At 69.5% G+C, this 57,356-nt stretch carries 52 protein-coding genes and 1 tRNA gene (1 of these 53 running past the window's edge); 38 read left to right on the top strand and 15 right to left on the bottom strand.

The features are described from left to right. A protein-coding gene (locus M0R80_10900; GenBank protein MCK9460136.1) for a hypothetical protein crosses the window boundary here: on the bottom strand, positions 1-854 show its 5' portion. It extends 547 nt beyond the left edge of the window; only the first 854 of its 1,401 coding nucleotides appear in the window; it begins with the start codon at positions 852-854; its stop codon lies beyond the left edge, outside the window. A gap of 6 nt (positions 855-860) precedes the next feature. Then, positions 861-1,487: a penicillin-binding protein activator LpoB gene (locus tag M0R80_10895; GenBank protein ID MCK9460135.1), complete on the bottom strand. Its 627-nt coding sequence runs from the start codon at positions 1,485-1,487 to the stop codon at positions 861-863. Between the two features lie 154 nt (positions 1,488-1,641). Between M0R80_10895 and M0R80_10890 the strand changes: the two genes are divergently transcribed. After that, positions 1,642-2,262 carry a hypothetical protein gene (locus M0R80_10890; GenBank protein MCK9460134.1) on the top strand — a complete coding sequence of 207 codons (621 nt, stop codon included), beginning with the start codon at positions 1,642-1,644 and terminating at the stop codon, positions 2,260-2,262. Next, positions 2,235-3,200 carry a chromosome partitioning protein gene (locus M0R80_10885; GenBank protein ID MCK9460133.1) on the top strand — a complete coding sequence of 322 codons (966 nt, stop codon included), beginning with the start codon at positions 2,235-2,237 and terminating at the stop codon, positions 3,198-3,200. The genes M0R80_10890 and M0R80_10885 overlap by 28 nt, the downstream gene beginning before the upstream one ends. A gap of 2 nt (positions 3,201-3,202) precedes the next feature. On the opposite strand, the gene M0R80_10880 is transcribed toward M0R80_10885, so the two are convergent. Beyond that, on the bottom strand, positions 3,203-3,781 hold the full coding sequence (locus tag M0R80_10880; GenBank protein MCK9460132.1) for a hypothetical protein: 579 nt from the start codon (positions 3,779-3,781) through the stop codon (positions 3,203-3,205). A gap of 14 nt (positions 3,782-3,795) precedes the next feature. Further along, on the bottom strand, positions 3,796-4,131 hold the full coding sequence (locus M0R80_10875; GenBank protein MCK9460131.1) for a hypothetical protein: 336 nt from the start codon (positions 4,129-4,131) through the stop codon (positions 3,796-3,798). A 134-nt stretch (positions 4,132-4,265) separates the two neighbouring features. Here M0R80_10875 and M0R80_10870 point away from each other — a divergent pair, with 134 nt between their 5' ends. The 5 genes from M0R80_10870 to recJ all read left to right on the top strand — a co-directional run bounded on the left by M0R80_10870 (position 4,266) and on the right by recJ (position 11,149). After that, a complete protein-coding gene (locus M0R80_10870; GenBank protein MCK9460130.1) occupies positions 4,266-5,837 on the top strand; it encodes a methyl-accepting chemotaxis protein in 1,572 nt (523 codons plus the stop codon). 136 nt (positions 5,838-5,973) lie between these two features. Further along, on the top strand, positions 5,974-6,390 hold the full coding sequence (yajC, locus tag M0R80_10865; protein ID MCK9460129.1) for a preprotein translocase subunit YajC: 417 nt from the start codon (positions 5,974-5,976) through the stop codon (positions 6,388-6,390). Then, positions 6,390-8,201: a protein translocase subunit SecD gene (secD, locus tag M0R80_10860; protein ID MCK9460128.1), complete on the top strand. Its 1,812-nt coding sequence runs from the start codon at positions 6,390-6,392 to the stop codon at positions 8,199-8,201. The genes yajC and secD overlap by 1 nt, the downstream gene beginning before the upstream one ends. A gap of 4 nt (positions 8,202-8,205) precedes the next feature. Then, positions 8,206-9,429, top strand: coding sequence for a protein translocase subunit SecF (gene secF / locus M0R80_10855; protein ID MCK9460127.1), 1,224 nt, complete (start codon positions 8,206-8,208; stop codon positions 9,427-9,429). 1 nt (position 9,430) lies between these two features. Next, a complete protein-coding gene (gene recJ, locus M0R80_10850; protein ID MCK9460126.1) occupies positions 9,431-11,149 on the top strand; it encodes a single-stranded-DNA-specific exonuclease RecJ in 1,719 nt (572 codons plus the stop codon). 1 nt (position 11,150) lies between these two features. Here recJ and M0R80_10845 read toward each other — a convergent pair. The 5 genes from M0R80_10845 to M0R80_10825 all read right to left on the bottom strand — a co-directional run bounded on the left by M0R80_10845 (position 11,151) and on the right by M0R80_10825 (position 16,971). After that, a tRNA-Leu gene (locus M0R80_10845) sits at positions 11,151-11,234 on the bottom strand. 35 nt (positions 11,235-11,269) lie between these two features. Next, positions 11,270-14,302 (bottom strand): hypothetical protein, encoded by a 3,033-nt coding sequence (locus tag M0R80_10840; GenBank protein ID MCK9460125.1) that lies wholly within the window; start codon positions 14,300-14,302, stop codon positions 11,270-11,272. A 309-nt stretch (positions 14,303-14,611) separates the two neighbouring features. After that, positions 14,612-15,508 (bottom strand): hypothetical protein, encoded by an 897-nt coding sequence (locus M0R80_10835; GenBank protein ID MCK9460124.1) that lies wholly within the window; start codon positions 15,506-15,508, stop codon positions 14,612-14,614. A gap of 13 nt (positions 15,509-15,521) precedes the next feature. Then, positions 15,522-15,848 carry a hypothetical protein gene (locus tag M0R80_10830; GenBank protein ID MCK9460123.1) on the bottom strand — a complete coding sequence of 109 codons (327 nt, stop codon included), beginning with the start codon at positions 15,846-15,848 and terminating at the stop codon, positions 15,522-15,524. Positions 15,849-15,948: 100 nt separating this feature from the next. Next, a complete protein-coding gene (locus M0R80_10825) occupies positions 15,949-16,971 on the bottom strand; it encodes a hypothetical protein (GenBank protein ID MCK9460122.1) in 1,023 nt (340 codons plus the stop codon). 272 nt (positions 16,972-17,243) lie between these two features. Between M0R80_10825 and M0R80_10820 the strand changes: the two genes are divergently transcribed. The 16 genes from M0R80_10820 (at position 17,244) to tgt (ending at position 34,579) form a co-directional block, all read left to right on the top strand. Next, entirely contained in the window at positions 17,244-17,981 is a 738-nt protein-coding gene (locus M0R80_10820; GenBank protein MCK9460121.1) for an outer membrane lipoprotein-sorting protein, read from the top strand. Between the two features lie 20 nt (positions 17,982-18,001). Further along, positions 18,002-18,832, top strand: a complete 831-nt coding sequence (locus M0R80_10815; protein ID MCK9460120.1) for a phosphate/phosphite/phosphonate ABC transporter substrate-binding protein — start codon at positions 18,002-18,004, stop codon at positions 18,830-18,832. Between the two features lie 116 nt (positions 18,833-18,948). After that, the gene (ald, locus tag M0R80_10810; protein ID MCK9460119.1) at positions 18,949-20,064 is read left to right on the top strand and encodes an alanine dehydrogenase; all 1,116 of its coding nucleotides are present in this window, start codon (positions 18,949-18,951) and stop codon (positions 20,062-20,064) included. A gap of 115 nt (positions 20,065-20,179) precedes the next feature. Continuing rightward, entirely contained in the window at positions 20,180-21,307 is a 1,128-nt protein-coding gene (locus M0R80_10805) for a sensor histidine kinase (GenBank protein MCK9460118.1), read from the top strand. Next, positions 21,304-21,957: a response regulator transcription factor gene (locus tag M0R80_10800; protein MCK9460117.1), complete on the top strand. Its 654-nt coding sequence runs from the start codon at positions 21,304-21,306 to the stop codon at positions 21,955-21,957. Before M0R80_10805 ends, M0R80_10800 begins: the two co-directional genes overlap by 4 nt. Positions 21,958-22,098: 141 nt before the next feature. After that, complete coding sequence (locus tag M0R80_10795) at positions 22,099-22,539, top strand: hypothetical protein (protein MCK9460116.1); 441 nt, start codon at positions 22,099-22,101, stop codon at positions 22,537-22,539. A 55-nt stretch (positions 22,540-22,594) separates the two neighbouring features. Further along, a complete protein-coding gene (locus tag M0R80_10790) occupies positions 22,595-23,755 on the top strand; it encodes an NAD(P) transhydrogenase subunit alpha (protein MCK9460115.1) in 1,161 nt (386 codons plus the stop codon). A gap of 31 nt (positions 23,756-23,786) precedes the next feature. Beyond that, entirely contained in the window at positions 23,787-24,065 is a 279-nt protein-coding gene (locus M0R80_10785) for an NAD(P) transhydrogenase subunit alpha (GenBank protein MCK9460114.1), read from the top strand. A gap of 6 nt (positions 24,066-24,071) precedes the next feature. Next, on the top strand, positions 24,072-25,478 hold the full coding sequence (locus M0R80_10780; protein MCK9460113.1) for an NAD(P)(+) transhydrogenase (Re/Si-specific) subunit beta: 1,407 nt from the start codon (positions 24,072-24,074) through the stop codon (positions 25,476-25,478). Between the two features lie 4 nt (positions 25,479-25,482). After that, positions 25,483-26,592 carry a peptidoglycan bridge formation glycyltransferase FemA/FemB family protein gene (locus tag M0R80_10775; GenBank protein ID MCK9460112.1) on the top strand — a complete coding sequence of 370 codons (1,110 nt, stop codon included), beginning with the start codon at positions 25,483-25,485 and terminating at the stop codon, positions 26,590-26,592. Positions 26,593-26,602: 10 nt separating this feature from the next. Further along, positions 26,603-27,322: a hypothetical protein gene (locus M0R80_10770; GenBank protein MCK9460111.1), complete on the top strand. Its 720-nt coding sequence runs from the start codon at positions 26,603-26,605 to the stop codon at positions 27,320-27,322. A gap of 63 nt (positions 27,323-27,385) precedes the next feature. Continuing rightward, complete coding sequence (locus tag M0R80_10765) at positions 27,386-28,411, top strand: hypothetical protein (protein MCK9460110.1); 1,026 nt, start codon at positions 27,386-27,388, stop codon at positions 28,409-28,411. Positions 28,412-28,483: 72 nt separating this feature from the next. Beyond that, on the top strand, positions 28,484-30,379 hold the full coding sequence (locus M0R80_10760) for a hypothetical protein (GenBank protein ID MCK9460109.1): 1,896 nt from the start codon (positions 28,484-28,486) through the stop codon (positions 30,377-30,379). 20 nt (positions 30,380-30,399) lie between these two features. Continuing rightward, the gene (locus M0R80_10755) at positions 30,400-32,442 is read left to right on the top strand and encodes a protein kinase (GenBank protein MCK9460108.1); all 2,043 of its coding nucleotides are present in this window, start codon (positions 30,400-30,402) and stop codon (positions 32,440-32,442) included. Beyond that, positions 32,439-33,485: a tRNA preQ1(34) S-adenosylmethionine ribosyltransferase-isomerase QueA gene (gene queA / locus M0R80_10750; GenBank protein ID MCK9460107.1), complete on the top strand. Its 1,047-nt coding sequence runs from the start codon at positions 32,439-32,441 to the stop codon at positions 33,483-33,485. The genes M0R80_10755 and queA overlap by 4 nt, the downstream gene beginning before the upstream one ends. Beyond that, positions 33,482-34,579 carry a tRNA guanosine(34) transglycosylase Tgt gene (gene tgt / locus M0R80_10745; GenBank protein ID MCK9460106.1) on the top strand — a complete coding sequence of 366 codons (1,098 nt, stop codon included), beginning with the start codon at positions 33,482-33,484 and terminating at the stop codon, positions 34,577-34,579. Before queA ends, tgt begins: the two co-directional genes overlap by 4 nt. On the opposite strand, the gene M0R80_10740 is transcribed toward tgt, so the two are convergent. Further along, complete coding sequence (locus M0R80_10740; protein ID MCK9460105.1) at positions 34,580-34,957, bottom strand: hypothetical protein; 378 nt, start codon at positions 34,955-34,957, stop codon at positions 34,580-34,582. 63 nt (positions 34,958-35,020) lie between these two features. On the opposite strand from M0R80_10740, the gene M0R80_10735 reads away from it, so the two are divergent. The 4 genes from M0R80_10735 to M0R80_10720 all read left to right on the top strand — a co-directional run bounded on the left by M0R80_10735 (position 35,021) and on the right by M0R80_10720 (position 39,768). Then, on the top strand, positions 35,021-35,782 hold the full coding sequence (locus tag M0R80_10735; protein MCK9460104.1) for a hypothetical protein: 762 nt from the start codon (positions 35,021-35,023) through the stop codon (positions 35,780-35,782). A 184-nt stretch (positions 35,783-35,966) separates the two neighbouring features. Continuing rightward, positions 35,967-37,085 (top strand): hypothetical protein, encoded by a 1,119-nt coding sequence (locus M0R80_10730; protein MCK9460103.1) that lies wholly within the window; start codon positions 35,967-35,969, stop codon positions 37,083-37,085. Next, positions 37,069-37,977 (top strand): SUMF1/EgtB/PvdO family nonheme iron enzyme, encoded by a 909-nt coding sequence (locus M0R80_10725; protein ID MCK9460102.1) that lies wholly within the window; start codon positions 37,069-37,071, stop codon positions 37,975-37,977. Before M0R80_10730 ends, M0R80_10725 begins: the two co-directional genes overlap by 17 nt. A gap of 150 nt (positions 37,978-38,127) precedes the next feature. Beyond that, a complete protein-coding gene (locus tag M0R80_10720) occupies positions 38,128-39,768 on the top strand; it encodes a hypothetical protein (GenBank protein ID MCK9460101.1) in 1,641 nt (546 codons plus the stop codon). A 33-nt stretch (positions 39,769-39,801) separates the two neighbouring features. Here M0R80_10720 and M0R80_10715 read toward each other — a convergent pair whose 3' ends face one another. Further along, on the bottom strand, positions 39,802-40,713 hold the full coding sequence (locus M0R80_10715) for a YihY/virulence factor BrkB family protein (protein MCK9460100.1): 912 nt from the start codon (positions 40,711-40,713) through the stop codon (positions 39,802-39,804). Between the two features lie 237 nt (positions 40,714-40,950). Between M0R80_10715 and M0R80_10710 the strand changes: the two genes are divergently transcribed. Continuing rightward, complete coding sequence (locus tag M0R80_10710; GenBank protein ID MCK9460099.1) at positions 40,951-41,103, top strand: hypothetical protein; 153 nt, start codon at positions 40,951-40,953, stop codon at positions 41,101-41,103. Positions 41,104-41,127: 24 nt separating this feature from the next. On the opposite strand, the gene M0R80_10705 is transcribed toward M0R80_10710, so the two are convergent. Continuing rightward, entirely contained in the window at positions 41,128-42,438 is a 1,311-nt protein-coding gene (locus M0R80_10705; protein ID MCK9460098.1) for an MBL fold metallo-hydrolase, read from the bottom strand. Positions 42,439-42,608: 170 nt separating this feature from the next. Between M0R80_10705 and M0R80_10700 the strand changes: the two genes are divergently transcribed. From M0R80_10700 to M0R80_10690, 3 genes are all read left to right on the top strand, one after another. After that, positions 42,609-42,974, top strand: a complete 366-nt coding sequence (locus M0R80_10700) for a DUF2089 domain-containing protein (protein ID MCK9460097.1) — start codon at positions 42,609-42,611, stop codon at positions 42,972-42,974. Next, complete coding sequence (locus M0R80_10695; protein MCK9460096.1) at positions 42,971-43,666, top strand: hypothetical protein; 696 nt, start codon at positions 42,971-42,973, stop codon at positions 43,664-43,666. The genes M0R80_10700 and M0R80_10695 overlap by 4 nt, the downstream gene beginning before the upstream one ends. Before the next feature lie 95 nt (positions 43,667-43,761). Then, complete coding sequence (locus M0R80_10690; GenBank protein MCK9460095.1) at positions 43,762-45,402, top strand: beta-lactamase family protein; 1,641 nt, start codon at positions 43,762-43,764, stop codon at positions 45,400-45,402. 18 nt (positions 45,403-45,420) lie between these two features. Here the strand turns inward: M0R80_10690 and M0R80_10685 are convergent, their stop codons facing one another. Next, positions 45,421-46,293, bottom strand: a complete 873-nt coding sequence (locus M0R80_10685; GenBank protein ID MCK9460094.1) for a lamin tail domain-containing protein — start codon at positions 46,291-46,293, stop codon at positions 45,421-45,423. A gap of 173 nt (positions 46,294-46,466) precedes the next feature. Between M0R80_10685 and M0R80_10680 the strand changes: the two genes are divergently transcribed. The 7 genes from M0R80_10680 to M0R80_10650 all read left to right on the top strand — a co-directional run bounded on the left by M0R80_10680 (position 46,467) and on the right by M0R80_10650 (position 53,819). After that, entirely contained in the window at positions 46,467-47,324 is an 858-nt protein-coding gene (locus M0R80_10680) for a YitT family protein (protein MCK9460093.1), read from the top strand. A 106-nt stretch (positions 47,325-47,430) separates the two neighbouring features. Then, entirely contained in the window at positions 47,431-48,081 is a 651-nt protein-coding gene (gene rplC, locus M0R80_10675) for a 50S ribosomal protein L3 (GenBank protein ID MCK9460092.1), read from the top strand. A 9-nt stretch (positions 48,082-48,090) separates the two neighbouring features. After that, positions 48,091-48,690 (top strand): RlmE family RNA methyltransferase, encoded by a 600-nt coding sequence (locus M0R80_10670; protein MCK9460091.1) that lies wholly within the window; start codon positions 48,091-48,093, stop codon positions 48,688-48,690. Positions 48,691-48,781: 91 nt separating this feature from the next. Beyond that, on the top strand, positions 48,782-49,801 hold the full coding sequence (locus M0R80_10665; GenBank protein MCK9460090.1) for a hypothetical protein: 1,020 nt from the start codon (positions 48,782-48,784) through the stop codon (positions 49,799-49,801). Positions 49,802-50,215: 414 nt separating this feature from the next. Further along, on the top strand, positions 50,216-52,180 hold the full coding sequence (locus M0R80_10660) for a hypothetical protein (protein MCK9460089.1): 1,965 nt from the start codon (positions 50,216-50,218) through the stop codon (positions 52,178-52,180). Positions 52,181-52,277: 97 nt separating this feature from the next. Continuing rightward, the gene (locus M0R80_10655; GenBank protein MCK9460088.1) at positions 52,278-53,012 is read left to right on the top strand and encodes a hypothetical protein; all 735 of its coding nucleotides are present in this window, start codon (positions 52,278-52,280) and stop codon (positions 53,010-53,012) included. Between the two features lie 108 nt (positions 53,013-53,120). Then, the gene (locus tag M0R80_10650) at positions 53,121-53,819 is read left to right on the top strand and encodes a hypothetical protein (protein MCK9460087.1); all 699 of its coding nucleotides are present in this window, start codon (positions 53,121-53,123) and stop codon (positions 53,817-53,819) included. On the opposite strand, the gene M0R80_10645 is transcribed toward M0R80_10650, so the two are convergent. After that, a complete protein-coding gene (locus tag M0R80_10645; GenBank protein ID MCK9460086.1) occupies positions 53,816-56,584 on the bottom strand; it encodes an alpha/beta hydrolase-fold protein in 2,769 nt (922 codons plus the stop codon). The two genes, M0R80_10650 and M0R80_10645, sit on opposite strands and share 4 nt — an antisense overlap. Continuing rightward, a complete protein-coding gene (locus M0R80_10640; protein MCK9460085.1) occupies positions 56,581-57,027 on the bottom strand; it encodes a hypothetical protein in 447 nt (148 codons plus the stop codon). Before M0R80_10640 ends, M0R80_10645 begins: the two co-directional genes overlap by 4 nt. Positions 57,028-57,356 lie beyond the last annotated feature (329 nt).

Here is a 57,356-nt window from a genome sequence, read left to right as displayed (position 1 = left end):
ACGTGGGCCCCGATCACGAGAGCCGCGCCGATCGGGATGCGGACCGCCCGCTTGTAGGGCGCGAGCCCGTTCGTCGCGACGACGAGCACCGTGCCGCGATCCGGCCCCCGCCGCTCGCACGAAGGCGCGGCGTTCGGATCGACCGCCGCGAGCAGCGCCTCGATCCGCTCCGTCCGGAACGGATTGCACGCCGCGAGCGCCCGGATCCGCTCCTCGATAGGCGCCGCGAACCCCGCCGCGAGAGCGCGGTCGTAGTGGTAGAGCGCCTCCTCGTAGCGGCCCGACATCTCGTACGTGAACCCGGCGAGATAGTCGCCGAAGCCCAGCTTCGCCTCGGCCGGCGAGTAGGCGTCCTCGACGTACCTCCGGGCGATGCTGAAGCGCCGCGCCTCGACTCGAGCGCTTTCGAGATCGCCCTCGGAGAGGTAGTTGAGCATGTTCAGGGCGTTGAGGAGCAGCTTCTCGTGGGGCGGCGCCTTGTACACGGTCACGCTGTCCGAGAACAGCCACTTGCCGATGTTGCCCGCGGTGTCGTTCTTGAGGTCGAGCAGTTCGAGGCTCTTGTCCGCGACGCGGAAGTCGAGGGCGGCGGACTCGCTCCGGCCGAGCGCCTGCTTGATGCTGCCCCGCTCGAGCACGAGGAGCGCCGTGTCGCCCCCGACGTCGGTCGGGTACTGATCCTCCTCGTCGACCTCGAGGGCGGCGTTCGAGAAGCCGAGGGCGCGGACGGGATCGCCGGCGAGCAGCGACGACCGGATCTCCCGCACGTCGCCCGCGTACCCGGCGCACCCCGCGGCGATCAGGGCGGCGGCCGCGACGGCCGGGAAGGGGCGGTATCGCGCGGTGCGCGTCATCCGGGTCTAGTCGACCAGGCCCTTCGTCAGGTTGGCCTCGTTCTGCCAGCGCACGGCGCCGGTCTCCACCTCGACGACCTTCATGAAGAGGAAGTACTGCACGCGCCGCTCGTCCTCCGAGCGCTCCGCCGAGTCGTAGACCTTGCCGGTGAGGAAGAACTTGGCGCCGAGCTGCCTGCCGACCTCGGCGGACTTCGTCTCGTCGAACACGCCGCCCTGCTGCTTGATGACCTCCTGGATGAGCTGGTCCTGGAGGGCGTGATCCACGACGGTCGCGACCCCGCTGTTGATGAGCTGCGTCTCCATCTTCGCGAGCAGCGCCTCGAGCTGATCGCGGACGTGCTCGCTCGTCTCGTTCGCGATGGGGAAGATCGACACCATCGGCGGCGCCGCCTCGGCCTTCCACTTCGCCACCACGGCGGACTCCATGAGCGACTTGATGTTCGCGTCGAACAGCTTCTCGAGGTCCTTCTTGTCGAGCCCGGTGCTCATCGCGTAGTCGTCGAGCCCCGCGACCTCGTCGCCGCGCACGTACGTCGGGCCGCACGCGGCAGCGCCGAGCCCGAGCGCCGCGGCGAGCGCCGCGCCGAGCGCCGCCGAAACCAGAGCCGTCACCTTGCCAGTCGAACGCATGGATTACCTCTCCTTGTTTTCGCGACCCGAGGCCGTCGCCGCCGATCATAGTCGCTTCGGCGCGCCGGCGCATCAAGACGATGGACGGAGCGCGTGGAACATCGATTTAAGATCTCTTGTTTCCCGAACGAGCGATGGGCTAGGATACGCCGCGATGACGCAGGATCACCAGAGCGCAACGAGCACCGAGCCTGCCGGGCCGGTGATCCGGGGCGGCCTGTCCCGGCGCCTCTGCTTCGCGCCTTTCCGGATCGTCGCCGTGCTGACCGGGTTCTCGCTCGTCCGGGGCGTCCTCGCGCTCGTGGGCCGCTACCTCCTCGTGTGGCGGCGGGAGGCGACCGCGGCGATCGACGGCGGGACGATGACGCTCGACGTCGAGTGGTCCGTGCTCGGCAAGAAGTTCCGCAGGACGCGGACCGTGACGCCGATCCGCGGGATCGACGCGGCGCGGTTCGAGAACCGGCGGCGGTACGTTCACCTGCTCGTCGGCTTCGGCTGCCTGGCGATCGGCACGTGGGTCGGGATCCAGTGGCTCGTCGACGGCCTGCGCGCAGGGTTCCCGCAGCTCGCGCTCGTCGGCGCGGCGGTGGTCGCCGCGGGCGTGATCCTGGATCTCGTCCTCTACCTGTTCGTGCCCGAGGGGAAGGGGCGCAGCCGCGTGCAGCTCGTCCTCGGGCCGTGGCGCGTCCGCGTGGCGGGCGTGGAGCGGGAGGCCGGAGAGCGCTTCCTCGAGGCGCTGCGCGAGGGGTGGAAGTCCGCGTCGCCGGGTCGATGAGCGACCTCTTCGAAAAGCGGTTCGTCGTGGTCGCCGGGAAGGGCGGCGTCGGGAGGACCACGCTGTCCCTGCTCGTCGGGAGGTGCGCCGCGGCGCGCGGCAAGCGGACGCTCGTGTGCCTCGTCGGCGCGCCCCCGCGCTATCAGGAGGTGCTCGGCGGCCTCGCGATAGGGGGCGAGGCGCGCGAGGTGACGGCCGGGCTCCACGTGATCAACCTGGACCCCGTGTCCGCGCGAGAGGAGTACGGGCTCATGATCCTGAAGAGCCCGACGCTGCACCGCCTCGTCTTCGGCAGCCGCATCGTGCGGGCGTTCCTCGACGCGGTGCCCGGCCTCGCCGAGTGGGCGATGCTCGGCAAGGCGACCTACCACGCGCTCCACCGCGCGGGCGACCGCCCCGGGTACGACCTCGTCGTGTTCGACTCGCCGGCGACCGGCCACGGGCTCGACGTCCTGTCGCTGCCCGCGGCGATCGTCGCGTCCGTGCCCGCCGGCCGCATCCGCGACGAGGCGCTGGAGCGCGTGCGGCTGATGGGCGATCCGCGGCGGTGCGAGGTCGTGCCCGTGACGCTGCCGGAGGAGATGCCCGTGAGCGAGGCGCTCGAGCTGATCCGGGGCCTCGAGCGGCGCGGCCTGCCCATGGAGCGGATCGTCGTGAACATGGTCGACGGCGCGCCCCTGCCGGAGCGGATCGCGGAGATCGTGGACGGCCGCGGCGAAGGGGATGCGGCGCCGTGGCTCGCGCCGGCGGCGGTGGCGGTCGCGAGGCGGCGCGCGCAGGAGGAGGCGATCTCCCGCCTGGCGTCCGGGTCCCGGCTCGAGCTGCTCGAGCTGCCCGCCGTCCGGGGGCGCGGCCTCGACGAGGCCGGGGTCGCGCTGCTCGCCCGGGAGCTCGAACGACAACTCGGGCGGAGCCGGCGCGGAGCCGCCCGGGGGTAGCGCTATCGGCGCATCGAGGCCGCGGCGCGGGTCGTCACGTAGTACCGCGCGGGCCACTGCCGGTAGAAGCCCGCGTCGAGGATCACGCCGCCGCGATCGTCGTAGTCGCAGACCTTCTGCTCGTCGTCGTTCAGGCGGCAGCGGAGCTTGCCGAACACGCGGAGCAGCGAGCCGGGCTGCACCTTGTCGAGCCCGGGCGTCGTGTCCTCGGGCGTGAGCTTCACGAGCGCGCTGAACCCGCCGGCGCTCGCGAAGTGCACGGTGACGCGGCAGGAGTCGTCGGCGTCCGAGTCGCACAGGTGGCGCGGCTTGTGCTTGTGGTGCGAGAGCTGGATCTCGTACCGGCCGTCGTCGGTCAGCGTCACCTTCTCGATGACGCCGAACCACGCGATCAGCTTGCCGTCGAACGCCGCCGGATCGCCGTTCACCTCTTCGTAGACGAGCTCCGTCCCGCTCTCGTGGAACGGCTCCTCGTCGTCGAGCGGCGCGTAGGTCTGGGAGAACCCGTACTGCCCGGCGCCGCACGCCGAGAGCGCGGCGCAGCAGATCATCGTGCACAGCGTGCGTCTTCCTTTGGGCATCTTGTCGACCCCTTTCAGGTCCCGAACCTGTCGCGCAGCGATCCGATCTCCTCCTGCTGCTCCTGGTAGAACTGGACCTGCGACTTCTTCTCCTCGATCTGCTGTTGCAGCGTCGAGATCTCGTTCTGCAGGCGGACGATCTCGCCCGTCACCTCGTCCTGGCGCAGCGCCGCGGCGTCCAGGAGCGCCTGGATGTCGATCCCCGCGCTCGCCAGCGTCTTGCGGATGACGTCGATGACCATGTGGTCGTTCAGGCCGCCGAGCGGGACCTGCCGGATCAGCCCGAGCGCCTGATCCACGCCGAACCCGCCGGCGCTCGCGGCCGTGCTTGGCCATTGTCTGTTGCTCATCGCCCCCGTCCCTCCTTGCGTCCTCCCGAGCTGGGAGAAGCCCGTCGAATTTATCGCGCCGTCCCGCGTGGGTCAACGCTCGCTTGCCGGTGGGCCGGGCGCCTGATAGATATCGCGTCCTGAGGAGATCGCGGATGTCCGCAAGCACGAGAATATCCGTCGCGTTCGGCTCGGGCGCCGGAACGGTCCTGGCGATCGCGGCGGCGCTCGTCGCGCTCGGCGTCGTCGAGGTCGGCGGCGCTCCGGGCGACGTCGCGGGACTGGCCGTCGGCGCTGTGATTGTCCTGCTCGCCGCGGGGGCGGCCGCCCTCGCCGTCCTGCGCCGCGCGCAGGCACGGGCCGCGGAAGGCCTCCGTGCGCAGCTCGAGGTCGCGGCGAAGGAGCGCGAGGCCCTGTCCGCGCAGCTCGCGGCGATGTCGCAGCGCGTGAGCGGGCTCGTCGGCGAGGCCGGCGGCGCGTTCGTGCAGCTCGAGGCGGGCGTCGCGGCGCAGACCGAGGCGGTGACCCGGACCTGCGAGGCGGGTGCGGCGCTGCGGGACGGGCTCGCGGACCTGGCCGGCGACGCGGAGCGCCTGGAACAGCGCAGCCGCGAAGCGGGCGCGGCGACGCAGCGCATGGAACGGTCGACGACCCGCGCCGCGGAGCTGATCAACGGGCTGGCCGTCAGCGTCGAGCAGGCGAGCCTCGCGACGCGCGACGGGGATCAGGGGGTCCGCGTGATCGCCCGCGACCTCGACTCCCTGGCGACCGGGATCCGGACCGCCCGCCTCGCGGTCGAGGAGATGAAGGACGGCGCCGAGCACGCCTGCGCCGACGCGCGCCACGTCGCCAACACGATGGCCAGCCTCGAGCTCGAGGCGCAGCGCATCGGCGAGGCGATCGAGTCGGTCGTCCGGGGCTCCGACTCCGCGCTCTCGTCGAGCGATCGGATCCTCGTGGTGACGGAGAGCCTCGAGTCGCGCATCGGCGGCATCGACGAGATCATCGGCGTCATCCGGAACCTCGCCGAGCGGACGAAGCTGCTCTCCATCAACGCGTCGATCATCGCCACCGAGGCCGGGGAGCACGGCCGCGCCTTCGCGGTCGTCGCGAACGAGATCAAGGATCTCGCCGGCTCCACGTCGCGCGCGATCGGCGAGATCTCCGCGATCCTGTCGATGCTGAAGGAGGGGTTCGCGAACACCGTCGAGACCGTGCACGCCTCCCGGGAGGAGGTCGATCGCGGCGTGGGCATCGCGCGGGACGCCGTCGTGATGCTCCGCTCCATCCCCGAGCAGGTGCACTCCACCGCCATCCTGAGCAACGAGATCGTGATGCGCAACGAGGGCCAGGTGAAGCGGGGCGTGGAGATCGGATCGACGTTCGAGCGGATGGCCGAGGCGTTCGACCAGGTCGGCGAGCTGCTGAGGCGCCAGATCGGGCGCGACGAGGCGACGTTGGAGATGTACCTCGCGATCGGGCGCTCGGCGGAGCAGGTGCACAGGTCGGCGAAGGAGCACGCCGCGTCCTCGGCCGAGGTGGCGCGCGCCGGCGAGGCGGTGACCGAGGATTTCCGGGCGCTCGGTCGGCGGGTCGCCGGGCAGGTCGGCGTGGTCGAGAAGCTGATCGACGCGGCGGACCAGGCGCTGCGGACCACGGAGGAGGGCGCGCGCCTCGCGCGGGCGCTCTCGCGCAGGGTGTCGGAAATCGGTCGGTATTCGGCGTAGCGGACCGCCCGCCGCTCAAGACCGCTCTCCGAAACAGCGTCTTGACCCCTCGGGACCCTTTTGGTAGTAGTGGGCGGCCTTTTTACCGGGGTGGCCGGCGCCGAAGCCCGCCGCCGGCGGATTCAAGGAGATCATAGTGACAAACGCGATTTGGGCATCGACCGTCCTTTGGGCCCAGCAGTCCGGCGCGGCGGCGTCCTCCGACGCCAAGCCGACGGCCGAGGCGCAGGGCGTGCCCCAGGGGGCGCCCGCCGACGCCAAGGGCGGGTTCCTCGGCGGCGGCTGGTCGACGATCATCATGCTCGTCCTCATGGTGGCGGTGTTCTACTTCCTGCTCATCCGCCCGCAGCAGAAGAAGGCCAAGGAGCACCAGAAGATGATCGACGCGATCGGCAAGGGCACCGAGATCGTCACGAACGGCGGCCTGATCGGGCGCGTCACGGCGGTCACCGGGAAGACCCTGACCATGGAGATCTCCGAGAAGGTCCGGGTGCGCGTCGTGCGGTCCCAGGTCGCCGGGGTCTTCGATTCGACCGAGACGGAGAAGAAGTAGTGGAACGCAAATGGGTATGGAAGGTCGTCGGCATCCTGCTGCTGACCGCGGTCGCGGTGCTGGCGTCGGTGACGACGTTCGTCGGCAAGCCCGCGGGCGCCGAGGCGAAGGATCCGATCGAGTGGCTCCGGGGCACGTTCCCGGGCGCCACGCTCGGGCTCGATCTCCAGGGCGGCCTGCACCTCGTCTACGAGGTCGAGGTGGCCGCCGCGGTCGAGGACAAGCGTGACCGCATGGCGACCGACATGGTCAAGACGCTCGCCGAACAGGTCGAGATCAAGGACGTCAAGATCGTTCGCGATAAAGAGGAGCTGCACAAGTTCCAGCTGGTCTTCAAGTCCGAGGACGAGCGCGCGTCGAAGGACACCCAGGAGACGCTGCTCAAGTTCCGAGAGGTCGCCGTCGTCGAGATGGAGGAGGGCGTCACGGCCCACATGGCGCTCGTCGATCAGTACGTCGAGGACACCCGTGACCTCGCGGTGAAGCAGGCGGTCGAGACGATCGGCAACCGGATCGACGAGCTCGGCCTCGTCAACACGACGGTCCAGCCGCGGGACGAGGATATCATCATCGAGATCCCGGGCGTCGACGAGGTGCAGACGGGCCGCATCAAGCGGATCATCGGCCAGACGGCCCGCCTCGAGTTCCGCATCGTCGACGAGGTCGGCTCCGAGAAGTTCTTCACGGAGGCCTCCGACAAGCTGCAGAAGGACGGGCCGGTCAAGCTGCTCTGGGAGCAGGTCCAGGTGGATAACCGCGTCGTCAAGTCGTACTACCTCGAGGCCAAGGACGACCAGAAGACCGGGCGCAGCGGACGGCAGGTCCTCAAGGAGTTCCTGAAGACGGTCGAGGTCCCGCAGGATCGCGTCATCGCCTTCGAGGAGCTGCGCACGCTCGACGAGATGGGCAACCCGACCGCCGACGTGTCGTGGCGCACCTACTACATGGAGCGCGCGGCCGGGATCACCGGCGAGTACGTCGAGAACGCCCAGGTCTACAACGACGACCAGACCGGCCAGCCGTACGTCTCGCTCGACTTCAACCAGGCCGGCGCCACGACGTTCGAGGAGCTGACGGGCAACAACGTGAAGCGCCGCATGGCGATCCAGCTGGACGACAAGGTGCAGTCCGCGCCGACGATCCAGGAGAAGATCCCGGGCGGCCGCTGCCGCATCACCCTCGGCGCCTACGACTCGTACGCCAAGCTCCGGCAGGAGGCGCAGGATCTCGTCGTCGTGCTCCGGGCCGGCGCGCTGCCCGCCCCGGTGCGGCCGGTGAGCGAGTCGACCGTCGGCCCTGCGCTCGGCCGCGACTCGATCTCCATGAGCATCTACGCGTTCATCGTCGCGGCGGCGGCTATCGTCCTCTTCATGATCTTCTACTACAGGGGCGCCGGGGTCGCCGCGGACCTCGCGCTCATCATCAACTCGGCGCTCATCGTCGGGATCCTCGGCGCCGTGGGCGCCACGCTCACCCTGCCGGGCATCGCCGGGATCATCCTGACGCTCGGCATGGCCGTGGACGCCAACGTCATCATCTACGAGCGCATCCGGGAGGAGCTGCGCGCCGGCAAGTCGCCGCGCGCCGCGGTGGAGGCCGGATACAAGCGCGCCTTCTGGACGATCTTCGACGCCCAGCTCACGACGTTCATCGCCGGCGTCGTCCTGCTGCAGTACGGCACCGGGCCGATCAAGGGGTTCGCGGTGACGCTTCTCATCGGCATCGTGACGAGCGTGTTCACCTCCATCGTGGTGAGCCGTCTCGTGCTCGACTTCATGACCCGTCGCCGCACGGATCACCTGAGCGTTTGAAACCATGGAATTCTTCAAGAAAACACCAAAATTCGACTTCATGGGCCGGTCCCGGCTCTTCGGCACCGTCTCGCTGATCGCCGTGGCCGTGAGCCTCGTCGCCATCTTCACGGTCGGCCCGAAGTGGGGCATCGACTTCTCGGGCGGCACCGAGGTGCAGGTCTCGTTCCAGGAGAAGGCCACCTCGTCCGACGTGCGCCAGGCGCTCGCGCGGATGGGCTTCGGCGGCGCCGAGGTCGTGACGTTCGGGACCGGCGACTCCGAGTACCTGATCCGGCTCGAGGCGATCTCGCCCGTCACGCCCGAGGCGGCCAAGTCCGCCGAGGCGGCGATGAAGAAGGCGCTCTCGGGGTACGGGCTCTCGAAGTACGAGCTGTCGCCGGGCGGCGACAAGCTCTCGCTGCGCGTCGCCAAGGAGATCCCGATCGCGGAGCTCGAGAAGGAGATCTCCGCCGCGGGGCTGACCGTGGCCGTGGCGCAGGAGGCGCAGGCGGGCGCGCCGCGGCCCAAGGGCGACGACGGGGCGGAGGCGACGGAAGAGGAGAGCACCAAGCGGTGCGAGAGCGTCACCTGCACGTGGCCGTACGAGAAGGATCGCATCTACGAGACGAACCTGAAGGGCGTCTCGGAGCGCGTCATGGACGGGCTGCGCGCCGAGCCGTTCGGCAAGGGCGCCGTGAAGCTGCGCTCCGAGTGGGTCGGCCCCAAGGCCGGCGGCCAGCTCCGGACCGCGGCCGTGGCGTCGCTCGCGTACGCCATGCTGTTCATCATGCTCTACGTCGCGGTGCGGTTCGACTTCCGGTTCGGTCCGGGCGGGGTCATCGCCCTCGTCCACGACGTCATCATCACGCTCGGCATCTTCACGGCGCTGCGGATCGAGGTGACGCTCACCACCGTCGCGGCGCTCCTGACCATCGCGGGGTACTCCATCAACGACACCATCGTCGTGTTCGACAGGATCCGCGAGAACATGGCCAAGGCGCGGGAGCGCTCGCTCGTCGCGGTGATTAACTCCGCCATCAACGAGACGCTGCCCCGCACGATCATCACGTCGTTCACGACCCTCCTCACGGTCGTCGCGATGATGGTCGTGGGCTGGAAGACCTCGATCCGCGACTTCATGTTCGCCCTGTTCATCGGCATCATCATCGGGACGTACTCCTCGATCTTCATCGCCTCTCCGATGGTCGCCCTGATCGACCGGCGCTTCGGCAAGAAAAAGGCGTAGGTTGCTCGAACGGGCCACACGGTCCGTCGCCGAGGTCGACTCGGCGCAGATCCAGGGCCTGGCGCGCGAGCTCGAGATGAGCCTCCCCGTGGCGCGGTGCCTCGTCCTGCGGGGGCTGCGCGACGCGGAGCGCGTCCGCGCGTTCCTGGAACCGCGGCTCGCCGACCTGTCCAGGCCTGACGGCATGGCGGATCTCGACGTCGCCGCCGACAGGACCGCGCGCGCCGTGGTCAGCGGCGAGCGCGTCGGCGTCTTCGGCGACTACGACGTCGACGGCGTGACGAGCGCGGCGCTCGTGACGGGGTTCCTCGGCGAGGTGGGGACGCCGACCGAGACGACCGTCGCCGATCGCTTCTCCGGCGGCTACGGGCTCGGGCCGGAGGTGATCGAGCGCTTCGCGGCGGCCGGGTGCACGCTCGTCGTCGCCCTCGACTGCGGCTCGAGCGACCACCGCGCGGTCGAGCGCGCGACCGCCCTGGGCGTGGACGTCGTGATCGTCGACCACCACCGCGTCGAGGCGCCGCTGCCGCGGGTCGTCGCGTGCATCAATCCCCAGCGGGAGGACTGCGGCTTCGCGGACAAGACGATGGCGGCGGTCGGGCTCGCGTTCTACTACGTCGCCGCGGTGCGCGCCGCCCTGGAGAAGCGGCGGCACCTCGAGCGCAAGGCGGTCGATCCCAGATCGTTCCTGGATCTCGTCGCCCTCGGGACCGTCGCCGACGTCGTGCCGCTCGTCGGGAACAACCGCATCCTCGTGCGCCACGGCCTGCGGCAGATGTCGGCGAGCCCGCGGCCCGGACTGACGGCGCTCTTCCGCTCGGCGCGCATCCGCTCGCGGAAGATCCGCACCGAGCACATCGCGTACCAGCTCGCGCCGCGCCTGAACGCCGCGGGGCGGGTGGCGAGCGCCGAGGACTCGCTGGCGCTCCTCCTTTCGCGGGACGTGCGTCAGGCCTCGCTCCTCGCCGAGCGTCTGGAGCAGCACACGCTGCAGCGCCGCAGCGTCGAGGAGCAGGTCGCGACCGAGGCGCGGCGGCGGGCGGAGGAGGTGCTGGTCGACGATCCGCACGTCATCATCGTCGGCGGGGAGGGGTGGCACCGCGGCGTGATCGGGATCGTCGCCGCGCGGCTCAGCGAGGAGTTCGGCCGCCCGGCGTTCGTCGTGGGGTTCGAGGGGGACGTCGGCACCGGCTCCGCGCGCGCGCAGGGGCAGCTCAACCTGTTCGCGACTCTGAACGCCTGCTCCGCGCAGCTCGTGCGGTTCGGCGGCCACGGCGACGCGGCGGGGTTCGTCGTGACGCGCGGGAGGTTCGCGGCGGCGACCCGCGCCATCGAGGATCACGCGCGTGGGGCGGCGATCGCCACGAAGGAGCGGGCGCTCGTGTGCGACGCGTCCATCACGGCGCGGCAGCTCAACGCCGCGATCCTCGGGGAGCTCGACCGGCTGGGTCCGTTCGGCAACGGGAACCCGGAGCCGGTGTTCGAGATCACGGGGCTCGACGTGCTCGACGGGCGCGTCGTCGGCGGCTCGCACCTCAAGCTCGAGCTCAAGACGCCGACGGGAACCGTCTCCGCGTTCGGCCCGAGGATGGGCGGGCTCGCCGACCGGATGCCGCCTCTGGTGCGCGTTGCGGCGACGATCAGCGCGGACGAGTGGCGCGGCGGCGACGTCCCCGGGCTCCGGTTGGTGTCCCCCCCTGTGGCCGAGATCTCGAGCTGATTGCGAAAGGGGGGACTCGAACCCCCACACCCTTGCGGGCGCAGGCACCTGAAGCCTGTGCGTCTACCAATTCCGCCACTTTCGCGCGGGCGTTTCTTCTTACAACACCTGGGCGGGGTGTCAAGACGGGTTGCGCGTCCGTCCTTTCGTCGTGTCGACCTCCTCGGTCGGCTCGTCGTCCCCGCGCGGCGCCGCGACGCGGAGGCTGTCCATCACGGAGTCCACCTCCGCCGCGGTCTCGCGGTACGGAGCGACCGGCGCGGGGCGGGAAGAGAGGCGGTCGTCGATGGCGCCGAGCATGTCGTCCGACTCGTTCGCCGTGTCGGCGATCTCGGCGATCATCTCGAGATCGGCGTCGGAGAGAGTGGGGGCGAGCTCCGCGTCGCCGGCGGCGGCCTCGCGCCGGAGGCTCCGCTCCTTCCGGAGCAGCGTGATCAGGATGCGGACGTTCTTCTTGGCCCTGCCGACGGACCGCGCGAGACGCTCGTTCTCGGTGCGGATCCGGTCCCGCTCCTCGCCGAGCGCGAAGATCTGGTTCTCCTGATCCGTGAGCGACTGCTGGAGCTCCGACATCGCACCCGCGGAGGCTTGCGAGGCGACGGTCGCCACGACCTGGGCGTGCAGCCGCAGGATCTCCTCCTTCAGCTCCCATATCTCGCCCTCGCGCCGTTCGAGCTGCGCGCTCGTCGTCCGCAGCTCCGTCTCGAGATCCTCGCGCACCTTCAGGAGCTCGGTCTCGTTCTCCTCGGTGAGGCGCTTCAGGTCGGCCTTCATCGCGCGGATGCGATCCGCCGCGGTCTGCATGCGCGTCTCGACGGTCTCCTCGCTCACCGCGAGCGATTCGAGCGCCGCCGTGAGATCCCGGTTCTGCGCCTCGGCGTGCTCCCGGAGCTCCCGCAGCTCGGCCTCGAGGGAGGCGATCGCCGTCTCGCGCCCCGCGAGCTCGGCTTCGAGGGAAACGATCGACTTCTCGCGCCCCACGAGCTCTGCCTCGAAGGAGGCGATCGACTTCTCGCGCCCTTCGAGCTCGGCCTCGAGGGTCGCGATCGCCTTCTCACGTCCTTCGAGCTCGGCCTCGAGGGCCGCGATCGCCTTCTCGCGTCCTTCGAGCTCGGCCTCGAGGGAGGCGGCGCGCACCCGCAGCTCCTCCCGCTCGATCTCGAGCACCGTCGACGCGCTCTCGCGCTCGACGAGCAGCGCCTCGGTGGTCGCGGCGCGCTGTCGGGCGCTCGCAGCGGCGTTCGCCTCCGGGCGGATTCTCGCGACCTCGGCGCGCAGGTTGGCGACGTCGCGCAGCGCCACGTCGCGCTCCGCCTCCACCGCCTCAGCCTGGGCGACGCGGGCGCGGAGCTCCGCGATCTCCCGCTCGGCGGACGTCAGGGCGCCGTGCAGTGCCCGGCTGTTCTCCTCGTGCTTCGCGGCGTTCGCCTCGGCGAGCTCCGCGCGGGACGTGAGCGTCTCGACGAGAAGCGCGCGGCGCCCCGACTCGTCGGAGAGCTCGGCGACGACGCCGCGCAGATCGGCGAGCGACCTCTCCTGGCGTTCGAGGCGGGCGGCGGCGGTGCCGCGCTCGCGGTTCACCGCGGTGAGCTTCTCCTCGAGATCGTCCGAATGGGCGGCCGCACGTTCGAGCTCGTCGCGCAGGCGCGCGGCCTCCTGTCCGATCCGCTCCTGCTGCGCGAGCGCGGTGGCCGCGGCCTGCCGCGCCGAGGCGAGCTCCCTGTCGCGCAGCGCCGCGAGATCGTCGAGCTGCTGCCTGATGGCCGCGCGCTCCCGCTCGATCTCGCTCTTCGCGGCGCCCTCGTCCCGCAGCCTCTGGTGGGCCTCCTCGAGGCGCCGGTCGAAACGCTCGCGCTCGATCGCCGCGTCGTCGAGCGCGCGGGCGAGCTGCGCGGCCGTGGACTCCGCCCGCGCAGAGGCGTCATCGATCTCGGATCTGTCGACCGCGGTCCGGCGCGCCGCCTCGCGGGTCGCGAGGAGCTCCTGCTTGAGCCGTGAGCTCTCGGTCCGAAGCGCCCCGACCTCGACCTCGAGCCCGGCGATCACCTCCATCCGATCGTCGAGCTCGCGCTGGCGGGTCTTCCCCTCGCTCGCGGTGTCCGCGAGCAGGGACTGCAGCCGCGCGCGTGCCGCCTCGGCCTCGTCGCGTTCCTTCGCCGCGTGCTGGGCCGCCAGATCGGCGTCGGAGAGCCGCTGCTCGAGCTGCCGGAGCCTGAGCTTCGCCTCGAGGAGCTCCTCGGTTCTCGCGCCCCCGCCGCGCCGCTCGTCATCCAGCTCCGCCTGCGCCTCGGCGAGCAGCGCGTCCCTTCGGCGGACGGCCTCCTCGAGGCGCGCGTTCTCCGCGTTCAGCGAGGCGCGATCACGGCGCTCGAACTGGGTCCGCGCGAGCTCCTCCTCCAGCTCGCGCAGCCGCCTCCCCTGCGACTCGAGCTCGCGGCCCCGCGCGTCGTTCTCGAGGCGCAGCACCGTGAGCGTGCTCTCGAGCTTCTCGGTCCGCGCCCGGACGCCGTCCGCGAGATCGACGAACGGGACCTGGGCGATCGTCGTGTCCTCGAGCCGCTGGTACCTGTGCGAGCAGAGCGCGAGGAAGTGGGAGGGCGGCTCGCCGCCGTCCGGCAGGAGGCGATCGTCGAAGATCGGCGGCTCGGCGCTCGCGCGGCGGCCGAGCGGCGTGAGCACCGCGCCGTAGAGGGGCTGGGCGCCGAACACGTTCACGTGCGGGAAGTGGCGCCGCAGGAGGCGCTCGAACTCCATGAGGTCCGGATAGTCGGCCCGCGATCCCCCGTCGAGCCCCGCGTTCGCGCGGTTCGGGATCATCGCGGCGATCAGGCCGGTCGCCGACACCGCGGCCCTCGCTGCCTTGAGGAGCGCCTCGAGGCCGGCCGCGCCGCCCGCTCCCTCCGGGTTCAGCGCGAGCACGAGATCGTACGCACCCCTGGCCAGAGGGAGGTCGTCGGGGCGCGCGGCGACGCGAGTCAGTCGGGAACCGGGCGCGCCGCTCATCCCGCGCGGAGCGACGAGGACGACCCGCGCGGCGACCTCGGCGAGCAGCGTCGCGCCGCGATCGTCGATCGGGAACAGATCGGCGACCGTGCAGCCATCCGCGAACCGCTCGCAGAGGAGGTACGGCGGAATGTGCGCGCCGGAGTTCATGCCGGAGCATTCTAATGTGGGCGAGCGTGAGGCACTAAACAAAAAAAAACGGCGAACTCGGTGGATGTGGGGGGGGGCATCCGGGACGAATTCGCCGCTTTGATTTTGAAAAACTGCAATCTTCATGCCACGTTAAAAAGGAAAACCAGCAGAGGACGGCTGCCCGTGCGGCTCTCCCCCCGCATGCCGCCGCTGGCGATGGGAAGCGAATCCAGAATGGCAAAATACGCTGGCGCGGCATTCCGCATTGCAGAGCTGAAAGGGATTCTGTCGAAAGAGAAATCGCGGCGCGCGCCGTTCCCGAGGGGATCAGAACACGTAGCCGCCGCGCACGCCCAACTGGAACCCGAGGCCGAAGCCGGCGTCGACGTAGACCGCGACGTTCCTGTGCGGCTTGAAGCGCAGGCCGAACAGGAAGTTGATCCACGGCACGATGCCGGTCGGCAGCTTGTACACCTCGCCGTACTCCTCGCCCTTGGCGCACCAGTCGCTGTCGTCGCCGTCGTCCCTGTCCGCGGCGGTGCACGGCGTGAGCGGATCGGGGTTGCGCGACTCGGTGCGCACGAACGGCTCGTTGTCCGGGGCGATCGGGACGCCAATGCCGAGCCCGGCGCCGTACGTGATCGCGAACCAGTCGGTGAAGCTCGTGCTCCAGATGAAATCCACCGAGAAGAGGAGGGAGCTCAGATCGTTCGTCACGACCTCCCAGCTGTTCGGCTCCTCCCCGGACTCCTTGAACGCCACGCCGTCCTTCCAGCGCAGGCCCACCCACCAGATCGCGGCCGTGATGTCGAGCCCGTCCTTCCGGTAGGTGAACTCCGCGCCGGCGCCGACGTTGTTGATGAGCAGGTGGCGGCTGTCGCGCGATCGGATGTCCACGCCGAACATGTCGATGAACCAGGTGGGGATCATGATCCAGCGCAACCGCGCGCCGAGCAGGAAGTACGCCTTCCCCGGCTCCTCCGCGCGCGCGGCTTCCTTGTCCACCTCGGGCGCGGCGAGCAGCTTCTCCTCCTCGGTCTGCTTGCCCTCGAGGAACGCCGCGTCGTCCGAGGGAGGCCGCTCGGCCGTCGCGGGGGCGGCCTCCTCGGCACCCTCCTCGCCGAAGCCGATCGCCCCGTCGCCCTTCTGCGGCTCGGCGAGCGCCGCGTGCGACGCGAGCAGGATACCCGCGGCCACCCAGAGCGCGTTCCGACGTCGTGTCATCTCGCCCCCCTTCTCAGCGCGCGACGGGCTCCTTGGCCCCGGCCTCGGCGCCGGTCTTGTCCAAGAGGTCGCTCGACGCGTTCTTGATCTCGTGCAGCAGATCCTCCATGCGCGCGACCGAACGCTTCACCTCGTCGAGATCCTGCTGGGTCGCGAGCTCGAACAGCGCGGTCATCCGCTCGCGCTTGGCGCGGAAGCCCTCGGACAGCTTGATAGGCACGGACATCGCCTTCTCGAGCAGGACGCCCATCTTCTCGCTCTCCATCAGCTTGGCCACGGCTGGCGACTGCATCAGCTTCATCCCGCCGGACACGAGCTTCTCTTTCATCATGTCGATCATCTCTGGACCTCGTTGGTTTTCGGTGCGGCGTCGGACCGCATTCGGCATGTATATGATTCCGTTCGCCCGGCTGTCAACGAAGTCGCGGGAAGGAATCGGATCATAGGGGGAGCGGAATCTGCATCGGATCGTGCACGCGGTACACGGCCGCGCCGGCCTTCTCGAGCATGGCGGCGGTCTGCGCGTCGCACCGGGGGCCGAGCGCCACTTGGGTCGCCCCGGTCCGCAGCGCGAGCTCGACGAGGCCCGAGCGGTCGGCTCCCTCGCCCATGCGGATCGCGGCGCCGCCCTCCGGACGCACGGTCGCGGCCGGCCCCACGGCGAAAACCCGCGTCGTTCGCGCCTCGTGCGCGGCGTCCGGCAGGAGGTGCGCGTAGTGGAGCACCGCGCCGGAGTCGGGCCACTGTTGCTCGAGCCGCCGAAGCCGCGGGAGCACGACGCCGAACCGCTCGATCCGGCGCAACATCTCGAAGATCGGCCTGCACGCGAGCAGCGGGACCTCGATCTGGCCGAGGACGTGCGCGGCCTCGATCGCCGCCGTGCGCGAGCCGCAGGAGACGGCGGCCACGGCGCCCTCGGCGATCGCCTTCCGGACGGCCTCGTCGAGGCGTCGGGCAGCTGTCCGCGGCGCTATTCCGCGCGGGGCGGCGGGCGCCGCGTCGAGCAGCAGGAGGTCGCAGCGCGACGGTTCGGCGGGAAGACCCAGGACCGGCGTCGCGGTGCGAGCCGCGCCGCAGTAGAGGATGCGGCGTTCTTGAAACCCGATCTCCAGGAGCGCCGAGCCCGGGCCGAACCCCGACGACAGGAGGCGGATGTCCATGCGGCCGAGCCGCACCTTCCGTTCGTAGTCGAGCACGAGCGCGTCGAGGTCGCGCACCGAGGCGCCGATCGCGGCGGCGGCGAACGGCGTGGCGAGGATGCGTTGCCCCTGCGCCGGGACCGTCTCGTCGATGCTGGAGTAGAAGAGGAGCCCGGGGTGCCGGCTGCCGGCGAAGCCGAGCGGCGTGCCGAGAAGCTTGAAACCGCCGTCGCACGCGATGCCGCGCGGCCAACGGTCGACGGCCCGCGGCTGCATCAGCTCACCGCCGCCGTTCGGCGTCGTGGAGCCAGTTATCGACGACATGGATTGACGGTAAATGATACTGAAAAAGTGTCAAGGGTGAGCATCGTATGCAGAAAATATCATGATTCCGTCGAAAAACGGCTGAATCGGCGCTTTCCGGCCGTGCGCGTTGCTGAATACGTTGTCCGCTCGGGCCGTCGAACGGGTGGGTTTGCACCGGGCGGTGGTGTCCACTTGACGTACGGTGAGCCGTTGATGGAATGTGGGACCGCGGATTCCGAACACGTCCAGCTTGAAGTGAAGGAGAGGGACTGATGACAAGGAAGACGGTGATGGCAACCGCAGTCGCGGCGCTGGTGCTCGGGCTTGTCGCCCCACGGGACGCGGCCGCCGACGAGGTCGGGGACATCCTCAAGAAGGTCGACGCCGTGCTGGTCAAGGTGAAGGACCAGACCTACCAGGCCACGCTCGAGGTGGTGCGCAACGGCAAGATCACGAAGAAGCTCGAGTTCCAGGTGAAGCTGAAGGGGTTGTTCCAGAAGATGGTCAAGTTCACGGCGCCCGGAGACGTGCGCGACATGGCCGTGCTCACGACCAACGACGGGCTCATGTACGTTTACATGCCGAGCTACAAGCGCGTGCGCCGCATCGCAGCCCACGTGCGCAACCAGGGGTTCATGGGCACGGACGTCACGCCCGAGGAGATGGCCATCACGACGATGTCGGTCGGATGGAAGGCGAAGATCCTGAAGCAGGACAAGAGCGCTTGGGTGCTCGAGCTGAAGCCGGACGCGGGGAACGACTCGATCTATTCCAAGCTCGTGGTCACGGTGTCCAAGAAGCAGGAGGGTGTCGAAAAGATCGATTCGTACGACGGCGCTGGCAAGCTCGTGCGGAGCCAGATCCGCACCGAGTGGAAGGACTTCGGCGCCGTGAGCATCCCGTCGGTGATGACGTTCCAGGATCACAGGACCGGTTCCCAAACCGTGATGCGCTTCCTGGACTGCAAGGTGAACCAGGGCATCCCGGACAGCGCCTTCACGACGCGCGCCTTGACGCGAGGCGAGTGAGTCGAAGGGAGGAGGCCACCTTGAACCGTAGAATCGCAGTCGCTGTCCTCGCGCTTGCGGCGCTCTTCGGGGTCGTGCAACCCGCGCTCGCGGCCGTGGACGAGCTGCTGCTCTGCCTGCCCGGCTTCCCGGGGACGTCCGCGCAGGCGCAGCCGTACATCGACAAGATGCTCCGCCACCTCGAGCAGAAGCTCGGGAAGCCCGCGGGCAGCGTCTCGGGCGTGTACCTCTCGGACGGCGTTGAGGCGGATCGCGCGATCAAGGCGAAGCGGCCCTCGGTGGCGCTCGTCGGCCCGTCGATCCTCGCGACGAACCACAAGGCGCTCGGCATGAAGGTGATAGCGAAGCTCGAGGTCGCCGGCCGATCCGAGGAGGTCTATTCGATCGTCGCGAAGAAGGGCGGCGTGCCCACGATCGCGGGGCTCGCCGGCAAGCGGCTCTCGGGCGTCGTTGTCAACGACGAGAAGTTCGTCGTGAACGTGCTCCTCGACAAGAGGGTCAAGATGGGAAGCCTCACGCTCGTCCCGCAGAAGCGGCCGCTCAAGTCGCTCAGGGACGTGGCTCGCGGCGAGGCCGACGCGGCGGTCGTCGACCAGAGCGTGGTCGACTCGATGGGCGAGCTCCCGGAGGCCGCGGATCTCGTCGTCATCCACACCGCCAGGGCGGGGCCGGCCCCGGCCGTCGTCGTCATGGGCTCGGGCGTTGCCGACGCGGAGGCGCTGGGCAAGGCGCTCGTCGGCATGTGCGACAGGCCGGACGGCGCCGAGCTGTGCAAGACGCTCACGCTCACCTCCATCCGGGCGGCGACGGACAGGGACTACAAGGGGCTCTTCGACCGCTACGACAGGTAGCCGCCGGCCGTCTCCCGACCGTTCTTGACAAAGAAAATCGGGCGCGTTAGCCAAGTGGCAGTCTGGCTTGGCCCACGATCTTTTTGGACCAACCCCATCGAACGCTGGAGGCAAAAATGATCATCGGAATTCCAAGAGAGATCAAGAACCACGAGTATCGCGTGGGCATGACGCCCGCGGGCGTCGAGCTCCTCGTTCACGAGGGGCACACGGTGTTCGTCGAGAAGGACGCCGGCGTCGGCAGCGGCCTCGCCGACTCGGAGTACACCTCGGTCGGCGCGAAGATGCTCGGCACGGCCGCGGAGATCTTCGAGAAATCCGAGATGATCATCAAGGTGAAGGAGCCGCTCGAGCCCGAGCTCAAGATGCTCAGGAAGAACCAGATCCTGTTCACCTACCTGCACCTCGCCGGCGACGAGAAGCTCACCAAGCGCATCCTCGAGACCGGGTGCGTGGGCATCGCCTACGAGACGATGCTGGATCCGAACGGCCGCGTGCCGCTGCTCATCCCGATGAGCGAGGTCGCGGGCCGCCTCGCGGTGCAGGAGGGCGCCAAGTATCTCGAGCGCGCTTTCGGCGGCCGCGGACAGCTCCTCGGCGGCGTGCCCGGCGTCGAGCCGGCGCACGTCCTCGTCATCGGCGCGGGCGTCGTCGGGACGAACGCGGCGCAGATCGCGGTGGGCATGGGCGCGAAGGTCACCATCATGGACATCTATACGCCCCGCCTCCGCCAGCTCGACGAGATCTACCAGGGCCGGCTGCACACGGTGAAGTCGAACCCCTGGAACCTGCGCAAGGTGCTCGCGAGCGCGGACGTCGTCGTCGGCGGCATCCTCGTCGTCGGCGCCAAGGCCCCGTGGGTCATCACCCGCGACATGCTCAAGCTCATGAAGCCCGGCGCGGTCATCGTCGACGTGGCGATCGACCAGGGCGGCTGCTTCGAGACGTCGCACCCCACGACCCACGCCGAGCCGATCTTCGAGGTCGACGGGATCATCCACTACTGCGTCGCGAACATGCCGGGCTGCGTGCCGCGGACGTCGACGTTCGCCCTGACGAACGCCACGATGAGCTACGCGGTCGACATCGCGAACAAGGGATGGAAGCGAGCCTGCCAAGAGGACAAGACGGTCCGTACCGGCCTCAACGTCTGCGACGGCAAGCTCACGTGCCAGGCGGTCGCCGAGACCTTCAAGATGAAGCTCACGCCCGTCGAGGACCTGCTGAAGTAGGCCCCTCCTCCCCCGCGGTAGTCGCCGCGTCGTCCCGAGCGCTCACCGTCGATCTTGCCGCTTCTGACGCGGGCAGTGCATAATCAACGAATCAGCGAGGAGAGCGTGAAGGTCGATGTCGGCGATGACGAAGTCGAGAAGCCGCGCTCGCGATACCGGCCGCGCGCTCGCGGAGCGGATCAAGGAACTCCACTGCCTGTACACAATCGGGCGGTTGACAGATCACCGGGATTTCGATCTCGAGGAGGTCCTCGGGCGAGTCGTGACGATCATCCCCGCCGCGTGGCAGTACACAGACGTCGTGTGCGCTCGGCTGGTCGTCGAGGGGAGGAGCTACCAGACTCCGGACTACGTCGAGACGAAGTGGATGCAGGAGGCGATGGTGATCGCCGAGGGCGCGATGGTGGGCCGGCTGATCGTCTGCTATCGGGAGAAGCGGCCGGATGCCGACGAAGGCCCGTTCCTCAACGAGGAGCGCAACCTCCTGAACGTCCTCGCACAGCGCGTCGGAGAGATCGTCGAGCGACAGCGCGCGGCGCAGAAGCTGAGCGTCTATCAGGAGCAGCTCCGATCCCTGGCGTGGCAGATCACGCGCACCGAGGAGCGGGCGCGCCGGGACATCGCAACGGTTCTGCACGATCGCGTGGGGCAGACGCTCGCCTCGGCGCGGATCAACCTTGTCTTGGCGCTCGCGTCCGACATGCCGGCGAGGCCGAAGGATCTCCTCAACGAGACGGGAACGCTGCTCAAGCAGGCCATCCGCGACACGCGCTCACTCATCTTCGACATCAGCCCGCCGATCCTGTACGAGGTCGGTCTCGGCGGTGCCGTCGAATGGGCAGCCGAGCAGGCCCGCAAGAGTTACGCGTTCGACATCGCGTTGGAATCCGATCCGCTTCCCGACCTGGAAGACGATGCGGCTTCCGCGATCTTCCAGGCGTGCCGGGAGCTTCTGAACAACGTGGGACGCCATGCTCGGGCGAATCACGTCGAGGTCAAGATGAGCTGGGACGGAGACACCCTGGCCCTCGTCGTCCGGGACGACGGGGTCGGCTTCGACGTCGCCGCGGCAAAGGAGCGCGCGCTCAAGGAAGGCAACTACGGCATCTTCAGCATCCGCGAGCGGTTCGAGCATCTGGGCGGCTCAGTGCACATCGACTCCGCGACCGGGCGCGGGACGTCCGTAGTCCTGCAGTACTCCCCGCGATCTTCCGGACGGAGAGAGAAGAGAGAGGAGCGATGAAGGTGCGGATCCTGCTCGTCGATGACCACAAGATCTTCTGCGAGGGCCTACGGGCGGTCATCGAGAAGGAGCCCGACATGGAGGTCGTTGGGACGGCGATCGACGGACGCGACGCAGTGCGCCTCGCGACCGGGTTGAGACCGGACGTCGTCGTCATCGACATCGCCATGCCCGGGCTCAACGGCATCGAGGCTACCAGGATGATTCTCAAGGATCATCCCGGCACCAAGGTCATCGCTCTGTCGATGCACACGGATCGCCGTTTCGTGGAGGGGATGCTCACCGCCGGCGCCGCCGGGTATCTGGTCAAGGAGTGCGCGGCCGAGGAGCTCGCGCGGGCCATTCGGACGGCGATCGGCGGGAAGGTGTACCTGAGTCCGGAGATCACCGAGATCGTCATCGAGGCGTTCACCCGCGCGAAGGGCGACGATGTGCATCTGGCAGGTCCGCAGCTCTCGACGCGCGAACGCGAGATCCTGCAGCTTCTCGCCGAGGGGAAATCCGCGCGCGATATCGGGCGGACACTGCACATCAGCGTCAAGACGGTGGAGAGTCATCGCAGGGCGGTCATGGAGAAGCTCGATCTCCACAGCGTTGCCGAGCTGACGAAGTACGCCATCCGGGAAGGCATCACCGCGCTGAACCACTGAGCCCCTTCCCGTCCTCCTTCCGCGCACCTCGAAATCAGTGTTTGGAGCACCCAAAACCATCCGGCGCCCGATTGTGGGCCCTCTGGTCATCCGCCTACTGTCGCTTCGTGGCCGCGTGCCGATCACGGAAGGAGGTCCGGAATGGCCGACGCTTTTGGCAGTCTCGAGAATTGGGGTCTCGTCCTGGAAACCATGGAAGAGCTCAAAAAGAAGAAGATGCTGGACGACCACCAGCCCGCGCTGGCGCGACTCCTGCGGTATCCCTACAACCCGCGGTTGAGCTGGGCTGCCTTGTCGGCGGCGAAGGAGATCACGCAAGCCTCGGACGTGCTCATCGCAGACGTGCTCGCGATACTCGTTTCCCGCGAGGCGATCACTCCCCATCGCGTGCTCGCAGCCGAAGCCCTCGGACATCTCGTGCCTCGACGCGTGGCACCGGCGCAGCCGGCCGATCTCGATATCGAGCGCGTCGTAGCGGCGATGTCGGACGTCGCGAAGACGCCGGGCCCCCCTGTCGTCGTCGAAGCCGTCGAAGCGGCGTTGGAGGCGATCAAGAGCGGCAACAAGAGCCCTGGAAAGTAGCGACTGACGATCGGGCCGCGGAGCGCTCGGCTCTCAAGCGAAAGTGGAGAACAGAATGCTGATTGGAATACCGAAAGAGATACTGCATGGCGAGAAGCGTGTTGCCGCCACACCGGCGACCGTCGGCTCCCTGAAGAAGAAGGGCTACTCGGTCGTCGTGGAGAGCGGCGCAGGGGACGGGATCTACGCATCGGACGAAGACTATCGGGCGGCCGGAGCCGAGGTCGTCGATGATCCCGAGAAGATCTTCCGCGAGGCGGACGTCGTCATCAAGGTGAAGCAGCCGTGCTTCAACGAGAAGCTCAAGCGCGAAGAGGCCGAGATGATTCGCGAGGGAGGGATCCTCATCACGTTCCTCCATCCCGCGAACCCGTCGAGCCACGCGAACGTCGAGATGCTGCGCAAGCGGAACGTGATCTCGTTCACGATGGACGGCATCCCGCGCATCTCCAGGGCGCAGAAGATGGACGCCCTCACCTCCATGAGCACGATCACGGGGTACAAGTCCGTGCTCGACGCCGCCTGTCGGCTTCCGCGCTTCGTGCCGATGATGGGAACCGCGATCGGGACGCTCAAGCCGGCGAGCTGCCTCGTCGTGGGAATCGGCGTCGTCGGGTTGCAGGCGCTCGCCACCATCAAGCGCCTCGGCGGAACGGGCACGGGTTTCGACATCCGCCCGACGGCGCGGGACGAGGGAAAGAGCCTCGGCGCCAAGGTCGGCGGCTTCGTCGTGCCCGAGGAGGTCGCCCAGGGCCCGGGAGGGTACGCCCTCGCGCTGCCGCCTATGCTGATCGAGGAGGAGCGGGCGGCGCTGCGCCCGTTCCTCCGTGAAGCAGACATCGTGGTGCTCAGCGCGCTCGTGCCCGGGGAGGTCGCCCCGGTGCTGGTGACGAAGGAGATGATCCGCGAGATGCGGCCCGGCTCGGTCGTGGTCGACGTCGCAATCGATCAGGGTGGCAACTGCGGGGCGACCCGGGCCGGCTCCGTGATCGACGTCGACGGCGTGACGGTCTGCGGAACGCAGAACATCCCCGGCAGCGTCTCCGTGCACTCGACGCAGATGTACGCGACCAACATGCTCTACTACATCGAAAACCTGTTCAAGAACGGCTTGGGCAAGATCGACTGGGACGACGACATCGTGCGCGCCTCGCTCGTGACCCGGGAGGGCCGGATCCTGCACGTCGGCACGCGCAAGGCGATGGGGCTGCAATGAGCTTCGCCGACGGTTCGGCGCGGAGGGATCGATGACCGAGCTGCTCATCCTCCTCGGCGTGTTCGCGGGCTCGCTCGTGGTCGGCTACGTGCTCATCTCGCGCGTGCCGCAGATGCTGCACACCCCGCTCATGTCCATGACCAACGCGATCTCGGCGATCACGATCCTCGGCGGCCTCCTGCTGTTCGCGACCGCGACCAGCGCCTCGGAGACCGCGATCGGCGCGGTGGCGCTCATGATGGCCTCCTTCAACGTTGTCGGCGGCTTCGCGATCACGGATCGGATGCTGCGGCTCTTCAAGCGGAGGTAGCCGAACATGCACGACCTGCCTCCTATCGTGTTCGACTTCGGGATCATCGGCATCCTGATCGTGGGCATCGCGCGGTTCACCTCTGTCCGTACGGCGCGGGGAGGGAACCTCCTCGCCGCCCTGGCGCTCGCGCTGGCGGTCGCCGCCGTGCTGCTGCGGGACGGGCTGGAGACGTGGATCGTCGTCCTCGTCGCGACCTCGATCGGATCGGTCGCGGGGCTGATCGTCGCCAAGCGGGTGAGCATGATCCAGATCCCCGGGCTCGTCGCGTTCCAGCACGGCGCGGGAGGAGTCGCGGCGTTCCTCATCTCCTTCATCGAGCTCCAGAGGATCGACGCGAGCGGTCCGAGCGTCGCGAAGGTCGCGGGTGTCGTCGGCGCGTTCATCGGCGCGGCGACATTCGCGGGCAGCGTCATCGCGAGCGGCAAGCTTTTCGGAAAACTGCGCCAGCAGCCCACAGTGCTGGTCGGCCACAACCCGTTCCTCCTCGTGCTGGTCGCGGGCTCGATAGGCGCGGGCGCCTTCGTCGTCAGCGGCGGGCCCGGGGTGGCGCTCCCCGGGACGCTCGTCCTGATAGGCCTGGCCGCCGTCTTCGGGTGGGGCATCGCGATCCGGGTCGGCGGCGCGGACATGCCCGTGCTCATCTCGTTCCTGAACGCCTCCGCCGGCCTCGCAGCGGCGTTCTGCGGCGTGATCATCGAGAGCCAGCTGCTCGTCGCGTTCGGCGCCACCGTTGCGGCATCCGGTTCCATCCTGACGCACATGATGTGCCGCGCGATGAACCGAAGCCTGCTCAACGTGTTCAAGGGCCTCGGGTCGGCGCCTTCGAGCGCCGCGAAGCGGCCCGGCGCGGAGATCTCCCGGCCGCTCCAAAGCGTGAGCGCGCCGGAGGAGAGAGCTTCGCCGATGGAACGCGCGATCAGCTCCATGCGCGAAGCGAAGACCGCGATCATCGTGCCGGGCTACGGGATGGCGCTCGGCCAGGCGCAGTTCGAGGTCGTTCGGCTCGCGCGGCTCCTCGCGGACAGAGGCGCGGAGGTCAGGTTCGCCGTGCACCCGGTGGCCGGGAGGATGCCGGGTCACATGAACGTGCTCCTGGCCGAGGCCGAGGCGTCCTACGAAGACCTCATCGAAATGGACGATGCCAACCCGCGGTTCAAGGACACGGACGTCGTGCTCGTCGTCGGCGCGTGCGACGTGGTCAACCCGGCGGCCTCCACGACGCAGGGAACTCCGATATCCGGCATGCCGATCCTGAGAGCCCACGAGGCCCGGCAGGTCGTCGTGTGCAACCTGAACGAGAAGGCGGGCTACTCCGGAGTCCCGAACCAGCTCTACGAGCGACCCGGCGTCATCATGCTGTTCGGCGAGGCGAAGGCGACCGTCACGGCGTTGCTCGAAGGGATGGGCTGAAGGCATGAGCGCCGTCGTCGAGCCCAAGCCGATCCAGGCGTTGGTCCCGACCGATATCGCGTTCCAGACCCGCTACTGGGGCGAGACCAAATCCAGGCTCGGGCATCGCGCCTGCGCGTTCGACTTCGCGATGCACGGCGTCGAAGGGGATCTCCTGCTGTTCGAGCACGAGATCGCCGCCGGGATCACTGCGGCGTACGTCCCCCTTGGCCCGGAATCCGAGCCCGGCGAGGACACACGCGGTGTGTTCCTGGAGTCTCTCTCGCGGGATCTCGCCCGCCGGCTCGGACCGCGCACGGCGTTCCTCCGCTGGGATCTTCCGTGGGAGTGCCCGTACCTGTCGGGGGCTACCGGGGGCGCGCGCGAAGGCGGGCGCCGCAGCGAACGGCCGGAGTTGCGTGTCAGGGAAATGCGCATGAACTTCGGCACCGAGACCTGGAACCTGCGCGCGGCGCCGATCGAGGTGCAGCCCAACGCGACGCTGCTGATCGATCTCTCCTTGCCCCTCGAGGAGATCCTGGCGCGGATGAAGCCCAAGACCCGGTACAACGTCCGGCTCGCCTACCGGAAGGGGGTGAGCGTCTCCCGGGCGCCGTCGACGATGGTCCCGGTGTTCCACGAGCTGTACCGCCAGACCGCCGCGCGCGACGGGTTCACCGCCGCGTCACTCCCTCATTTCACGGCGCTCTTCGAGCCCGTTCCCAGGACCGACGACGGGGTCGAGGTCCTGATGCTCCTCGCGTCCTACGAAGCAGAGCTCCTCGCCGGCGCCATCGTCCTCTTCAGCGGGAGCGTGGCGACCTACCTCGTCGGCGCGTCGTCGAACGCGAGGAGAAACCACATGGCGTCCTACGCGATCCAGTGGGAGATCATCCGCGAGGCGAAGGCGCGGGGGTGCACGATCTACGACATGTTCGGCGTGTCGCCGATCGACGCAATCGAGCACCCTCTCATGGGGGTTTCCAAGTTCAAGCGCGGGTTCGGCGGCAGGCTGCTCCATCGCACCGGATGCTGGGACTTCCCCCTCGACGGGCAGCTGTACGAAGCGTTCCGGACGGAGGAGGTGCTGGGCGCTATAGTATCGGGCGTTGCCAACCCCCCGATTTGCGGCTAGAGAACTCCCCATGACGCGCATGGGAGAGCCGCTCGCGATCCGCCTGGAGGGCGGCGTCGCGTTGCCGGACGCCGTGCTCGAGGCGGCGCGGCGCGCGGGGCTCGCGTTTGCGGACGTCAGCGGGTTCGGGGAGCTCGAGTGGGTCGAGCTGCAGAGGGGGGAAGGCGTTGCGCGGCTCGTCGGGCCCTTCGATCTGCTCGATCTGAAAGGGAGGATCCGGCGGGTCGGCGAGCGCGACGTCGCCGAGTTCGTCGTCACCCTGTCACGGCACACCGACGCCGGCCTCGAGGTGCTCGGCGGACGCCTCGCGCGCGCCGTGGGGAGCTTCCTGGAGCTGCGCATCGAGCCCTTGGCCGCGCTCGCGGCCCCGGCGACACCCGCTCCGGCGACACCCGCCCCGCCTCCGCGGGAGCCCGCGCCCGCGCGCGTCGAGAAGATGGTGCTCGGCGAGAAGTGGGCCGAGGCGCTCGCCGAGTCCAAGCGGCTCGAGAGGGGCGCGGCGGCCGGGGTGTGGGACGACGGCCCGCCCGCGGTCGTCCCGAAGCGCGGCGACATCGTCAACCACCGCCAGTTCGGCCGGTGCGTCGTCGCGAAGATCGACGACGACTATGTCTTCCTCAAGAAGCCCGACGGGCGAATCGTCCAGCTCGGGCTGCCGATCCTGACGTTCGCGATCCAGGGCACCGAGGGGGACGCGACCGTGCTAGACGTCCAGGTGCGGCGCGGCTGACGGCTCGAACGCGACGGCTCGAACGCCGTTGTCAGCGTCGGGCACCCGGCATATGCTCCGCCCATGTTCGGATCGACCCCACGCATCTTGCTGCTCGCCGCCGCGGCGGTCGTCGCTTCGTGCTCGGACGGCGCGCCGGGCTCGGGGGAGCAGAAGGGCGGGCCGTACCTCCGGTGCGCGCCGGCGCGGGACGACGGCGTCGAGGAGAGCTTCCGGCTGCCGCCTCTGACGCTCGAGCGCGACGGCTACGACCTGAAGATCAAGGGGACCGGCGGCGGGACGGTCGTGCTCGGCGTCCTCGCGGGGCTCGACGAGCCGATCCCGGCGACCCTGGCCAACGCGTCGTACCTCCTCGACAGGTTCCGGGCCGCGGGCGTGCAGGCGATCGCGGTGGCGGGCGGCGTGGGGCTCACGGAGGCGGACGTCGAGCGGAACCTCCTGGCGCTCGCGGCGGCGCCGATCCCGGTGCTCGTCAGCCCGGGCGCGGGGGAGAGCTACGACGTGCTCAAGGCGGTGTTCAAGCGGCTGCACAAGGGGCACCCGCAGCTCGTCGACATGACCGCGGTGCGCCGCGTGCGGATCGGGCACGTGACGCTCGTCAGCCTGCCGGGGTACACGAACGCGTTCTACCTCGAGGCCAAGGACCGCGGCTGCGCCTACGAGGCCGGTGATCTCGACGACGTCGCCGGGCTCGCGGACCGGGATCGCGTGAACGTGCTCCTCTCCGCCTCTCCGCCGCGCGGGGCCGGCGTGGGCGCCGCGGACCGCGGGCGCGGCGGGGTCAACATCGGCGATCCGGCGCTGGCGGCGATGCTCGGCGCCAAGGGGATCCGCTTCGGCCTCTTCGGGCACGTGTACGAGTCCGGCGGGAGCGCGACGCTCGCGGGCGGCGCGACGCCGCTCGGCCAGGGCGTGTGGCAGGACTCCATGCTCCTGCAGGTGGGCAGCGCGGGAGCGGTCCCCGTGTCGCTCGTGGGCGGCGGCCGATCCGTGGGCATGGCCCAGATCGTCGAGCTGTCGGGCGGCCGCGCGCGGTTCAGGACGGTCATGGTCGCCGGCGATCGCGGGGCGCCGCAGGCGGGGAACTGATCGCTCGCGCGAAATTGTGCCACGGGCCGACCTTGGGTATGATCTCGCGCGAGTGCAGCGGAGGAGGGCGAAGTGGCGAAGACCTGCAAGATGTGCGGCACACCGAACGGCGACGAGATCCAGTTCTGCGCGGCGTGCGGCAGCGCCCTCGACGGCGATCAGGGGCAGCTCAAGCGCGGCGCCCAGAAGCCGGGGAGCATGCCCGCCAAGACGATGATGTTCGGCGTCGCGCCCCAGGCCGCAGCGCCCCAGGTCGCGGCACCCCAGGCGCCGGCGCCGCCGGCGGGTGCGCCGATGGTGAAGATGCCCGCCAAGACGATGCTGGGCGTCCCGGCCGTCGGCAGCACGCAGGCGATGGCGCAGCCTCAGGCCCAGGCGCCCATGGCCCAACCGGCGCCCATGGCGCGACCGGTCCAGCCGGCGGCGGCGGCGCAAGCCACGTCGCCGTCCGAGGCGTGGCGGGACAAGCGGACCGTCCTCGGCATGCCGGCGGTCGTCACCGAGGCCGCCGAGCCGCCAGCGCCCGCACCCGCGCCGGCGAGCGCCTCGGTCCCGACCTCCGCGCCCACGATGGCCGCGCCGCGCGCCGCGCACCCCGAGACCGTGCCGATCGAGCCGCAGGGGAAGCCCGCGCCGGCGCCGCGCAAGCCCACGATGCGGGTGGAGCCGATCCGCGAGGATCCGCGAGGGCGCGGCGAGGACTGGGACGACGACGAGCCGCCGGCCCGCAAGCGCGGCGGCAAGGGGCTCGTCATCATCGCGATCGCCGCCGGCGCCGTGCTGCTCATCGGCGCGGCGCTGCTCGTATACCTGCTCGTCTTCCGAGGCGGCGGAGGGCTCCAGCCGCAGGTCTTCCCCGCCGCGGACGGCCAGACTTTGACGATTGTGCTCGCCTTCCCGAGCGCGCCGGTCGGCGCCGCGGTGCAGGTGCAGGGGCAGACGGTGCAGATCATGGGCGGCCAGGCCCGGTTCGATCTGCCGCGCACCCAGCTGAAGCTCGGCGAGAACCCGGTGCAGGTGACCTACATCGAGCCCGGCGCCGCGCCGAAGGCCGAGAGCTTCACCATCTCCTTGCGGTACGCGATCACCGACGACATGACGGGGCTGGTCACGGCGACCCCGTCGTTCAACGTCGGCTTCCAGGTCGCCGAGGGCGTCCAGCTCGCGATCTCGGGGCGGCCGGTCCAGACCGCGAACGGCCTCTACACGCTGAACGTCCCGCTCTCCCAGGTCGCGACCGTGGTGGAGTCGGGCGAGTCGCTGATCCACAAGATCTCGTTCCAGATCTCCGACCCGGCCGGGCTGACCGAGCAGGGGCAGCACGTGGTCACGATCCCGACGACGAAGCTGCAGGTCGACAGGCCCGCGCCGAACGCGGTCGTCGCGATGGAGTCGGTGCCCTGCGCGGGCGTCACGGAGGAGGGCGCGGTCGTCACGGTGAACGGCGCGCCCGCGGGCGTCACGGCGGCCGGGTTCCACGCCTCCGCGGCGCTGCCGGCGATAGGCGAGCACACGGTGACGATCACGGCGCGCGCCCCGGGCAAGGCGCCGCGGACGCAGGCGATCAAGATCACCCGCATCCAGAGCCTCGACGCCGCGGTCGCGGAGTGGGGCGCCGACCTCGACGCGTCGATCGACTACCCGACGCTCGCCCGGGATCCGAACGTCCACGTCGGCAAGAAGGTCAAGTTCCGCGGCCGCGTCGTGAACATCAGCACCGAGCGCGGGGTCACCGCGCTCCTCTTGTACGTCGGCACCGGCTGCCCGGCGGGCGCCAAGTGCGCCATCTACGTCGCGTTCCGCGGCGAGACCGACGCCGGGCTCCAGTCGATGGTCGACGTGTACGGGAAGGTCCGAGGCACCTGGGACGTGCAGCTCCAGGGGGGGAAGCAGGAGACGATGCCCGCGCTCGACGCCGAGTTCGTGATCCGGAGCGACGACGCCTCGACCGGGAAGAAGCGGCGCTGAGCCGGTCGGCGGAGCACCTCTTGGCCACGTGTCCGAGCTGTAACACCCACTACGACGCCCAGGCCGCGTTCTGCGGCAACTGCGGCCACAGGCTCGGCGAGGACGGCGCGGCGCCCGCGGCGGATCCGCTGCTCGGCATGGTGATCGACGGCCGCTACCGGATCGTCGACCTGATCGGCCGCGGCGGCATGGGCGCCGTGTACCGCGTCGAGCACGTCAAGATGGGCAAGATCATGGCGATGAAGCTCCTGCACGGGGAGCTCTCGCAGGACACGGACATCGCGCGGCGGTTCCGGCGCGAGGCCCAGGCGGTCAGCCGGCTCTCGCACATGAACACGGTGTCCGTGTTCGACTTCGGCTCCTTCCAGGGGCTCATGTACCTCGTCATGGAGTACATCGACGGCAAGGATCTGTCCGAGATCCAGAGGACCGAGGGCGTGCTCCGGCCGCGCCGCGTCGTCGAGATCCTGATCCAGGTCTGCTCCGGGCTCATCGAGGCGCACCGCAAGGGGATCGTCCACCGCGACCTGAAGCCGGAGAACATCATCGTCTCGAAGACGCAGGACGGGCTGGAGTTCGCCAAGGTCGTCGACTTCGGGCTCGCGGAGCTCCGGTTCGGCAAGTCGAAGACGCGCATCACGGCCCAGGGATCGCTCGTCGGGACGCCGCACTACATGGCGCCCGAGCACATCCGCGGCGAGGCCGTCGACGCGCGCACGGATGTCTACGCGCTCGGCGCGGTCATGTTCAAGCTGCTCACCGGCGATCCGCCGTTCTCGGCGCCCACGCCCATGGGGATCATCACGCGGCACCTCGTGGATCCGGTCGAGCCGCCGTCGCGCCACAGCCCGGAGCTCGGCCTGCCCCCCGAGGCCGACGCCATCGTGCTCAAGGCGATGTCGAAGGCGCCCGAGGATCGCTACGCGTCCGCCGAGGAGATGCGCCGCGCGCTCGCCCTTCTCGCGGAGAGGCTCGAGCCGGGCTCCTATGCGGGGCGGTTCCCCCTCCCGCTCGACGCGTTCGCGCCGAGGCCGACGTCCGTGGAGCGGGCGCCTGGGGATCCGAGCGTCACGCCGATCGTGACCCGCCTCCCGACCGACGGCGTGCCGGGCGCCGCGCGGCCGTCGACGGTCACGATAGGCTCGCGCGAGCTGTCGATCGGGACGCGCTCCGACGTCGCGTCGTTCCAGCGCAAGCGGCACCTGCGCCGCGCGATCGCGGTCGCGCTCGGGACAGTCGGCCTGCTCGCGGTCGCCGCGGTCGCCGTCTGGGCGGCGCTCTTCCACGGGCGCGACGACAGCATCCCGACGGCCGAGACCGAGCCCAACGACGCGCCGGACGACGCGGACACCCTCACGCCCGGCGTCGCGCTCGCCGGCTACGTCGCCTCGTCCGATCCCGAGGGCGACGCAGACTGGTTCCGGCTGAACGGGCCGCCGCGGGGGGAGTGGGCGGTGGAGGCGCAGGTGTCCGGGGTGCCAGGGGCGGATCTCGCGCTGCAGATCGTGGCGCCGGGCGGGGCCGAGGCGATCGCCGTCGCGAACGCGGGCGCGGCCGGCGCCGGCGAGGAGATCGCGCCCGTCGTCGTCGGCACGCCGTACGTCCTGCTCTCGATCCGGGAGGTGCGGCGCCCGGGCGTGGCCCCGGGATCATACGTCGCGCAGCCGTACACCGCGCTCTTCAGGATCTACGATCCGGCGTCCGTGGAGCGCGAGCCGAACGAGCTTCAGACCGCAGCGACCGCGGCGCGCGTGGGCTCGCCGATCGTGGGTCGCCTCGGCGCGGCCGGAGACGTCGACTGGTACTGCGTCGCGGGCGGGATCGCGGTCGCCTCGATCCAGGTCTCCGGCGTCCCGGAGGTCGACATCGAGCTCGACGTGCGGATCGGCGCGAGCACGATAGAGACCCTGATCAACGGCGCGGCGGCGGGAGGCGGCGAGTCGCTCTCGCTCCCCGCGAACGCGGGCCCGGTGTGCGTCGCGGTCCGTCAGCGCGCGGCGGCCGCGGAGAAGGCGGCGGCCCCTGCGACGCTCGGCTCGCCCTACCAGGTGCTGTTCCTGTGAGGACCGATCTGTTCGACTTCGCGCTCCCGGACGAGCTCGTCGCCGCGCACCCCCCGGCGGAGCGCGACGGCGGCAGGCTCCTCGTCCTCGATCCCGGCTCCGGCGCCGTCTCGCACGCGGCGGTGCGGGACCTCCCGGCGCTCCTGCCTCCCGGGTGCCTGCTCGTGGCGAACGACACGCGGGTGATCCCGGCGCGCCTGCGGGGGCGGCGGCCGACCGGCGGCGCGGTGGAGGTGCTCCTCGTGCGGCAGATCGACGGCGGCGAGGCCGCGTGCGCCTGGCTCGCCCTCGTGCACGCCAACAAGCCGCTGCGTCCGGGCGCGGCCATCGATCTCCACGGCGTCGCGGCGCGCGTCCGCGAGCGGGGCGAGCGCGGCGAGGCGGTGATCGACATCCCGATGGGCGCCGCCGACTTCCGCCGCCACGTCGCGGCCTGCGGCGAGGTGCCGCTGCCGCCGTACATCCGGCGCGCCCCCGAGACCGCGGATCGAGAGCGGTACCAGACCGTTTTCGCGCGGGACGACGGCTCGGTGGCCGCGCCGACCGCCGGGCTGCACTTCACCGAAGAGCTGATCGCCCGCCTCGGGGCGAGCGGGCACGAACTCCGCTTCCTGACGCTCCACGTGGGGCCCGGCACGTTCCGGCCGATCGCCGGCGACGATCTCGGCGACCACGTCATGGACGCCGAGCGGTACGCGATCCCCGCGGGCACGGCCGCGGCGATCCGCGAGGCGAAGCGGGACGGGAGGCTGGTCGTCGCGATCGGCACGACGAGCGCGCGGGCCCTCGAGGGGGCGGCGGCGCGCGGCGCGCTCGACGCGGCCGAGGGGCTCACCGATCTGTTCATCGTCCCGGGCTTCGAGTTCCGCGTCGTCGACGGGCTCGTCACGAACTTCCACCTACCGCGCTCGACGCTCCTCTGCCTCGTGTCGGCGCTCGCCGGGCGCGAGCGCGTGCTCGCCGCGTATGCCGAGGCCGTGGCGCGGCGCTACAGGTTCTACAGCTACGGCGACGCCATGCTGATCCTGCCGAGGGCGCGATGACGGAGGGCTTCTCCTTCACCGTGACGGGGACGGACGGCGGCGCGCGCACCGGCGCGATTACGACGCCGCACGGCGAGGTGCCGACGCCGGCGTTCATGCCCGTGGGCACGCGGGCCGCGGTCAAGGCGGTCGATCCCGACGAGGTGCGCGCGAGCGGCGCCGCGATCCTGCTCGGCAACACGTACCACCTCATGCTGCGGCCCGGCGAGGAGCTGATCCGGCGCGCCGGGGGGCTCGCGGCGTTCATGGGGTGGCGCGGGCCCACGCTCACCGACTCGGGCGGGTTCCAGGTGTTCAGCCTCGCCGAGCGCGTGAAGATCAACGACGAGGGCGTCGTCTTCTCGTCGCACATCGACGGCGCGCGGATCGAGCTCCCGCCCGAGCGCGCGATCGCGGTGCAGGCGGCGCTCGGATCCGACATCGCCATGGCGCTCGACGAGTGCCCGCCCGGCGACGCCCCGAGGGAGATCGTCGAGCGCGCGATCGCGCGGACGACGCTCTGGGCGCGCCGCCAGATCGGCGCTTTGCGCGCGCCCGGGCAGGCGCTGTTCGGCATCGTCCAGGGCGGGATCCACGTAGACCTCCGGCTCCGGCACCTCAGCGAGCTCGCGGCGATGCCGTTCGACGGGCTCGCGCTCGGCGGCCTGTCCGTCGGGGAGCCCGTGCCCGAGATGTACCGTGTGCTCGCCGAGGTCGCGCCCGCCATGCCGGCCGCGCGCCCGCGCTACCTGATGGGAGTGGGCACACCGGCCGACGTCCTCGAGGCGATTGAGCACGGCGTCGACATGTTCGACTGCGTGTTGCCCACGCGGAACGCGCGCAACGGCCAGGCGTTCGTGCGCGGCGGCCGCCTGAACATCAAGCAGGCGCGGTACGCCGAGGACGCCGGGCCCCTGGAGGAGGGGTGCGCGTGCCCGTGCTGCGCGCGGTTCGAGCGGCGCTACCTGCGCCACCTCTTCCTCGTCGGCGAGATGCTCGTCGCGCGGCTGCTCACGATCCACAACCTGCACCACTTCGGCGCGCTCATGCGCGGCGCGCGGGAGGCGATCGCCGCGGGACACTTCGCCGAGTTCAAGCGCGCACGGCTCGGCTGATCAGCGGTCGCCGTCGCTCCACCGCCGCCGGCCGCCGGTGAAGAACGGCAGGAGCATCGGCAGGAGGATCGCCACGGACCACGGCGACACGCCCTCCGCGCGCACCGCGTCCACGCCCCAGGCGAGCACCGCCCAGGCGATCGACGCGGCCAGCAGGGCGTACGGCGCGAGGAGCAGCTTCCAGAACGCGGTCTTCGGGTGGCGCCACGGCGCGGCCAGCCAGATCAGCGCCGCCGCGATCGCGACGATGCCGAGCCCCGCGGCGCCGACGAGAGCCCGCCCCTCGACGAGGAACAGGACGGACAGGATCGCGACCCACAGGAACCCGCCGATCCAGCCGCCGATCCAACCGATCTTCTCGCCCCTCCGGCTCGACATGGCACCTCCCCCCGCGATTGAAAGCGCTCATTCTTTGCAGCTCAAGTCTGTATACTCGCCTTCATGCTCCCGCGCACGCTCACGATCGCGCTCGCCTCGTGCTGCGCCGTCGCGTTGCTGCCGCGCCTCGCCGCGGGCGGGGAGGCGGAGGCTCCGCCGGTGCTGCAAGGAGGCGATTTCCGCGTCGTCGCCGCCGGCGGCGCCGTGACCGTGGAGCGCGCGTGGACCTACGGCGCCGAGCTGTCGGCGCGCGCCGGGCTGTCGCACGGGGTGGAGATCGCCGGACCGCTCGCGCTCGGCGTGGCGCTGCTCGACACCGGGCGGGGCTCGGGGCTCGTGCTCGGCGCGGGGGTGGTCGATCTCTGGGTCGCCGAGGGAGGCGCGGTGCTCTGGTCGCCGGCCGCGGCGCTGTCCGGGCAGATCCGCACCGCGACGAGCGCGTCGCTGCACGCGTCGCTCGATCTGACCGGCGTCGAGAAGGGCGGGGGCGGCGGCGAGCACCCGGCGTGGATCCGCGGCGCGGCCGCGCTGCTCATCGACCTCGGGCCGTGGGTCACGATCGCGGCGGGCGTCTCGTACCAGCGCCGCCTGATGGGCGAGGCGGCGATTCCCGAGGCGCGGGCGCTCGGCTGGGCGGGCGACGCACGCGTGTCGCTCGGCGCGGTACGCACGCAGCCGTTCGAGGAGCTGCCGACGCTCGCGATCCACTGCGCGAAGGTGATCGACGTGATCGCGATCCTGCGCGTCGACGTGGACATGGACCGCCGCACGACCGACGCGCGCTACCTCCTCGGCCTGCGCCTGGATCTGAGCACTCGAAGGTAAGACTGAATTCACGTTGTCACGCGGACAACGAAATCGATGATGCGACAAGACGACATTTCTCGAAATGTCACAGTCTCCTTGACTTTAAACCGGACAGAAGAAGACAAGACTGTGAGTAGGTGCAGACTCTATTCATCTGAGCTGAGGGCTGGCGCTTTGATATAGTCGTTTGTGAGGTGGGGTCGTGCGGATATCAGCTCTTTCCCTGCTGATCATGCTCGGAACAACGGCGTGTGCGAGCAACGGCACGTGCTCGGGCGACACGGGTGAAACAGACACCGATGATGGAGGGAACGGTTCGACTGGACCGTTCCTGCCGATCGATACCGCTGACGTGGAGGCCGTTCCCTGCGCAGAAATCGAGGAGTACGCGCAGGGGCCGGAATCACCGGTCGACATCGTCATGACGGTGACGATGGGTCTCGAAAACCAGACCGGGCAGATCGGCGCGGTCCGCAGCGGTCTCAACGCTTTGTCGAGCGCCCTGTTCGCCAACGGGATCGATGCGCATGTCTTTCTTATCTCGGATTGGGAACCCGGATACCACGCGAACGGTGTGTGTATCGATTCGCCGTTGGGCAGCGGCGTTTGCCCGAACGACAACAACCCGCCTCTCTACTACCACCCCTGCCAGATGGTGTACCTCCACCAGGGGCTCTACTTCCTGCACAGCATGTACGACGTCTGGAAGGATATTCTGCGCCCCGGGTCCGTAAGGCATCTCGTGTCCGCCGCCAACCTGGAGGACGCGATGACGGCGGAAGAGTTCGTCGACTTGATGGACGGCGTGAGCCCGCCTCTCGGCGACTTCCGATTCCACGCGTTCACGGCGTCGCTGGCCGAGGAGGATGCGGAGGCCGCGTGCGCGGAGGATCCCCCGCATCCTTGCTGCGCCCAAGGGTCGTTCGCCGGAGAGGCCTACACGATGCTCGCAGACGTGACCGGCGGAGTGTTTGCGGACATCTGCGGGCTCGACATGCAGCCGATCGTCGACGTCCTGTCCGCACCGCCGGCGCCCGTTCCCTTGTCCTGCGAGTGGACCATCCCCGCGGCGCCGGAAGACGAGCATCTGCTGATCGATTCACCACACTTCGTTTTCACGAACGGCGACGGGGAGCAGCACGCGATCGCACGGGTCGACGGCGAGGGCGGTTGCGCGGACGATGCGCAAGCGTGGTTCTACGATGACGCGACGGTTCCGACGTCGATCATCGCGTGTCCGCAGACCTGCGATTGGCTCCAGGCCGATCTGAAGGGCTCGGTGCGCATCGAGCTCTGGTGTTCGGATGAAGCCGTGGAGTAGTCGCGCCGTCGCGCTCGCATGCCTGGCCGCGGGGCTCCTCGCGTGCTCGAGCCCGTGCCGCGATTCCGATGATCCGGACGCGGACACCGGCCACGAAACGGATGAGGATTCCGGATCGGATATCGGCACTGACACGGACATCGATTCGGGTTCCGAAAACGACACGGATCCGCTGATCGACACCGATACAGGCTCGGATGTCCAATGGATCGCTCTTTCCGGCGGCACCTACGAGATGGGAGAAGGCGACCACATCGATGACGCTCCCCCTCATACGGTCGTCGTTTCCGGCTTCGACATGGCGAAGACCGAAACCACGAAGGGGCAGTACGCCGTTTGTGTCGACGCCGGGATCTGCTCCGAGCCCAACGCGGACGCGCCGGGGTGTACATGGGGAGTCGAGGGCCAGTTCAAGCGACCGGTCAACTGCGTGACGTGGCAACAGGCGGTCGATTTCTGCACGTGGCTGGGCGGACGGCTGCCGAGCGAGGCGGAGTGGGAGTTCGCGGCGCGGGGGCACGGCGTGTGGAACAAGTTCCCCTGGGGCTGGGACGACGCCGACTGCGGCCGCGCCGTGATGATCGACGCCGGCGGTTACGGCTGCGGGGCGAACCGGACGTGGGACGTTTGCAGCAAGCCGGCTGGCAACAGCGCGGACGGGTTGTGCGACATGGCTGGGAACGCCTACGAATGGAACCAGGACTGGCACCATCTGGGTTACGACGGCGCACCGTCGGACGGGAGCGCTTGGGAGGATCCGCCCGGAACCGAGCGCGTCGTCCGGGGTGGAAGTTTCGACACGTTCGAATACCATTTGAGAACCTATACGCGCTATCGATACGACCCCGAGGCGGACAATGCGTTCCACGTCGGTTTCAGGTGCGCGCGATGATCCACTCCCGGCCGTGCCGATTCTCAACCGAATGCATAGGCATTGGCCACCTTGGTTGTGGCTTCCTCGGGGTGCCTGGTCCGAATCCGCTGTTCCCTCATCGGAAAAAGTCGTAAGAATCGGCGTTCGAACCCAACGAGGAGAAACGTAATGTATTCGAAAATCATTAAAACGGTTGCGGCGGCGGCGTTGCTCGCGCTCGCGCTCACGGCGTGCGGCAAGGAGGCGCCCAAGGAGGCGGCCAAGCCGAAGGTCGAGCCGGTCGCCAAGTTCGAGCTCTTCGTCATGTCGAAGTGCCCGTACGGCGTGCAGGCCCTGGACGTGTTCGCGGAGGTCGTCGAGAAGCTGGAGGGCGCGGTCACGGTCGACATCGCGTACATCGGCCAGGAGAAGGACGGCAAGCTCGAGTCGATGCACGGCGAGACCGAGGTCCAGGGCGACACGCTCCAGCTGTGCGCCGGCGATCAGAAGCCCGAGAAGCAGCTCGAGTTCACCGCGTGCATGAACGAGGACTGGAAGAACATCCCGGAGGGCTGGGAGAAGTGCGCGACCAAGGCCGGGCTCGACGTCGCGGCGCTCAAGACCTGCGCGGACGGCGACAAGGGGAAGCAGCTGCTCAAGGCGAGCTTCGCGAAGTCCGAGAAGGCCGGCGCCCAGGGCAGCCCGACCATCAAGGCCGACGGCGAGGACTACAAGGGCGGCCGCCTCGTGCGGGACATCACGCGCTTCGTCTGCGACAAGCACGGCGAGAAGGTGCCGGCGTGCGCAAAGCTGCCGCCGCCGGCCGAGGTCGAGGTGATCGCGGTCACCGACCCGCGCTGCGGCGAGAAGTGCGATCCGAACATGGTGTTCACGAGCCTCAAGGAGGTCTTCCCGGGGCTGAAGTCGAAGGTCTACAACTGGGGCGCGGATCCCGAGGCCGAGGCGATCGCGAAGGAGGTCGGCATGACGATGCTGCCGATCGTCGTGTTCAACGAGACGCTCGACAAGGATCCCGACGGCGCCGAGCAGATGGCGCGGTGGCTCGAGGCCAAGGGCAAGTACAAGGTGCTCCGGGTGAAGCCCGAGTTCGACCCCACTGCCGAGATCTGCGACAACAAGACGGACGACACCGGCGACGGCAAGATCGACTGCGACGACGTGACCTGCCTGGGCAAGATGGCGTGCCGCGCCGAGACCCCGAAGACGCTCGAGGTGTTCATCATGAGCCAGTGCCCGTACGGCGTCATGGCGGTCAGCTCCATGGAGGACGTCGTGAAGGCTTTCGGCAAGGACGTCGCCTTCACCATCCACTACATCGGCGAGGAGGTGAACGGCGAGGTGCAGTCCATGCACGGTCCGGGCGAGGTCGAGGAGGACATCCGCGGGTTGTGCGCGGCCAAGCTGTACGGCAAGAACAACAAGTACCTCGACTACCTGTGGTGCCGCGGCAAGGGCACGCCGACCGACGACTGGAAGAGCTGCGCGGTCAACGGCATCAACGCCGCCGCGATCGAGAAGTGCGCGACCTCCGACGAGGGCAAGAACCTCCTCAAGGAGGACATCAAGGTCGCGAAGGCGCTCGACATCGCGGCGAGCCCGACCTGGGTCGCGAACGGCAAGACGACGTTCAGCGGCATCATGCCGGCCGACGTCCAGAGCGGCTACTGCTCGAAGAACGAGGGGCTCGCGGGCTGCTCGGTGAAGCTCAAGTCGATGCAGGACCTCCAGGCCGAGATGGGCCAGGCCGGCGGCCAAGGCGGCGGCGGCGCCCCGCAGCCTCCTCAAGGCGGCGGCTCCTGCGGCCAGTAGCCTCGCCCCTCTCGCAATCGCCCATCTCCCTTGTCACGCAGGCTCTTTCGAGGAAGGCTTTTGGTGCCAGGGTACGCCGGCGGCCGCGCTCGCCTCGAGCTCGGCTATCACCTGCGCGCCCAGCAGCAGGATGATGAAGGTGATCTCCAGGAAGAGCAGCATCACGACGACAGTGGCCAAGGAGCCGTAGATCAGGTTCACCATGGAGATGTTGGTGAAGTAGTAGACGAGGAGGACCCCCACCAGGCGCCAGAGGATCGCCGCGCAGAGCCCGCCGACGAGGGCGCGGCGCATCGAGATCCTCCGCACCGGAAGGACGCGGTAGATCCCGGCGAAGGCGAGGACCAGGCCTAGAAAGCCGCCGACGTGCAGGACCAGCTTGACGCCGTCCGCCGGCGCGATCACGGCGCCGAACACGAGGAGCGAGTGATCCCCCAGCGCGTCGAGACCGGATGTGAGCAGGGTCATGAAGAACAGCGCGATCATCAGCATCAGCATGAACAGGTAGGGCAGGAGCGCCGAGATCCAGAACCTGCGATGGGGGCCTTTGTGGGTGGTGAGGAAGATCGCGGCCACCGCCTCCTCGAGCATGCGGAAGGCGATCGAGCTGAAGAAGAGCAGCACGATGATGCTCACCGCGCTGGTGGCGACCTTGTTCTGGAGAAAGGTCGCAGCGGTCTGAACGAGCGTGTCGGTATACTGCGGCACGAGCGAACGGAGCTCTCCGCGCAGGATGCCCAGGATTCTGGCCTCTTCGAAGAAGAGAGAGAGCGTCGCGAGGGAGAGGGTGAGAAACGGGACCAAGGACAGAAGGGCGTTGTAGCCCACGCCGCCGGCCAACAGGATGCCGCGGTTCCTAAGGAACGCCGCGATCACGCGGCCGACGAACCGGAGCAGGTGCTTGAGCCCGTTTTCCAACGGGCGGAGACGATCCATTCGTTTCATTCCCCCCTCGGAGATCCGTCTTTCGGATGCTGGATCTGTAAGGCCTTCTCCTCGCGAGGACAAGGGGGCCTGTTCCTTCAATTTGGGGCGGGTGGTGCCTCGGATTGATTGATCGCGCGATCGCGCCGGACCCGCGGCGGTGCAAGCTGCCGAAATGACTCGTTCCATCTGGTGGCACGGAAGATGCTCCGGACATCCCGCAGACGGTCCCCACAACCCGATCCATGGGAGGAACACATGTCGAGCACCGAGCAGAAGATCAAGGACGCCGCCCACGATGCGAAGAACGCGGTCAAGGACGCCGCCCACGACGCGAAGAACGCGGCCAAGGACGCCGCCCACGACGCGAAGAACGCGGTCAAGGACGCCGCCCACGACGCCAAGAAGTAGGCCTGCGGCTGCGGGCCCCGAGGCTCAGGGAGCCGTGCTGACGAAAGCGCGGGTCTCGCTCTCGGCGCCGCCCGACCAGACCGACATCTCGTAGCCCGCGCCGCCGTCCACGACCCGGACGACGACCGCGCCGTCCGCGACGATCAGCTTCTCGTGATCGCCGGGCAGGATGCCGAGCGCCGTGGTCCAGATCCGCCCGTCGCCTACCCGCGCGCCGACGCGATCGAGCACCGCCTGCGCGGGCGAGTGGTAGTAGAGCCCGGCGGAGCCTATCTCGGCGTTGCGATCCGCGCCGTCGTCCGGGAGGAGCCAGTCGACCCACGCCTGCCCGGTGGCCGACGGGAGCCCGTGGTGGCCGAGGTGCACGACGTCCGCGTCGCCGACCGGTAGCGCGCCGCCGAGCACGGCGATGAACTCCTCCATCGCCGGGGCCGCGGCCGGCGTGTCGCCGTTGAACGTCCAGGTGAAGTCGCCCCATCTGAGCGCGCCGCCCAGGCTCCGCGCGTTCTCGGGGTCGGTCGCGCCCCAGCCGATCGCGAGCCCCTCGTCCTCGGCCGAGATCACCGCGCCCCCGGCCGCGACGCGCGCGTCCGCCTGGAAGATGTGGAGTCGGGCGCCCTCGCCGAGCGCGAGGTACGACGGGAGCCCGTCGCCGTCGTCGGCGGGGTCGTCGAGATCGCCGAGGAGCAGGCCCGGACAGCCGTCCGCGGGCCACGGCGCTCCCGCCGCGCCGCCGCCGCACGGCATCGAAGACGCCGCGGAGCACAGATCGACGCGCAGCGCCGCCCAATCGCCTTCCGCGAGCGCGCCGCAGAGCTCGAGGAAGTCCTCGACCGCGATCGTGTCCTCGGCGACGTCGACGAAGCCGCGCGTGACGACGCCGCGCGTCACGACGATCGGGTCGTACCCGTTGGCCGCGGACGCGACGAACAGGTTGTCGAACCCGCCGATGTGATCGTTGTGGTAGTGCGTGAGCACGACCCAGTCCACGGCGCGCGCGCCCAGGCGGCGCTCGATCGCCTCGAAGACGCTCGCCGACAGGCTGTCGTTCGCCGCGTCGACGAGCACCGAGGTGCCGTCCGGGCCGACTATCAGGATCGCCTCCCCCATCGTCGCGCCCGGGAAGTGGATCTGCTCGACGACGATCTCGCCGGACGGCGTTCCGGAGTCGGTGTCGGAATCGGTGTCGGAGTCGGTGTCCGTGTCGGAGTCGGTATCGGCGTCGCCGGTTCCCGAGTCGTTGATGTCGTTGCGGTCCTTTGTGTCCTTGGAACAGGCCGGGAAAAGGACCCAAAAGACCGCAAGGACAGCAAGGACGGTCGTGCGCGACGTCATCGGTCCATCCTACACGGTTTCGGGTTCCCGTGTCGCCGGGCCCCGTCCCGACGGGGAGGGCAGGGATGGAAACCATCTTAATGAGAAAATAAATATTATAAATTTGACAATAAACTTTATGTATTCTATGTATCATTTATAAGAAGCTCTTCTGAAGAAAGGAGAAACCCATGTCCAAGCTCGTGACCCAGTGCCCGGCGTGCAAGGAGACGCTGGTCGTGACGCGCCTGACCTGCCCGGCGTGCGACCTGCACCTCGACGGGCAGTTCGAGCTGCCCCCGCTCCTCGGGCTCGACCCCGCCGACCTCGATTTCATCGTGCGCTTCGTGCGCGCCTCCGGGAGCCTCAAGGAGATGGCGAAGCTCGAGGAGCAGAGCTACCCGACGATCCGCGCGCGGCTCAACGACCTGATCGCGCGGATCGACGCGGCGCACCGGGGCGCCGAGCTCGGGCAGCACGAGATCCTCGACGCGATCGCGAACGGCACGATGACCGCCGCCGAGGGCGCGGCCAAGCTGAAGGAGCTCCGGCGATGAGCGACGCCAAGAGGAAGGTGCTCGACATGGTCGAGCAGGGGAAGATCACGACGGCGGAGGCGGACGCGCTCCTCGGCGCGATGCGCGAGAAGCCGCGGTTGTCGCTCCGCGTCCTCTTCGATCCGTTCGATCGGGTCGGCGTCGCGGGCGGGCTCGTCGTCGGCGTCGTCGCGTCGGTCGTCGCGGGGCTCGTGTCGATCCCGCTCGGGATGCGCTTCGACGGCTTCATGGACATCCACGCGGCGTCGGGGACGGTGACGGCGACGGCCGCGATCACGGATCAGCTGGTCGCGTGGCCGCTCTCCGCGATCGTGCTGTGGCTCGTCGCGCTGCCGTTCGCGCGGGCGAGCCGCCCGGCCGACTTCCTGGCGGCCACGGGCCTCGTGCGGCTCCTGCCGCTCGTCGCCGGCGTCCTGCTCGCGCCCTTGACCCCCGAGCCCGCCGCGCTCGCCGAGATGTCGAGGAACGCCATGACGGATCCGGGCGCGGCGCTCGGCGACCTTCTGTCGATGCTCCCGATGGTCGCAGTGGCGATCGTCTTCGCCGGCTGGTTCATCGCGGCGACGGTGTTCGCGTTCCGCCACGCGTCCGGCCTGCGCGGGGGACGGCTCGCGGCCGCGGCGGTCGTCGCGCTGCTCGCGGCGGAGATCGTCTCGAAGGCCGCGATCTGGGGGCTCGGGATGATCGCGTGAGAGCCGGGGGCCGGCGGCGTGTCCAATGAGAAATCGGTTGAATTTCCCGGCGCGCGGCGTTGTATGCTCGCAGCCGAGAGGGGAGGGAAGCGAAGATGAAGGGACTACCGATCATCGTGATTCTGGCGCTCGCGCTCGCGGCGCCCGGCTGCGGCGACGAGGGTGGCGGCGGTGCGGACGCGGGGGACGACGGCGGCACCGACACGGACACCGACACCGACACCGAAGGGTGGGATCCGCGGTTCGACGCGTTCGCGGAGGCGCTCCAGGAGGACCTCGCCGAGAGCAACGCGTACGGCGTCTCGGCCGCGGTGATGGAGGACGGCGTGGTCACGTTCGCGGCCGCGTTCGGCTCCAAGGATCCGGACGGCGTCGAGCCGCTCACGCCGATCACGCTCATGCAGATCGGATCGACGACGAAGCAGATGACCGCAGCCGCGCTCCTGCAGAAGGTCGAGGGCGGGCTCGTCGCCGTCGACGACACGCTCGAGGACACGCTGCCGGCTCTCGAGTTCGCGCTCGATGGGACCTGGGACGACCAGATCACCGTGCACCACCTGCTGAGCCACCAGGGCGGCTTCTACGACTGGATCCCGTGGGACGGCCCGGCCGACGACGCCGAGCTCGCCGACTACACGTACGGCACGTTCGACAACTCCTACTTCCTCATGAACCCGCCCGGCGCGTTCTGGAACTACTCGAACCCCAACTTCGTCTTCGCGGGGCTGCTCACCGAGACGTTGGACACGCGCGCGTGGCCCGACATCATGGTGCAGGACCTCTTCCAGCCCGTCGGCATGCAGCGGACGTTCCTGCGCAAGGCCGAGGTCGTGGCGGACGGCGACTACGCGCTCTCGTGGGGGCTGGGCGTCGACGATCTCGCCACCGGTTTTCCGGGCCCGGTCGCGATGGAGGAGATGCCCGATCCGGGTTGGGGCCGCCCCGCGGGGCTCGCGTGGACCACGCCGACGCAGATGATGGCGTGGGCGCGGTTCCTCATGGACGGCGATCCGGCGGTCCTCTCCGACGTTCTGCGGGCAGAGATCACGGCGCCGCAGGTCGACACGCTGTACGGGATGGGCACGATGTCCTACGGCTACGGCGAGTTCGTGGAGACGGGCTACACCGCGCTCGACGGGCAGTGGTACGAGACGCCGGTCTGGGAGCACGGCGGCAACACGATGTCGTTCACCCACATCTTCTACGTGTTCCCCGATCTGGACTTCGCGGTCGCGATCTGCTCGAGCGCGTACGGGACCGACTTCTCCCACGCCCTCGACACCGCGGTCACCACGCTCGCCGACCTGCCGGCGCCGTCCGAGGGCTGGGAGTACACGGTCGATCCGGCCGAGCTTGACGATCACGTCGGCGAGTACGACGATCCGTGGAACGTCGGCAGCATCATCGTCGCGCGCGAGGGCGACGCGCTGCTCGTCGAGGCGCCGACCCTCGAGGGGTACGGGTACGAGGTGACGCCGGAGCTCACGGCGATCTCGAGCGATCTGTTCTACGTCTTCGTCGACGGCGAGCCGTACGACCTCACGTTCGTCCGGGAGGAAGAGGACGGCCTCTCGACCTACATCCGCAACCGCTCTTTCGTCGTGACCCGCGTCGAGGCGGGCAAGGGGACGCCGCGGGCGGAGCCCACCCGCGAGGACGTCGCACGCTGGATGATCCGGGCCCGTCTCGCCCCGGCGCCGTTCGCCGTTCCCCGCGCGCCAGTCGCGCGCGACTGAGGCCTCGCCGAGGTTCGGCTACATCCCCGCGCAGTACAGCTCGACGAACTCGTCCACGAAGGCGCCGGCGCCCACCGCGTCCGAGAACTCACTTATGAAGATCGGCATGCCGCCGCCGGTGTAGGAGACGATCCCGGGGGTCGCCGCGGAGTCGTCGACGACGCTCCAGCTCGCCGACGAGCTCGCGGTCGCCCCGATCCGCTGGTAGCACTGCCCCTCCGTCGTGGTGAAGGCGAAGGTCGGCCCGTCGACGACGGCGCTCGCGTCGTCGCTCAGCTCGAAGTACTCGAGGCCGTTGATCTGGGGCACGGCGTTTCCGCTGTCGATGTACACGACGCTCTCTCCCAGCGTGACGGACCAGAACGTCTCGAAGACGTCCTTGGCAGCGTCGCGTGCGAGGACGAGCACCCCGCCCGCCGGGATGACGGTGCCGGCCGGAAACGTGTACGCGTGAGCCGCCTCGTACTGATCGACCGTCCAGCCCGAAACGTCGCAATCGATGTCCGTGTCGCTGCCGCCGTCCACGCCGCCGTCCGCGTCCGCGTCGGTGTCGGTGTCGGTGTCCGTGTCCGTGTCGCTGCCGCCGTCCATGCCGCCGTCGGCGTCGGAATCGGTGTCGGTGTCGGTGTCGGTGTCCGTGTCCGTGTCCGTGTCCGTATCGGTGTCGGTGTCGGTGTCGGTGTCCGTATCGGTATCGGTATCGGTATCGGTGTCAGTGTCGGTATCGGTGTCAGTGTCGGTATCGGAATCAGTGTCGGTGTCGGAATCGGTGTCGGTGTCGGTGTCCGTATCGGAATCCGTGCCGCCGCCGCCGCCGCCGTCGTCGCACGAGGCGGTCGCGAAGACGACCACGAGGCCGCACAGGATCAAGCGAAGCGCCGTATTCTTCATGGTATTTCCTCTCTGCAAGGCGTCTCTCTTTTGTCGACGCCATCCATTAGACGGTCAACCATAGACCACAATAGACTTCTCGGCACTCGATTCCCGAGATCCGCGGCGGCGGGCGGCTCCCTTGCTGCGGTCGAGCGAAATGCTATACCGGCGGGCGGACGAGGGAGGACGGCATGCGCAGGGTGAAGATCATCGAGCTGCTCGCGATCGCGGCCGGCACCGCGATCATGGGCTTCGGCATCAACGCGTTCAACATCGCGAACAACCTCGCGGAGGGCGGCGTGACCGGCGTCGCGATCCTCCTCAAGCTCGCGATGAATTGGGATCCGGGCCTGACGAGCCTGATCATCAACGTGCCGCTCCTCGTGCTCGGTTGGCGCGTGCTCGGCGTGCGCTCGCTCCTGTACACGATCTGGGGCACGGGCTGCCTGTCGCTGTTCCTCTGGCTCGGCGGGCGGTTCCGGCTCCCGCTCGACGACCTCCTGCTCGCCGCGCTCGTCGCGGGCGTCTGCGTGGGCGTCGGGCTCGGGATCGTGTTCCGGTTCGGCGGCACGACCGGCGGGGTCGACATCATCGCGCGGATCCTCGAGAAGAAGCTCGGCTTCAAGATCGGCCGCTCGATGTTCTTCGCGGACGTCTGCGTGATAGGCGTGTCGCTCGTCTTCCTGCGCCCCGAGCAGGCGATGTACACGGTCGTCGCGGTGTTCGTCGGCACGCGGATCATCGATCTCGTGCAGGACGCCGCGTACTCGGCGCGGACGATCCTGGTCGTCTCCGAGCGCGCGGACGAGGTCGCGCGCCGGATCATGGAGGATCTCGGCCGCGGCGTCACCCGCCTGCAGGGACGGGGAGCGTATACGGGCACGGAGCGGACCGTCCTCTACGCGGTCGTCGGGCGGCCGGAGCTCGGCCGGGCCAAGCGGCTCGTCCTCGCGGCGGATCCCGCGGCGTTCATCTCCGTCGGGGTGGCGACCGAGGTGCTCGGAGAGGGGTTCACGCTCGACGGCGACAAGCACCCCCTCGCGCCCTGATCCCGAGGGATTAGGCAGTTGACACGAAAGGGAATTCCCGTACACTGCACCCCTCGAATTCCGATGGGGCGCCCCCGCGCGCCGCATCCTCGATTGGAGCATGAAGATGAGCTCGGCGTTCGGACTCTTGGGCAAGAAGATCGGCATGACGCAGGTGTTCAACCCGGACGGCAGCCGCGTCGGCGCGACGGCGATCGAAGTCGGCCCGTGCGTGGTCGTCCAGAAGCGCACCGAGGAGAAGGAAGGCTACACGGCGGTGCAGCTCGGCTTCATCGACAAGCCGGAGCGCAAGGTGAATCGCGCCGAGATGGGCCACTTCGCCAAGGCCGGCGTCAAGCCGAAGCGCGTGCTTCGCGAGTTCCAGCTCACGGCGGACACCGCGGCCGGGCTCGAGGTCGGGCAGGAGCTCAAGGCCGACATGTTCCAGGTCGGCGATCGCATCGATGTCGTCGGGACGAGCATCGGCAAAGGCTTCGCCGGCGTCTTCAAGACGTACCACTTCCATGGAGCCAACGACACGCACGGCGCGCACGAGGTGTTCCGCCACGGCGGCTCGCTCGGCACGAACATGACCCCGGGCCGCGTCTTCAAGGGCCGCAAGATGCCGGGTCACCACTCGGCGGGGCGCATCACGGTCCTCAGCGTCGAGGTCGTGCGCGTGTTCGCGGAGGACAACCTCATCTTCGTCCGCGGGCCCGTGCCCGGGTCGCGCAACAGCGTCGTCGAGCTCAAACCAGCCGTCAAGGGCAAGCGCTAGCCGCGGGTCGTGGGCGGTCCTCGCCGCACCGCGGATCACTACTCCAAGAAGGCCCGCGCCGAACGCTACCCGGCGCGATCGATCTACAAGCTCGAGGAGATCGACAAGCGTGTCCGCCTGCTCAAGCCGGGGTTCAAGGTGCTGGATCTCGGCGCCGCGCCGGGCTCCTGGACGCTCTACGCCTCACAGAAGGTGGGCCCGAGCGGGCGCGTCGTGGCCGTCGACAGGGCGGCGCTCACGGTCGGAACACCGCCGAACACCGTCTACGTCCAGGCCGACGCCCTCGCGATCGACCCGGCGGCGCTGCTCGCGGCGGCCGGAGTCAAAGGGGGGTTCGACGCGGTGATCTCGGACATGGCGCCGCGGACGAGCGGCCACCGCTTCGTGGATCAGAGCCGATCGTTCGAGCTGTTCTGCCGCGCGGTCGCGATCGCGGCGGAGCTGTGCCGGCCGGGCGGGTCCTTCGTCGGCAAGATCTTCCAGGGCGAGGAGTTCGAGACCGCGCGCGGCAAGGTGCGCGAGCTCTTCGAGGAGTGCCGGGTCGTCCGCCCGGCGAGCGTCCGCTCCGAGAGCTACGAGATCTACCTCGTCGGGCTGCGGCGGAAGTAGCAACGGCGCGGGTTCTCGCTCGCATCGCGCCTTTCGCTGCCCCTACGTTCTTTTTTCTGCAACCTCTGCGCGAAACGTCCGATTCAGGAGAGTGTCCAACGCCATCCGCATCCTGGAGCCCGGCGTCGTCTACTCGGTCGTGCAGACGACCGTGGACCGGACGTTCGCTTTCGCGCCGAACCACGACCCGGCGCACCCGCTGCTCGCCCGAGGCTGTCCGCCCGAGGCGCTCGATCCCGGAAGCCCGCTCGTGCCGGTGCCCTCGGTCATCAACATCGTCGGCGCCGCCGCGGCGCGCGCGCTCGAGCTCTCGCCCGTCAACCTCCACGCCCTCGAGCTGTCGAGCACGCACCAGCACGAGGAGGCGTCCGCCATCGGCGAAGGCGTCGGCGCCCTCCCCGAGTTTTGGCGCAACTTCCACTCGAAGGTCGCCCGCGACCTGAACAGACTGCGTGGCCGCGAGGGGCACCTGTACGCCGGGCCGTCGCGGGTCACGCCTTGCGCCGATGACGAGAGCGCGTTCCAGCAGCTGATCTACGCGATGACGAACCCGGTGAAGGACGGGCTCGTCGATCGCGTCCGCCGCTCGCCTTTCTTTTCGACATACCGCCATCAGGTACTCGGCGAACCGCTGCGCTTCTTCGACATCGAGTGGGAACGTTTCTGGGAGGCGGGCGGACCGTTCAACCGGAGGCTGCATCCCAAGCAGTTCATGGTGTGGCGCAAGCTCGAGATCGCGCCGCTGCCGCACCTCTCCGCGATGCCCGAGCACAAACGGCAGACGCTCATCCGCAAGGCGGTCGAGGCGGTCGAGGAGGAAACCGCCGACAGACTGAAGCACGAAGGTCGTACCTTCTGCCCGGTCTCGCGACACTTCGAGCTCGACCCGCGAGACCGGGCGCAGGCTCCACGCGCCAGCGGTCACAAGCCGCTCGTCCACGCGTCGACGAGGGCCGAGCGCGACGCCTACCGCGACAAGGTGCGCGACGTGATGAAGGCCTACGTGCCCGCGAGCATCACGTTTCGCCAGGGCATCTTCGACGTCGAGTTCCCGCCCGGGACCTTTCGCCCTCCTCTCACGCGCCCGGTCGCGTGCGCGAACACGTCGTGACCAACGACAGCTGACCCCGATTGCGAGTGACGTTGCCTCAAACGCGCCGACGTCGCCGATTCTTCGCGTTGCCACGCACGCGACGCCGCACAGATCCGTCCAGAAATCGATCGTGATAATCTCGTTTCGGCTACGTCGCCGTGGACAGTGATCGAGGTATGACTCCAACGACCGATTCGAGAGAATCGACGCGGCCAGCTCGCCGACTCCATAGCCGCGACGCTGGATCATTCCAACCGTTCACAGATGCTTTCGCAAAGAGAACTGGTATCTCTAAGGGCCAAGGGCCAGGCCAAGGGCCAGGGCCAAGGGCCAGCCAAGGGCCAAGGGCCGGGGCCAAGGGCCGGGGCCGGGCCAAGGGCCGGGGGCTGCGGCGTCGGTGACCGGCCGGCGTTTCGATGCTATCTTGACCGCGTGAGGCGTCGAATCGCACCTGCCGTGCTCCTGGCCGCCGCCCTCGCGGCGACGGGCGCTTCTGCGGGCGAGGCCGACACGGCGCGCTCGCTCGGCCTCGGCGAGGGGTTCTCGCTCGGCGCTCCCCGGATCATCCGGCACCTCGATCAGCGGATCGAGATCTACCGGCCGTCGTACCGCGGCCTGCCCGTGTTCCTGAGCTCGTGCGCGGTCCAGCTCGACGCGAACGGCGCGATCCGCAGGATCTCGCCGTGCCCCGCGATCCCGCCCGTCGACGTGGCGGCCCCGCGGGACTCGGCCGCGGAGCGGCACGCGGAGTCCGGGTGGCTGCGCGGACGGGACGGACGCCTCGCGGCGGTGGTCCGGGTCGAGGCGGGAGGCGGCCCGCTCCTCCGCGAGCCGATGGCCGTGTTCTACGATGCGCAGAGCCTCGCGGAGATCCACTCGGAGCCGCTCTACGAGAGCGCGACGGCGGGCGGGCTCGTGTTCGGGGAGAACCCGGTCACGACCCCGGCTCCCGTCCTCGTCGAGCTCGCGAACCTGGACGAGCCGGGCGACTTGCTTTACGGCCTCCGCGCGCGGGTCGAGCGCTGCCTCGACACCGCCGACTGCGCCGCGACGGCGCCCTTCGCGTCCCCGAACAAGGAGGGCGACTTCATCTACGCGCCGGAGCTCGGCGAGCTCACCTTCGACGATCCGTTCGCCGAGGTGAACGCCTACCACAACATCACGCGCTTCGCCGACTGGATGCAGGACGAGCTCGGGTGGACCGGGCAGTTCGGCGCCGCCGGCCACACGTGGATCGCGGTCAAGATCGGGAAGGCCTGGTACAACGCGGCGTACTACGGCGGCAACTCGAGCAACGACCCGTACATCATCTTCGGGCAGGACGTCGTCGACATGGCGTACGACGCGGACGTCGCCTGCCACGAGTTCGGCCACGCGATCAACCGCTCGCTCCGCGGCCACGCGTGGTTCCTGCGCGACGCGTACGGCCTCGACACCTCGCCGACCGGCATCGAGGAGGGGTTCGCCGACATCTGGACCCAGACGTTCAACGGCGATCCGGTCATGAACGCGTACATCACGAAGAGCAGGACCGCGGACAACGATCTCGTCTGCCCGGACGCGCTCGCGGGCGAGGGCCACTACGAGGCGCGGATCATCTCCGGGTTCGGCTGGGACGTGCGCGAGCGGATAGGCGGCGAGGCGTGGAGCCACGTCGTGTTCCGCACGCTGCCCTTCTTGCCCGCGGAGGCGGGGTTCGCCGAGCTCGTCGCGGCGCTCGCGGCGTCGGCGGCGGATCTCGGCGCCGAGGGCGTCCTCGCGATCGACCCCGCCGCGGCGGCGATCATCGAGGAGGAGGGCGCGGCGCGGGGGCTCCTCGACGAGGCGTGCGCGAAGCGGCTCGTGCCGCTCGAGGGCGGCGTCCGGCGGGGCGTCTACGGCTACGGGCGGGCCAAGACGGGCGAGCGCGACCGGCCGTTCGGCGTGCAGTGGGTGCTCACCGCGCCCGACGACGCGGCCGCGTTCCACCTCGACGTCGAGTGGCTGTACCCCGAGGACGTCGCGCCCGGGTACCGCATCCACGTCTCTCGCGGAAAGCCGGTCGCGGTGACCTGGCTCGATCCCGACGCCGTCCCCGAGGGCGATCCCGAGTTCGAGGTGGACGCGGATCTGACGCTCGAGGGGGCGCCCTCCGCCCTCGGCTTCCCGGCGGTCGGGGAGCCCGCGCTCGCGCCCGGCGAGAAGGTCTACCTCCTCTTCTCCGCCGACACCGACGAGTCGACCGTCGTGCTCGCGGGGACGCCGATGTTCCTGTCCGAGCAGCCGTCGCCGCAGGGCGACGCCGGTCCCGTTCCCGAGTCGGAGCTCGCGGCCCGCGCGGCCCCCTTCGGGATCGGTTGCGCCGCCGCGCCGCGGCACGGGCGCACGGCGTCCCTGCTCGCCGCGCTGCTGCCCTGAGCGCGGGGAGTTCGTCCGATTTTCGTCCGGCGCGCCTTCGTGGTATGGTGCGGCGATCATCAAACGGCGTTTCACGCCATCGACAGAGAGGCAAGAGATGACGAAGACGTGTGCGGTCCTCGGCGCTGCCATGGTCGTCTTGTGCGTCGGTTGCGCGCAGGAAGTGAAGATGATCGAGATCGAGCCCACGAAGATCGACTTCCGTCAGCTCGAGGACACGACGACGCTCCGGGCGCGGCCGCTCAACTCCAAGGGCGTCGAGATCACCGAGGCGGGCACGCTCACGTTCTCCTCGGAGAGCCCCTCGATAGCGGACGTGTCCTCCACGGGCGTGGTCAGCCCCAAGGGCAACGGCGACACCGCGATCGTCGCCACGGCGCCCAACGGCGTCAAGGGAGAGGTGTTCGTCGCCGTGTGCCTGCCCAAGGAGCTCGTTTGCGAGCCCAAGGACCAGCTCGACATCCGCGTGGGCACCGGCGCGCCCATCAAGTGCCACGTCCTGAACTGCCGCGAGGAGGTGATCCAGGACGCCAAGATCACGTTCGACGTGCTCGCCAAGAACGTTGCGATGGCCGACACGGCCGTGAGCTCGGCGCGGAAGGGCATCTCGGCGATGCCGGTGACCGGGAGCATGGTCGGCGACACCGAGGCGACGGTGACGGCGTACAGCTTCGAGAAGAAGATCCGGATCCACGTCGACGAGGCGCTGCCGATCCCGGGCGAGGAGGACTACAAGGCCTGGAAGAAGGGTGGGGGAGGGAAGAAGGGCAACGATCCGTACACGGGCGGCAAGGGCGGCTTCGATCACATCCTCGGCAACATGAAGTTCTAGCAGCCTCTCTGTAACTATTCGAAGGCACTGAAAGACGACCCGAAATCGCGCGCATTGGACTCTTCTTTTTTGAAGGAAAGCGGTACGACTACATCGAGGAGGTGAGTGATGCGATCAATCGTTGCGGCGCTTGCGATCGCGGTTGCGCTTCTCGGCGCGTGGCCGAGCACGGCACACAGCTGGACGCTCGACGGCGGCGCGCCTTGGAAGGGGCGCGTCGGGCCGGGGCTGTACGCCGCCATCGGCGGCGTGGCGTGCGGCGAAGACGACTTCTGCAACGACCACCACGCGTGGGACTCGCGCCTGTTTGGCTCGCTGGACGGCATCGTCGGCTTCCAGTTCCGGGTCATCCCGAACCTCGTCATCTTCTTCGACCTGAGCACCGCGCTGCTGCCCTCGTCGCGGGATCACTACGACCACGACCGCGGGTTCCTCTTCCGCACGGTCGGCGGCGCCGAGTTCCACGTCCCGATCCTCGGCTGGCTCGAGGCGTACGCGGGCTTCGGCATCGGCTTCGCGTTCCTCAGGTTCCGCGGGGAGCTCGACACCGAGAACGACCAGCTGGTGAAGGAGACGCTCATGGGGGTCGACTTCGAGCTGCGCACCGGCGCGACCGTCTACCTGTTCTCGAAGGCGCCCGGGCTCGGCTTCGGGCCGTACTACCGCGCCGGGCTCGTGTACTGGCCCACTTACTGCCACGAGGTCGAGGGCGACGGCGACTGCGAAGAGGTGGACGACTACGACTTCGACCAGCACGACCTGCCGTTCCTGCACCACGTCGGCATCGAGCTCCGGTACGTGTTCTAGATCCGCCACTCCCTGTCGAAGAACCCCGCCGCGAGCACGTCGCGATCCGCGCCGAGCACGACGCCGCCCTTGGTTTGCCAGGTCGACGCGTCGAAGATCACCCAGTCCGGGAGCAGCTCCGGGAGGTGGTCCGCGTAGAAGAGCGCGTCCTTCGAGGCGCCGGTGTACACGAGCACGTAGCGCGCGAGGTTGAGCGGGTTCGGGAAGACGAACGCCGCGGCCACGTTCGTCCCCTCGAACCGCCGCCCGCCCGCCTCGATGACGCCCCGGGTCGCGCGGATCGGGAGCGCGCCCGCGATCCGCGCGAGGAGGGAGTTGCCCGCCGGCGTGCCGACGATCACGAGCGAGCGGCTCGCGATGTCGGCGGCCGAGACCTCGACGTCCGCCTCGACGGGGTAGCGCACGGTCACGCCCGGCCTGGGCACGCTGAGCGCCTGCGCCAGCCTGCGCGAGAGCGCCGTCTCGTCGTCGTCCGCCGTGCCGTAGACGAACAGGAGCGGCTCGTGCCAGACGTCGTCGACGGGTCCGCTCGAGCCCGCGCGCTTGCACGCGATCGCCGCGCACGGCTCCGCGCCCGCGCTCCAGCGCCCGGCGCTCTTGTGGAATCGCCACGCGCCGTCCGTCGGCGGCTCGGGTTCGAAGGTCACGCCGTCGATCTCGATCCGCGGGTCGCGCCCGGCCGCGAGGATCTCGTCTTGGAGCACGGTCAGGGCGCGGGCGTTCTCCGTCGCGATCGCGATCGCGCCGTCGGCCTGCCACGTCGCGTCGGCCTTCGCGAACGCGGAGTAGTCCTCGGCGTCGTCGACGCGGAGCCAGTGCGCGCCCGAGTGGCGGAGCCGGCCGGTCTTGAACGTGACGCGGCGCGGGTGGGAGGCGCGCTTCAGGGGCTTGAAGTGGCCGAAGATCCAGCGATCCTCGTACGTCTCGTCCCAGACGTTGTGGCCCGCGTCCGGCTTCTCGAACGCGACCTCGTAGCCGAGCTGCTCGTACCGCCGCACGAGCACCTCCGAGGTGCGCGGCGCGTCCTGCGTGCCGTGCACGACGTGGAGCGGGAGGTGGCGGCCGTTCTCGGCCCAGCTCACGTTGGAGCGGCGGGCGGCGGCCGATCGCTCCCACGGGCGGAGCGCCTGTCCGCGCACGGAGTCGTATTCGAACACGCTGTGGTAGCCGCACAGCGGGGCGGCGGCGGCGAAGAGATCCGGGTTGTGCAGGGGGAGCGAGGCGGCGCCGGTGCCCCCCATGGACGCGCCGGTGACGTAGATCCTGTCCGGATCGATGCGGTAGCGCTCGGCGACGCGGCCGATCACGTCGAGCGCGTCCCGCTCGCCGTACGCGAAGTAGTTCGAGTTGCCGAACCCCTCGGGCGCCACCGCGAACATGGGAGCCGCGCCGACGGGGAGCGGGCGGCGCTCGCGCTCGAGCTTGCTCTCGTCCTCGGCGAGCGGCACGCCGAAGAGGGTCGTGAGCGTCTTCAGGGGGAAGCTGTTCAGCCCGTGCAGCGCGACGACCAGCCCGAACCGCCTCTCCCCGTCCTCCCGCCACGCGGGCGGGACGTAGAGGCCGTACGGGTGCAGCCGGCCGTCGAGCGCGGAGCGGTAGCCGAGCCGCGCGATGCCGCCGCGGACCCCGGCCCTCGGATCGCGACCCGCCGCGAGCTCCCGCGCCATGCCGAGCGCGCGATCCGCCTCGGCCGCGAGGTAGCGCGCGTCCTCTTCGCCCGCCTCGATCAGCCCGGCGACGTGGTCGATCAGGAACTCCGCGGTCTCGACGCTCGTGCGGGGGGCGGCGCCGGCCGGGGCCGCCGCGAGCAGGCGCCGCGCCTCGGCCAGGGTGCGGACGTGCACCGTGCGCACCGAGAACCGCGCCTCGAGGCGGCCGCCGGCGAAGTCGACGATCGCCGCGGTCGGCGCCGCCGTTCCTAAGAGCTCGTGCTCGCCGAGCAGCTCCGAGGTGACGGGCGTGCGCGGCAGCGCGAGCGCGACGTCGGCCGGCGCGGCGCCCTTCGCCCCCTTGAGCCGGATCCGCGCCTCGGCGGGCGTGCCCACGGGGCGGCCGCCCGGGAACTCGAGCCACAGCCGCGCCCGCACCGCGCCGCGCTCGAGATCGACCTCGCGATCGATCTCCAGCCGCGCCGCGTCCCGGAGCAGCCTCCGCGCGCCCGGCAGCGCGCCGGGCAGGCGGACGTCGACGAACGTCGCGCCGCGGAGCTGCTCGTCGAGGAGCCGCGCGTACAGGGTCCAGGCGCCGCCGCGTCCCTTCGAGAGGCGCAGCGCGAGCAGGTTGTCGCCCGCGCCGAGATCGAGCGGCACGAGATCGGTGTCCGGCTGCGCGCGCCGCCCCTCCGCGCGCTCGATCAGCCTCCGGCCGTTCAGGAAGATCTCGAGCCCGACGTCGCTCCCGGTCGCGAGGTAGAGCCGCCGCGCGCGATCCGTTTTCAGGGACGCGGCGAGCACCCACGCGCCGGCCTTCTTCGAGCGGAGCTTCACCTGCCGCGTCGGCGAGGAGATCGCGGTCCAGGTCGCGGGGCCCGGCTTCGCCCCCTCTCGGACGCCGGCGGGATCGATCGCCGCGGCCGCGGGCGACGCCACGGGCAGCGGCCCGAGCGAGAGCCAGCACGTCAGGAAGCCTCCCTCCCCGACGACGACCTCGAGATCACCGGCCGAGGGCTGGGCAGGCGCCGGCGAGACGCCCGGGGCGGCTATCGCGATCGCCGCGGCGAGGAGGCACGGGAAAAGGGCGCGCGGGAGGGGACGCTTCCGGATCACTTGCGGTTGTGGACGATGGTCCTGACGCCGTCTTCGAACGTCACGTTCGCCTTGGAGTCCTCGCCCAGCGTCGTCACCACGCCGATCCCGAAGGTCGGGTGGCGGATCACCTGGCCGAGCTCGAGGCCGGCCCTGAAGTCGTAGGTCACCGCGAGCGAGAGCTCCTTGCCCTCGAGCAGGCGGCGGAAGATCTGGGCGGGATCGACGCGCTCCTTGCGCGGCTTGCGCTTCGGGGCGGGCGGCGGGACCGATCGCTTCGCCGCGACCTCCCGGAGCCCGGCCTTCGTCTTGGCGCGGGACGTCCGCAGGGGGCCCTCGCCGCCGCACTTCTCGCAACGCACCGAGCGGACCTGGAGCCCCTCCACGACGAGCACCGTCTGCACGGTGTCGGCCTTGCAGACGCTACAGAAGCCCTCGACGGCGTTTCCAGGTACGTACGGCACATCCACCTCTCGGGTTCGGCCCAAAACGTCCGGACAGTATACAGTCTTCGACGGGCTCGCGCCACCATGCCCGGCTTTCCCGCTACCTTTTCGTAAGAGACGGCTCCGGGCAGCGTCCATTATCATGAGAGCACACGAAACGATTGGTCGCCGGGATGGTTATCGATAGGAGCACGGGAATGACACGAATCAGCAGATCCTCGTTCGTCCTTTCTCTGGCGATCGCCGCATGGTCGGCGTCGTGCGCGTCCGGGGGAGTTGTCGGTGACGACGACGGCTCGGACGCGGATTCCGATTCGGACTCGGACACGGATTCGGACTCGGACACG

The sequence above is a fragment of the Pseudomonadota bacterium genome (genome assembly GCA_023229365.1).
In the GTDB taxonomy this organism is placed as follows: domain Bacteria; phylum Myxococcota_A; class Polyangia; order JAAYKL01; family JAAYKL01; genus JALNZK01.
The sequence above is the reverse complement of the archived record's forward strand: the minus strand, read 5'-3'. Positions and strand labels throughout refer to the sequence as shown.

Excerpts from the sequence above, each read along its gene's own strand:
- M0R80_10895 (MCK9460135.1), bottom strand. The coding sequence starts at position 1,487 with ATGCGTTCGACTGGCAAGGTGACGGCTCTGGTTTCGGCGGCGCTCGGC.
- M0R80_10890 (MCK9460134.1), top strand. The coding sequence starts at position 1,642 with ATGACGCAGGATCACCAGAGCGCAACGAGCACCGAGCCTGCCGGGCCG.
- M0R80_10880 (MCK9460132.1), bottom strand. The coding sequence starts at position 3,781 with ATGCCCAAAGGAAGACGCACGCTGTGCACGATGATCTGCTGCGCCGCG.
- M0R80_10875 (MCK9460131.1), bottom strand. The coding sequence starts at position 4,131 with ATGAGCAACAGACAATGGCCAAGCACGGCCGCGAGCGCCGGCGGGTTC.
- M0R80_10870 (MCK9460130.1), top strand. The coding sequence starts at position 4,266 with ATGTCCGCAAGCACGAGAATATCCGTCGCGTTCGGCTCGGGCGCCGGA.
- secF (MCK9460127.1), top strand. The coding sequence starts at position 8,206 with ATGGAATTCTTCAAGAAAACACCAAAATTCGACTTCATGGGCCGGTCC.
- M0R80_10840 (MCK9460125.1), bottom strand. The coding sequence starts at position 14,302 with ATGAACTCCGGCGCGCACATTCCGCCGTACCTCCTCTGCGAGCGGTTC.
- M0R80_10835 (MCK9460124.1), bottom strand. The coding sequence starts at position 15,508 with ATGACACGACGTCGGAACGCGCTCTGGGTGGCCGCGGGTATCCTGCTC.
- M0R80_10830 (MCK9460123.1), bottom strand. The coding sequence starts at position 15,848 with ATGATCGACATGATGAAAGAGAAGCTCGTGTCCGGCGGGATGAAGCTG.
- M0R80_10825 (MCK9460122.1), bottom strand. The coding sequence starts at position 16,971 with ATGTCGTCGATAACTGGCTCCACGACGCCGAACGGCGGCGGTGAGCTG.
- M0R80_10820 (MCK9460121.1), top strand. The coding sequence starts at position 17,244 with ATGGCAACCGCAGTCGCGGCGCTGGTGCTCGGGCTTGTCGCCCCACGG.
- ald (MCK9460119.1), top strand. The coding sequence starts at position 18,949 with ATGATCATCGGAATTCCAAGAGAGATCAAGAACCACGAGTATCGCGTG.
- M0R80_10805 (MCK9460118.1), top strand. The coding sequence starts at position 20,180 with ATGTCGGCGATGACGAAGTCGAGAAGCCGCGCTCGCGATACCGGCCGC.
- M0R80_10800 (MCK9460117.1), top strand. The coding sequence starts at position 21,304 with ATGAAGGTGCGGATCCTGCTCGTCGATGACCACAAGATCTTCTGCGAG.
- M0R80_10795 (MCK9460116.1), top strand. The coding sequence starts at position 22,099 with ATGGCCGACGCTTTTGGCAGTCTCGAGAATTGGGGTCTCGTCCTGGAA.
- M0R80_10790 (MCK9460115.1), top strand. The coding sequence starts at position 22,595 with ATGCTGATTGGAATACCGAAAGAGATACTGCATGGCGAGAAGCGTGTT.
- M0R80_10785 (MCK9460114.1), top strand. The coding sequence starts at position 23,787 with ATGACCGAGCTGCTCATCCTCCTCGGCGTGTTCGCGGGCTCGCTCGTG.
- M0R80_10780 (MCK9460113.1), top strand. The coding sequence starts at position 24,072 with ATGCACGACCTGCCTCCTATCGTGTTCGACTTCGGGATCATCGGCATC.
- M0R80_10775 (MCK9460112.1), top strand. The coding sequence starts at position 25,483 with ATGAGCGCCGTCGTCGAGCCCAAGCCGATCCAGGCGTTGGTCCCGACC.
- M0R80_10770 (MCK9460111.1), top strand. The coding sequence starts at position 26,603 with ATGACGCGCATGGGAGAGCCGCTCGCGATCCGCCTGGAGGGCGGCGTC.
- M0R80_10765 (MCK9460110.1), top strand. The coding sequence starts at position 27,386 with ATGTTCGGATCGACCCCACGCATCTTGCTGCTCGCCGCCGCGGCGGTC.
- tgt (MCK9460106.1), top strand. The coding sequence starts at position 33,482 with ATGACGGAGGGCTTCTCCTTCACCGTGACGGGGACGGACGGCGGCGCG.
- M0R80_10740 (MCK9460105.1), bottom strand. The coding sequence starts at position 34,957 with ATGTCGAGCCGGAGGGGCGAGAAGATCGGTTGGATCGGCGGCTGGATC.
- M0R80_10735 (MCK9460104.1), top strand. The coding sequence starts at position 35,021 with ATGCTCCCGCGCACGCTCACGATCGCGCTCGCCTCGTGCTGCGCCGTC.
- M0R80_10725 (MCK9460102.1), top strand. The coding sequence starts at position 37,069 with ATGAAGCCGTGGAGTAGTCGCGCCGTCGCGCTCGCATGCCTGGCCGCG.
- M0R80_10720 (MCK9460101.1), top strand. The coding sequence starts at position 38,128 with ATGTATTCGAAAATCATTAAAACGGTTGCGGCGGCGGCGTTGCTCGCG.
- M0R80_10715 (MCK9460100.1), bottom strand. The coding sequence starts at position 40,713 with ATGAAACGAATGGATCGTCTCCGCCCGTTGGAAAACGGGCTCAAGCAC.
- M0R80_10710 (MCK9460099.1), top strand. The coding sequence starts at position 40,951 with ATGTCGAGCACCGAGCAGAAGATCAAGGACGCCGCCCACGATGCGAAG.
- M0R80_10705 (MCK9460098.1), bottom strand. The coding sequence starts at position 42,438 with ATGACGTCGCGCACGACCGTCCTTGCTGTCCTTGCGGTCTTTTGGGTC.
- M0R80_10700 (MCK9460097.1), top strand. The coding sequence starts at position 42,609 with ATGTCCAAGCTCGTGACCCAGTGCCCGGCGTGCAAGGAGACGCTGGTC.
- M0R80_10695 (MCK9460096.1), top strand. The coding sequence starts at position 42,971 with ATGAGCGACGCCAAGAGGAAGGTGCTCGACATGGTCGAGCAGGGGAAG.
- M0R80_10690 (MCK9460095.1), top strand. The coding sequence starts at position 43,762 with ATGAAGGGACTACCGATCATCGTGATTCTGGCGCTCGCGCTCGCGGCG.
- M0R80_10685 (MCK9460094.1), bottom strand. The coding sequence starts at position 46,293 with ATGAAGAATACGGCGCTTCGCTTGATCCTGTGCGGCCTCGTGGTCGTC.
- M0R80_10680 (MCK9460093.1), top strand. The coding sequence starts at position 46,467 with ATGCGCAGGGTGAAGATCATCGAGCTGCTCGCGATCGCGGCCGGCACC.
- rplC (MCK9460092.1), top strand. The coding sequence starts at position 47,431 with ATGAGCTCGGCGTTCGGACTCTTGGGCAAGAAGATCGGCATGACGCAG.
- M0R80_10655 (MCK9460088.1), top strand. The coding sequence starts at position 52,278 with ATGACGAAGACGTGTGCGGTCCTCGGCGCTGCCATGGTCGTCTTGTGC.
- M0R80_10650 (MCK9460087.1), top strand. The coding sequence starts at position 53,121 with ATGCGATCAATCGTTGCGGCGCTTGCGATCGCGGTTGCGCTTCTCGGC.